51 protein-coding genes (2 of these 51 only partly in view) are annotated in these 55,960 nt (G+C 72.2%); 23 read left to right on the top strand and 28 right to left on the bottom strand.

Annotated elements, in window-relative coordinates; genetic code table 11:
* On the top strand, nt 1-978 hold the 3' portion of the coding sequence (locus ACZ6CV_RS18235; protein WP_469252016.1) for an MFS transporter. The gene continues 417 nt to the left of window position 1, outside the view; 978 of the gene's 1,395 nt are visible here — the last part of the coding sequence; its start codon lies off the left edge, out of view; it ends in the stop codon at nt 976-978.
* 22 nt (nt 979-1,000) lie between these two features.
* Here the strand turns inward: ACZ6CV_RS18235 and ACZ6CV_RS18230 are convergent, their stop codons facing one another.
* Nucleotides 1,001-1,672: a flavin reductase family protein gene (locus ACZ6CV_RS18230; RefSeq protein ID WP_469252015.1), complete on the bottom strand. Its 672-nt coding sequence runs from the start codon at nt 1,670-1,672 to the stop codon at nt 1,001-1,003.
* Nucleotides 1,673-1,755: 83 nt separating this feature from the next.
* Here ACZ6CV_RS18230 and ACZ6CV_RS18225 point away from each other — a divergent pair, with 83 nt between their 5' ends.
* A complete protein-coding gene (locus ACZ6CV_RS18225) occupies nt 1,756-2,646 on the top strand; it encodes a hypothetical protein (RefSeq protein ID WP_469251783.1) in 891 nt (296 codons plus the stop codon).
* Nucleotides 2,647-2,819: 173 nt separating this feature from the next.
* Here the strand turns inward: ACZ6CV_RS18225 and ACZ6CV_RS18220 are convergent, their stop codons facing one another.
* The 3 genes from ACZ6CV_RS18220 to ACZ6CV_RS18210 all read right to left on the bottom strand — a co-directional run bounded on the left by ACZ6CV_RS18220 (nt 2,820) and on the right by ACZ6CV_RS18210 (nt 6,932).
* Complete coding sequence (locus ACZ6CV_RS18220) at nt 2,820-3,668, bottom strand: enoyl-CoA hydratase/isomerase family protein (protein ID WP_469251782.1); 849 nt, start codon at nt 3,666-3,668, stop codon at nt 2,820-2,822.
* Nucleotides 3,669-3,807: 139 nt separating this feature from the next.
* Nucleotides 3,808-6,063 (bottom strand): acetate--CoA ligase family protein, encoded by a 2,256-nt coding sequence (locus ACZ6CV_RS18215; protein ID WP_469251781.1) that lies wholly within the window; start codon nt 6,061-6,063, stop codon nt 3,808-3,810.
* 443 nt (nt 6,064-6,506) lie between these two features.
* Nucleotides 6,507-6,932, bottom strand: coding sequence for a Zn-ribbon domain-containing OB-fold protein (locus ACZ6CV_RS18210; RefSeq protein WP_469251780.1), 426 nt, complete (start codon nt 6,930-6,932; stop codon nt 6,507-6,509).
* A 149-nt stretch (nt 6,933-7,081) separates the two neighbouring features.
* Here ACZ6CV_RS18210 and ACZ6CV_RS18205 point away from each other — a divergent pair, with 149 nt between their 5' ends.
* Nucleotides 7,082-8,239 (top strand): flavin-containing monooxygenase, encoded by a 1,158-nt coding sequence (locus tag ACZ6CV_RS18205; protein ID WP_469251779.1) that lies wholly within the window; start codon nt 7,082-7,084, stop codon nt 8,237-8,239.
* Between the two features lie 348 nt (nt 8,240-8,587).
* Nucleotides 8,588-9,256: a GNAT family N-acetyltransferase gene (locus ACZ6CV_RS18200; protein WP_469251778.1), complete on the top strand. Its 669-nt coding sequence runs from the start codon at nt 8,588-8,590 to the stop codon at nt 9,254-9,256.
* On the opposite strand, the gene ACZ6CV_RS18195 is transcribed toward ACZ6CV_RS18200, so the two are convergent.
* From ACZ6CV_RS18195 to ACZ6CV_RS18185, 3 genes are read right to left on the bottom strand one after another with little or no spacing between them, the layout of a single operon-like run.
* Entirely contained in the window at nt 9,234-9,935 is a 702-nt protein-coding gene (locus ACZ6CV_RS18195) for a pyridoxine/pyridoxamine 5'-phosphate oxidase (protein ID WP_469251777.1), read from the bottom strand. The genes ACZ6CV_RS18200 and ACZ6CV_RS18195 overlap by 23 nt on opposite strands.
* 59 nt (nt 9,936-9,994) lie before the next feature.
* Nucleotides 9,995-10,366: a winged helix-turn-helix transcriptional regulator gene (locus ACZ6CV_RS18190; RefSeq protein WP_469251776.1), complete on the bottom strand. Its 372-nt coding sequence runs from the start codon at nt 10,364-10,366 to the stop codon at nt 9,995-9,997.
* Nucleotides 10,367-10,405: 39 nt separating this feature from the next.
* Nucleotides 10,406-11,587, bottom strand: coding sequence for a thiolase C-terminal domain-containing protein (locus tag ACZ6CV_RS18185; protein WP_469251775.1), 1,182 nt, complete (start codon nt 11,585-11,587; stop codon nt 10,406-10,408).
* A gap of 171 nt (nt 11,588-11,758) precedes the next feature.
* On the opposite strand from ACZ6CV_RS18185, the gene ACZ6CV_RS18180 reads away from it, so the two are divergent.
* Nucleotides 11,759-13,120: an acyl-CoA dehydrogenase family protein gene (locus ACZ6CV_RS18180; protein ID WP_469251774.1), complete on the top strand. Its 1,362-nt coding sequence runs from the start codon at nt 11,759-11,761 to the stop codon at nt 13,118-13,120.
* Nucleotides 13,120-13,638, top strand: coding sequence for a nitroreductase family deazaflavin-dependent oxidoreductase (locus tag ACZ6CV_RS18175; RefSeq protein ID WP_469251773.1), 519 nt, complete (start codon nt 13,120-13,122; stop codon nt 13,636-13,638). The genes ACZ6CV_RS18180 and ACZ6CV_RS18175 overlap by 1 nt, the downstream gene beginning before the upstream one ends.
* Before the next feature lie 78 nt (nt 13,639-13,716).
* On the opposite strand, the gene ACZ6CV_RS18170 is transcribed toward ACZ6CV_RS18175, so the two are convergent.
* Nucleotides 13,717-14,364, bottom strand: coding sequence for a TetR/AcrR family transcriptional regulator (locus ACZ6CV_RS18170; RefSeq protein ID WP_362372545.1), 648 nt, complete (start codon nt 14,362-14,364; stop codon nt 13,717-13,719).
* 156 nt (nt 14,365-14,520) lie between these two features.
* Between ACZ6CV_RS18170 and kbpA the strand changes: the two genes are divergently transcribed.
* Both kbpA and afsK read left to right on the top strand, forming a co-directional pair.
* Complete coding sequence (kbpA, locus tag ACZ6CV_RS18165) at nt 14,521-15,321, top strand: AfsK-binding protein KbpA (protein WP_469251772.1); 801 nt, start codon at nt 14,521-14,523, stop codon at nt 15,319-15,321.
* Between the two features lie 161 nt (nt 15,322-15,482).
* A complete protein-coding gene (afsK, locus tag ACZ6CV_RS18160) occupies nt 15,483-17,870 on the top strand; it encodes a protein serine/threonine kinase AfsK (RefSeq protein ID WP_469251771.1) in 2,388 nt (795 codons plus the stop codon).
* Nucleotides 17,871-18,795: 925 nt separating this feature from the next.
* Here afsK and ACZ6CV_RS18155 read toward each other — a convergent pair.
* The 4 genes from ACZ6CV_RS18155 to ACZ6CV_RS18140 form a co-directional block, all read right to left on the bottom strand.
* The gene (locus tag ACZ6CV_RS18155; protein ID WP_469251770.1) at nt 18,796-19,803 is read right to left on the bottom strand and encodes a hypothetical protein; all 1,008 of its coding nucleotides are present in this window, start codon (nt 19,801-19,803) and stop codon (nt 18,796-18,798) included.
* 169 nt (nt 19,804-19,972) lie between these two features.
* The gene (locus ACZ6CV_RS18150) at nt 19,973-20,773 is read right to left on the bottom strand and encodes an enoyl-CoA hydratase/isomerase family protein (RefSeq protein ID WP_469251769.1); all 801 of its coding nucleotides are present in this window, start codon (nt 20,771-20,773) and stop codon (nt 19,973-19,975) included.
* Nucleotides 20,770-21,234 (bottom strand): Zn-ribbon domain-containing OB-fold protein, encoded by a 465-nt coding sequence (locus tag ACZ6CV_RS18145; RefSeq protein ID WP_469251768.1) that lies wholly within the window; start codon nt 21,232-21,234, stop codon nt 20,770-20,772. Before ACZ6CV_RS18145 ends, ACZ6CV_RS18150 begins: the two co-directional genes overlap by 4 nt.
* A 108-nt stretch (nt 21,235-21,342) precedes the next feature.
* Entirely contained in the window at nt 21,343-22,494 is a 1,152-nt protein-coding gene (locus ACZ6CV_RS18140; RefSeq protein WP_469251767.1) for a lipid-transfer protein, read from the bottom strand.
* 117 nt (nt 22,495-22,611) lie between these two features.
* On the opposite strand from ACZ6CV_RS18140, the gene ACZ6CV_RS18135 reads away from it, so the two are divergent.
* Entirely contained in the window at nt 22,612-24,219 is a 1,608-nt protein-coding gene (locus tag ACZ6CV_RS18135; protein WP_469251766.1) for a FadD3 family acyl-CoA ligase, read from the top strand.
* Here ACZ6CV_RS18135 and ACZ6CV_RS18130 read toward each other — a convergent pair.
* From ACZ6CV_RS18130 to afsR, 5 genes are all read right to left on the bottom strand, one after another.
* Entirely contained in the window at nt 24,209-24,601 is a 393-nt protein-coding gene (locus ACZ6CV_RS18130; protein WP_469251765.1) for a VOC family protein, read from the bottom strand. The two genes, ACZ6CV_RS18135 and ACZ6CV_RS18130, sit on opposite strands and share 11 nt — an antisense overlap.
* A 76-nt stretch (nt 24,602-24,677) precedes the next feature.
* Complete coding sequence (locus ACZ6CV_RS18125; RefSeq protein ID WP_469251764.1) at nt 24,678-25,301, bottom strand: hypothetical protein; 624 nt, start codon at nt 25,299-25,301, stop codon at nt 24,678-24,680.
* Between the two features lie 105 nt (nt 25,302-25,406).
* Nucleotides 25,407-25,604: a hypothetical protein gene (locus ACZ6CV_RS18120; RefSeq protein ID WP_469251763.1), complete on the bottom strand. Its 198-nt coding sequence runs from the start codon at nt 25,602-25,604 to the stop codon at nt 25,407-25,409.
* A gap of 224 nt (nt 25,605-25,828) precedes the next feature.
* Nucleotides 25,829-26,002, bottom strand: a complete 174-nt coding sequence (locus tag ACZ6CV_RS18115) for a hypothetical protein (RefSeq protein WP_469251762.1) — start codon at nt 26,000-26,002, stop codon at nt 25,829-25,831.
* A 204-nt stretch (nt 26,003-26,206) separates the two neighbouring features.
* Nucleotides 26,207-29,188: an SARP-family global regulator AfsR gene (afsR, locus tag ACZ6CV_RS18110; RefSeq protein WP_469251761.1), complete on the bottom strand. Its 2,982-nt coding sequence runs from the start codon at nt 29,186-29,188 to the stop codon at nt 26,207-26,209.
* 287 nt (nt 29,189-29,475) lie between these two features.
* Here afsR and ACZ6CV_RS18105 point away from each other — a divergent pair, with 287 nt between their 5' ends.
* A complete protein-coding gene (locus ACZ6CV_RS18105; protein ID WP_469251760.1) occupies nt 29,476-30,747 on the top strand; it encodes an amidohydrolase family protein in 1,272 nt (423 codons plus the stop codon).
* Nucleotides 30,748-31,007: 260 nt separating this feature from the next.
* Here ACZ6CV_RS18105 and ACZ6CV_RS18100 read toward each other — a convergent pair whose 3' ends face one another.
* From ACZ6CV_RS18100 to ACZ6CV_RS18075, 6 genes are all read right to left on the bottom strand, one after another.
* A complete protein-coding gene (locus tag ACZ6CV_RS18100; protein ID WP_469251759.1) occupies nt 31,008-32,159 on the bottom strand; it encodes a protein-L-isoaspartate O-methyltransferase family protein in 1,152 nt (383 codons plus the stop codon).
* Nucleotides 32,160-32,392: 233 nt separating this feature from the next.
* Entirely contained in the window at nt 32,393-32,533 is a 141-nt protein-coding gene (locus ACZ6CV_RS18095) for a hypothetical protein (RefSeq protein WP_469251758.1), read from the bottom strand.
* Entirely contained in the window at nt 32,527-32,901 is a 375-nt protein-coding gene (locus ACZ6CV_RS18090; protein ID WP_469251757.1) for a hypothetical protein, read from the bottom strand. Before ACZ6CV_RS18090 ends, ACZ6CV_RS18095 begins: the two co-directional genes overlap by 7 nt.
* 132 nt (nt 32,902-33,033) lie before the next feature.
* Nucleotides 33,034-33,882, bottom strand: a complete 849-nt coding sequence (locus ACZ6CV_RS18085; RefSeq protein ID WP_469251756.1) for a helix-turn-helix domain-containing protein — start codon at nt 33,880-33,882, stop codon at nt 33,034-33,036.
* Between the two features lie 22 nt (nt 33,883-33,904).
* A complete protein-coding gene (locus tag ACZ6CV_RS18080; RefSeq protein ID WP_362372923.1) occupies nt 33,905-34,357 on the bottom strand; it encodes a DUF6879 family protein in 453 nt (150 codons plus the stop codon).
* A 43-nt stretch (nt 34,358-34,400) separates the two neighbouring features.
* Nucleotides 34,401-34,655 carry a hypothetical protein gene (locus ACZ6CV_RS18075; RefSeq protein ID WP_469251755.1) on the bottom strand — a complete coding sequence of 85 codons (255 nt, stop codon included), beginning with the start codon at nt 34,653-34,655 and terminating at the stop codon, nt 34,401-34,403.
* Nucleotides 34,656-35,243: 588 nt separating this feature from the next.
* Between ACZ6CV_RS18075 and ACZ6CV_RS18070 the strand changes: the two genes are divergently transcribed.
* From ACZ6CV_RS18070 to ACZ6CV_RS18025, 10 genes are all read left to right on the top strand, one after another.
* On the top strand, nt 35,244-36,185 hold the full coding sequence (locus tag ACZ6CV_RS18070; protein ID WP_469251754.1) for a TIGR03619 family F420-dependent LLM class oxidoreductase: 942 nt from the start codon (nt 35,244-35,246) through the stop codon (nt 36,183-36,185).
* A 97-nt stretch (nt 36,186-36,282) separates the two neighbouring features.
* Nucleotides 36,283-37,068, top strand: coding sequence for an SDR family NAD(P)-dependent oxidoreductase (locus tag ACZ6CV_RS18065; protein WP_469251753.1), 786 nt, complete (start codon nt 36,283-36,285; stop codon nt 37,066-37,068).
* 174 nt (nt 37,069-37,242) lie between these two features.
* Nucleotides 37,243-38,364: an LLM class flavin-dependent oxidoreductase gene (locus ACZ6CV_RS18060; protein WP_469251752.1), complete on the top strand. Its 1,122-nt coding sequence runs from the start codon at nt 37,243-37,245 to the stop codon at nt 38,362-38,364.
* 537 nt (nt 38,365-38,901) lie between these two features.
* Nucleotides 38,902-40,641, top strand: a complete 1,740-nt coding sequence (locus tag ACZ6CV_RS18055; protein ID WP_469251751.1) for an N-acyl-D-amino-acid deacylase family protein — start codon at nt 38,902-38,904, stop codon at nt 40,639-40,641.
* Nucleotides 40,638-42,149 (top strand): aldehyde dehydrogenase family protein, encoded by a 1,512-nt coding sequence (locus ACZ6CV_RS18050; protein ID WP_469251750.1) that lies wholly within the window; start codon nt 40,638-40,640, stop codon nt 42,147-42,149. The genes ACZ6CV_RS18055 and ACZ6CV_RS18050 overlap by 4 nt, the downstream gene beginning before the upstream one ends.
* Before the next feature lie 164 nt (nt 42,150-42,313).
* The gene (locus ACZ6CV_RS18045; protein ID WP_469251748.1) at nt 42,314-42,613 is read left to right on the top strand and encodes a WXG100 family type VII secretion target; all 300 of its coding nucleotides are present in this window, start codon (nt 42,314-42,316) and stop codon (nt 42,611-42,613) included.
* Between the two features lie 4 nt (nt 42,614-42,617).
* Nucleotides 42,618-43,973 (top strand): hypothetical protein, encoded by a 1,356-nt coding sequence (locus ACZ6CV_RS18040; protein WP_469251747.1) that lies wholly within the window; start codon nt 42,618-42,620, stop codon nt 43,971-43,973.
* Between the two features lie 8 nt (nt 43,974-43,981).
* On the top strand, nt 43,982-44,395 hold the full coding sequence (locus ACZ6CV_RS18035; protein ID WP_469251746.1) for a hypothetical protein: 414 nt from the start codon (nt 43,982-43,984) through the stop codon (nt 44,393-44,395).
* Nucleotides 44,382-45,014 (top strand): hypothetical protein, encoded by a 633-nt coding sequence (locus ACZ6CV_RS18030; protein ID WP_469251745.1) that lies wholly within the window; start codon nt 44,382-44,384, stop codon nt 45,012-45,014. Before ACZ6CV_RS18035 ends, ACZ6CV_RS18030 begins: the two co-directional genes overlap by 14 nt.
* 48 nt (nt 45,015-45,062) lie before the next feature.
* Entirely contained in the window at nt 45,063-45,695 is a 633-nt protein-coding gene (locus ACZ6CV_RS18025) for a hypothetical protein (protein ID WP_469251744.1), read from the top strand.
* A 12-nt stretch (nt 45,696-45,707) separates the two neighbouring features.
* On the opposite strand, the gene ACZ6CV_RS18020 is transcribed toward ACZ6CV_RS18025, so the two are convergent.
* The 3 genes from ACZ6CV_RS18020 to ACZ6CV_RS18010 form a co-directional block, all read right to left on the bottom strand.
* Nucleotides 45,708-47,252 (bottom strand): CehA/McbA family metallohydrolase, encoded by a 1,545-nt coding sequence (locus tag ACZ6CV_RS18020; RefSeq protein ID WP_469251743.1) that lies wholly within the window; start codon nt 47,250-47,252, stop codon nt 45,708-45,710.
* Nucleotides 47,253-47,401: 149 nt separating this feature from the next.
* The gene (locus ACZ6CV_RS18015; protein ID WP_469251742.1) at nt 47,402-47,860 is read right to left on the bottom strand and encodes a hypothetical protein; all 459 of its coding nucleotides are present in this window, start codon (nt 47,858-47,860) and stop codon (nt 47,402-47,404) included.
* Between the two features lie 144 nt (nt 47,861-48,004).
* Nucleotides 48,005-48,427, bottom strand: coding sequence for an ankyrin repeat domain-containing protein (locus tag ACZ6CV_RS18010; RefSeq protein ID WP_469251741.1), 423 nt, complete (start codon nt 48,425-48,427; stop codon nt 48,005-48,007).
* Between the two features lie 185 nt (nt 48,428-48,612).
* On the opposite strand from ACZ6CV_RS18010, the gene ACZ6CV_RS18005 reads away from it, so the two are divergent.
* Nucleotides 48,613-49,476: a TIGR03619 family F420-dependent LLM class oxidoreductase gene (locus ACZ6CV_RS18005; RefSeq protein ID WP_469251740.1), complete on the top strand. Its 864-nt coding sequence runs from the start codon at nt 48,613-48,615 to the stop codon at nt 49,474-49,476.
* Nucleotides 49,477-49,644: 168 nt separating this feature from the next.
* A complete protein-coding gene (locus ACZ6CV_RS18000; RefSeq protein ID WP_469251739.1) occupies nt 49,645-52,266 on the top strand; it encodes a bifunctional FO biosynthesis protein CofGH in 2,622 nt (873 codons plus the stop codon).
* A 142-nt stretch (nt 52,267-52,408) separates the two neighbouring features.
* Here the strand turns inward: ACZ6CV_RS18000 and ACZ6CV_RS17995 are convergent, their stop codons facing one another.
* Nucleotides 52,409-53,818 carry an FG-GAP-like repeat-containing protein gene (locus ACZ6CV_RS17995; RefSeq protein ID WP_469251738.1) on the bottom strand — a complete coding sequence of 470 codons (1,410 nt, stop codon included), beginning with the start codon at nt 53,816-53,818 and terminating at the stop codon, nt 52,409-52,411.
* Nucleotides 53,819-53,940: 122 nt separating this feature from the next.
* On the bottom strand, nt 53,941-55,371 hold the full coding sequence (locus ACZ6CV_RS17990) for an FG-GAP and VCBS repeat-containing protein (protein ID WP_469251737.1): 1,431 nt from the start codon (nt 55,369-55,371) through the stop codon (nt 53,941-53,943).
* A gap of 418 nt (nt 55,372-55,789) precedes the next feature.
* On the opposite strand from ACZ6CV_RS17990, the gene ACZ6CV_RS17985 reads away from it, so the two are divergent.
* Nucleotides 55,790-55,960, top strand: partial view of an ADP-ribosylglycohydrolase family protein gene (locus ACZ6CV_RS17985; protein WP_469251736.1) — the 5' portion only. The gene runs 951 nt beyond the window's last position; 171 of the gene's 1,122 nt are visible here — the first part of the coding sequence; its start codon is at nt 55,790-55,792; its stop codon lies beyond the right edge, outside the window.

The following is a 55,960-nucleotide window of genomic DNA, read 5'->3' as shown; positions in this document are numbered from 1 at the left end:
CTGCTGCTGTGCTGGGGGCTCCTCGTCGGGCTCGGCTCGGGGTCGATGGCGCTCGCCTTCGCCGCGACCGTCACCAACCGCTGGTTCACCACGCGGCGCGGGCTCGTCAGCGGGATCCTCACCGCGGCCTCCGCGTCCGGACAGTTGATCTTCCTGCCGCTGCTCGCCTGGATCGTCGAGACGTACAAGTGGCGGCCCGCCGCCGTGACGGTCGCGCTCGCCGCCCTCGTAGTCGTCCCCTTCGTCTGGCTGCTGCTGCGCGACCACCCGGCCGACGTCGGCCTGAAGCCGTACGGCGCCGAGGAGTTCGTGCCCAAGCCGGCGCCCGTCACGGGCGCGGGGCGGCGCGCGATCAGGGTGCTCGCCAAGGCCGCCCGCACCGGCCCCTTCTGGCTCCTCGCGGGCAGCTTCGCGATCTGCGGCGCCTCGACGAACGGACTCATCCAGACCCACTTCGTGCCCGCCGCGCACGACCACGGCATGGGCGTCCGGGCGGCCGCCTCCCTGCTCGCCGTCATCGGGATCTTCGACATCGTCGGGACGGTCGCGTCGGGCTGGTTCACCGACCGTTTCGACGCGCGGCGGCTGCTCGCCGTCTACTACGCGCTGCGCGGCGTCTCCCTGCTCTTCCTGCCGATGCTGCTCGCCCCGAACGTCCACCCGCCGATGATCTTCTTCATCGTCTTCTACGGCCTGGACTGGGTGGCCACCGTCCCGCCGACCCTGGCCCTGTGCCGCGAGCAGTACGGCGACGACAGCGCGATCGTCTTCGGCTGGGTCCTCGCCTCGCACCAGGTGGGCGCGGCCCTGGTGGCGTTCCTGGGCGGCGTGGCACGGGATGCCTTCGGCTCGTACGACGTCGTCTGGTACGCCTCGGGGGCGCTGTGCGCGGCGGCGGCGCTGATGGTGCTGGTGATACGGCGGCGGGGGCCGGGGCGTGTGGCGGTGGCCGCGGGGGTGGGGGCGGGTGCGGCGTGAGGACGAGGGGTGCGGCGCGGCGTCAGGGGGTGAAGCGGCCGAACTTGCCCCGGTGGAAGAGGAGCGGGTCGCCTTCGGTCTCCGCCGTGCCGAGGGCGTCCACCCGGCCCACCACGATGAGGTGGTCGCCGCCGGTGTGGACGGCCTGGATCGTGCAGTCGACCCAGGCCGGGGCGCCGGTCAGCCGCGGGGCGCCGGAGACCGGCGCCGCGTCGTAGCTCACCCCGGCGAACTTGTCGCCGCCGCTCACCGCGAACGCGCGGCACAGGGTGCCCTGGTCGGCGCCGAGGATGTTCACGCAGAAGACGCCCGCGCGCGCGATGCGCGGCCACGTCATCGACGTACGCGCCACCATGAAGGAGACCAGGGGCGGGTCCAGGGACAGCGAGGAGAAGGACTGACAGGCGAAGCCGGCGGGGCCGGTGGGACCAGTGGGGTCTGTGGGGTCCGTGGGTCCAGCGGTGCCTGCCGATGCGCTCTCGGGGGTCTCGGCCGGGGCCGTGATCACGGTGACGCCCGTCGCGAAGTTCCCGAGCACCCGGCGGAATTCGTCCCGGTCCAGCGGTGCCCGCTCGTCGTCGCCGACCGCGCGCAGCTGGGGCCGCGGCAGTACGTCGAGGGGGGCGGTGGTGGTGCGGGCCCCGACCGACCTGAGGTATCGGACGGCGGTGGCCGCCATCCCTGCGTGTCCCATCACGTCGACCATTGAAGCTGACGGTGCATCAGATGTGAAGGGCGTGGCCGAAACGCTGCAGACCCACGCGTATCTTCAGCCCCATGAAGCGGGGGAAAGCGCGTCGGAACTGGGGCGACGTGGAGATGCGGGCCGCGGGGGCGGCGAGCGCGGCACAGTTCCCGGTGGCCGGGCTCGTGTCGTTCATCGTGACGCTCGGCCAGGACGATCACGGGGTCGGGGGCGGCCCGGATTTCGGTCTGGCCTGCGCGGTCCTCTTCGCGCCGCTGCTGCTGCCGGTCCTCGGCATGGTGCACTCCGGGGTGCTCACGCTGCCGGCGGTCTGGCTGGGGCGGCGGGCGGCCGCGGTGTGCGGGCGGGGGCCGGAGTGGGCGTGGTCGCTGGGCTGCCTGGTGCCGGTCGGCTTCGCGTGGGCGGGGTTCTTCGCCGCGCCGGGTGCGCCTTTCGCGGGGCCCGCGGGGTGGTTTACGGCGAGTGGAGTCGTGCCCGCGCTGAACGTCGCGTACTGCAGACGCCGCGAGGAACGCCTCGGCCGGCCGCTGCGCAAGGTCTGGATCCTGTCGGGCCTGATCTCGCTCGCCCTGTGCGCGACCGTCGTCGGCGCGGCCGTCGTCGCCACGGAGACGGGCCTGCTCAAGGAGTACGAGCCGCCACACCTGGCACCGGGGCAGGTGGCGGGCGCGTGGCGGGACGACGACGGCGAGCTCCGCTTCCGCCTGCGCGAGGACGGCCGCGCGGAACTTCCTTCGTGCGGCGACGCCACCGGTACGTGGACGTTGACCGGCGACGACGAGTTCCTGGACCGCCGCCCGGCCCTGGAGGTGGACGCGGACGCGGAGGCTGACGCTGACGCCGAGGGGTGCGAGGGCTCGCAGACCTGGACCGTGGGCGGCACGGAGGATGATCCCGAACTGTTCGTGAACCTGGGCACCATGGACGACCCGGACATAGAGACGCTGCACCGGGGAGGGTGAGGGGGTGGCGCCCGTGGGTCGGCAGGGTTGTGTCGGAGCGGGGCCCTTCGCGTCGTACGCCCGGAGAACGGGGGCCGGGGGTCGCCTGCGTTGCGTCGTACGCCCAGCCGCTGTCCGCGCGGGTGGGGTGTCTTGGGGCCCACGCCCGTGGCGCACCACGTGACGTCCAGGTCTCAGCGGCCGTGATACCTCGGGGTGCGGCGTTCCACGAAAGCCGTGACGCCCTCGTTCGCGTCCGTCGTCGTCATGTTGATCTCCTGCGCCGCCGCCTCCGCGGCGAACGCGCTCGCCCTGTCCGTGTCCAGCGACGCGTTGACCAGCTGCTTGGTCAGGGCCAGGGCGCGGGTCGGGCCGGTGGCGAGGCGGTCCGCCCATGTCCGCGCCGTCTTCTCCAGCTCGTCGGCCGGTACGACGCGGTTGACCAGGCCCAGCCGTTCCGCGTCCGCCGCCGACACCGCGTCGCCGAAGAACATCAGCTCCTTGGCGCGCTGCGGCCCGATCAGGCGGGGCAGCAGATAGGCGCCGCCGCCGTCCGGTACGAGGCCGCGGCGGACGAACACCTCGATGAACCGGGCGGATTCGGCCGCGAGGACCAGGTCGCAGGCGAACGCCAGATGGGAGCCGATGCCGGCCGCCGTGCCGTTCACCGCGGCGATCACCGGCTTCTCGCAGTCGAGGACCGCGGAGATCAGCCGCTGCGCGCCCTGCCGGATGGTGCGGGCCACGTCACCCGGCACCCGCTCCCCGCCCGACGCCGCCCCCGTCGCCGGCACCCCCGTCGCCGGCGCCCCGCGCAGATCCGCGCCCGCGCAGAATCCCTTGCCGGTCGCGGTGATCACCACGGCCCGTACCGCGGGGTCGCCGGACGCCGCGGCGAGCAGCGCGATGACGCGTTCGCGCTGGTCCCACGTGAGGGCGTTCATGGCCTCGGGGCGGTTGAGCGTGATCCACGAGACGCCGTTGTCAGTGGTGTGCCGTATCAATGAGTCGAGGGCGTCGTGAGGCTCGGGGGAGGCTGTCATGGGGGAGTGGCTCCGTTTCGCGTGGAGGCGGATGGCGGTGCGGGTGCGCGCACGAGTGGGGGTACGGGTCCGCGCGCGGGTGCCGGTGCGGGTCCGCGCACGGGTGCGGGTGCGTGAGGGGACGTGGCGCCAAGGGGGCCTAGTGGCAGACGGCGAACGCGTCGAGCGCCACCGCCCCCTGCCCGCGCGGCAGCACCATCAGCGGGTTGATGTCCAGCTCCGCGAGGTCGTCGTCGAGTTCGAGCGCCATCCGCTGCACCCGGAGCACCACCTCGACCAGCGCGTCGACGTCAGCGGGAGCCGCGCCCCGCACCCCGTCGAGCAGGGCCCGCCCCCGCAGTTCGCGGAGCATCGCCTTCGCCTGGTCCTCCCCGAAGGGCGGCACCCGCACGGCCGCGTCCCGCAGGACCTCGACGAGCACACCGCCGAGCCCGACCGTCACCGTCGGCCCGAAGAGCGAGTCGTGCGTGACGCCGACGACCATCTCGACGCCCCGCTCGACCATCTGGCAGACCAGGATCCCGTCCAGCGCGACCCCCTCGTAGCGGGCGATGTCCGTGAGCTCCCGATAGGCGTCGCGCACCTGGCTCGCCGAGGTCAACCCGACCTTCACCAGGCCCAGTTCGGTCTTGTGCGCGAGCTGCGGGCCCGACGCCTTCATGACGACCGGGTAGCCGACCAGGCCGGCCGCCCGCACGGCCGCCGCCGCGCTCGTCACCAGCTGCTCCCGCGGCACCCTGATGCCGTACGCGCGCAGCAGCTGCTTCGCCGCGTGCTCGCTGAGCTGCTGGCCGGGCCGCATGAGCGCCTGCGCCTTGCGGAAGGAGGGGGACGGGGTGCGCGGCGCCTCGTCGAAGGGCGAGCGGTAGTTCGTGGTGAAGCGGTGGTGGTCCAGATAGGCGCGCACCGCCGTGATGCAGTTGGCGAAGGTGCGGAAGGTCGCGACCCGCGAGGAGCCGAGCAGCGTCTTGCGGTACGCGTCCTCGGTCCCCACCGGCGACCCCCACACCACGCACACCAGCTTGTCCGTGCGCTCCGCCGCGTCCACCAGGTCCTGCGCCAGCTTGTCGCTCATCGGCGGGAAGGGGCCGGTGATCGGACAGATCAACACGCCCACCTCAGGGTCGTCCAGGATCGCGTCGATGATCTTGCGGCCGCGCCAGTCGCCGACGGGGTGGCCGCCGTTGTCGATGGGGTTCGCGACGTTCAGGTAGCCGGGTATCCACTCGTGCAGCTCCGCCTGCTTGGCCTCGGAGAGCGTGGGCAGGCGCAGGCCCGCCTCGGTCGCCAGGTCCGAGAAGTGCGCGCCCGTGCCGCCCGAGATCGAATAGACGGCGACGCCGTCGGCCTGGGGGGTGCGCGCCCTCGCCAACAGGGCGGACGTGTCCTGGAGTTCGTCCAGGCCGTCGACGCGGATCACGCCGAACTGCCGCATCGCCGCGTCGACCACGGTGTCCGCGCCGGTCAGCTTGCCGGTGTGTGACGCCGCCATGCGGGCGCCGGCCTCGGTGCGGCCGACCTTCACGGCGACCACCGGGACGCCGCGGCGGGCCGCCCGGTCGGCGGCGAGCAGGAAGGCGCGGCCGTCCTTGAGGCCCTCGACGTAACAGGCGATGGCGCCGACCTCGGGGCGCTCGGCGAAGTAGGAGATGAAGTCGGACGTCTCCAGGTCGGCCTCGTTGCCGGTGGGCGCCCAGTGGGAGAGGCGTACGCCGAGCTCCTGCATCGTGAAGACGGGGCGGCCCTGGTGGCCGGACTGGGTGATCAGCGCGATCGCCGGGCCCTCGAGGTCCTCGCGGAACGCCTCGAAGGCGTTGAGGTTGGTGTTCGGGCCGAGGAGCCGGAGGCCGGAGCCTTGTACGGCGGCGGCGAGGCGGGCCTGGGCGGCCGCGCCCTCCTCGCCGGTCTCGGCGAAGCCGGAGGCGAAGGCGACGGCGAACTTGACCTTCTGCTCGGCGAGTTGCTCGATGACGGGGAGGGGGTCGGCGAGGAGGAGTACGGCGAGGTCGACCTGTTCCGGGAGGTCCGCGACGGAGGGGAAGCAGGGGAGGTCGAAGACGGTGGGGCGGGTGGGGTGTACGGGGTGGAGGCGGGCGCCGACGCGGGTGGCCCAGGTGAGGAGTTGGCGGGTGACGCCGGTGTTGGGGCGGCCCTCTGTGTCCGAGGCGCCGATGACGGCGACGGAGGTGGGGCGGAAGAAGCGGTCGAGGTCGGGTACGTCGGTGTACAGCGGTCGGCCGCTGACGTCCAGGTCGGGGTCGGGGGCGGGGTCGCCCGGGGCTCGGCCGTGGCTGTGGCTGTGGCCGTGGACGGTGTTGGGGGGGAGTTCGCCGCAGGCCACGACGTGGGCGCGGCGGGGGTCTGTGGTGAAGGTGCCGTGAGTCGATCCAAGCATCGGTCCGCCCGCTCCTGTGTGACAGCACGTTGCGCTAGCGCTTGCGCTAACGGTTACCTGACGCACTGTCAGCTTACTGAACTGACGCCCCGTCAGGAATGGGGCTGCGTGTAAAGCCTGGCGGGGGGCGGGGTGGTCCTACGGAACCGTAGGGGGTGGGGGGTTGCCAAGGTCGCGAATTGGCCTTCGGCCGGGCGCGGTGAAGGGAGGGGGGTCTGTTGGTGTTGTCGGGCGGCTTTCTCTTTCCGTGGGCCGGGGTGTGGGGGTGGCGGGGCCGCGGGGGTATGTGCGTACTCGCCATCCCTGCGCCACGCCGCACGGACAATGGCGTCAGTGTGCGCTCTGTGCTCCGTTCGCACATACCCCCACGTCCCCTCCCCGCCGTTTTCGGCCGTCGGGCGTGGGGGCGTCCGACGTCCGGCTCCTTTGGTCCCCTTGGTCCCTCAGGCCGGGCGGAAGACCGCGATGGCCGGGGTCGTCTCCGTCGCGGCTCGGAACGTTGCTTCGAGTCGCATCCCGATGTGCAGGTCGCTCTCGGGGCAGTCGATGAGTTCCGTCATCATGCGGGGGCCCTCGGCCAGGTCGGCTATGGCCGCTGTGTAGGGGGTGCGGGTGTTGAAGGGGGGGAGGTCGTTTCTGTGGATGGTCGACCAGGTGTAGAGGGTGGCTCGGCCGGTGGACTGTTCCCAGGTGACGTTCTCGCTCCAGCAGTGCGGGCAGAATTCGCGCGGGTAGTGGTGGGCCGTTCCGCATGCTCCGCAGCGGCGGATCAGTAGGCGGCCCTCGGCTGCGGCCTCCCAGTAGGGGCGGGTGAACGTGTCGGTCTCGGGCACGTCGAAGCGTGGTGTCTGGGGGTGGTTCGGGCTCATGGTGTGTCCGATCGCGGAGGGAGCTGACGGGGCGTCAGTTCAGCGCACTCGCTGGGGGCGCGCAAGGGGGAGGGGCCCGTGATGGGATCGCAATCGGTTTGGGAACTTGACCGTCACCCATCAAGTAGTCGCGCGGTTACTCTCCAGTCATGGCCGACTCGACCGCTCCGCTTTCGCCTCCGCAGGACCGTCCCGCGTATGTCATCGGCGGTGGTCCCGGCGGTCTCGCTGTCGCGGCGGCCCTGCGTGTGCGGGGTGAGCGGGCCGTCGTCCTGGAGAAGGCCGAGCGGCTCGGGGCCTCCTGGCGGGGGCATTACGACCGGCTCCATCTGCACACCACGCGCCGGCTCTCCGGGCTGCCGGGGCTCGCCATTCCGCGGGCGTTCGGGCGGTGGGTCTCGCGCGACGATGTCGTGCGGTATCTGGAGAAGTACGCCGAGTACCACCAGCTCGACATCGTCACCGGGGTCGAGGTGACCGGGCTCGAACCCGACGGGAGCGGCTGGCTGTTGCGGGCCACCGGGGGGCGGGAGCTGAGGGGGAGCGCGGTGGTGGTCGCCACCGGGTACAACCACACCCCGTATCTGCCGGACTGGCCCGGCGCCGGCACCTACACCGGTGAGCTTCTGCACGCGGGCGGGTACCGGAATCCTCGTCCCTACGTGGGTAGGGACGTGCTGGTCGTGGGGGTCGGGAACACCGGTGCCGAGATCGCCGTCGATCTCGCCGAAGGGGGTGCCGGGCGGGTGCGGCTCGCTGTGCGGACCGCTCCTCATGTCGTGCGTCGTTCCACCGCCGGGTGGCCCGCGCAGATGTCCGGGATTCTCTGCCGGCGGCTTCCTGTCGCGGTCGCCGATCGGCTCGCTCGGCCGGTGACCCGGGTGGGGGTTCCTGATCTGTCGTCGAAGGGGCTGCCGCGTCCCGACACCGGCTTGTTCTCGCGGGCCAGGCAGGGCGCCATCCCGGTGCAGGACGTCGGTCTCATCGACGCCGTGCGGAAGGGGCGGGTCGAGCCCGTGGCCGCCGTGGAGTCGTTCGAGGAGGGCAAGGTGATCCTTGCCGACGGCAGCCGGATCGGGCCCGAGGTCGTCATCGCGGCCACCGGGTACCGGCGCGCCCTCGAAGGTCTCGTCGGCGACCTCGGGGTGCTGGACTCCCGCGGCCGGCCGGTCGCGCACAGCCGCCGTACGGCCCCGGGGGCTCCCGGGCTCTACTTCACCGGCTTCACCAATCCCGTCAGCGGCATGCTTCGTGAGCTCTCGCGCGACGCCGAGAAGATCGCCAAGGTGATTGCCAGGAGGGGGTAGGGGGTCGTGGGGGTGTGCTTGTAATTCGGAGGCGGGGGTGGCTCCTCGGGGGAACAATGGGGCATGTCCTCAGAGAATTCCGCGTCCGCGGGCGCGCATGCCTATGCCCATGTTCGTCAACCGTCCGTGTTCGGGTGGGAGTTGACCACTGATCTTGAGGGGTTTCTTGCTCGGGCCCGGGGGTTTCTGCACTCCGAGGCCGCCCTGCACACCGCGCTGCTGAGTGTCACCGAGGTCCTTCGCGTGCGGGGGCCTCATGTGTACGGGGACGGCGTGCCCCTCTTCGGTACGTATGCCGGTGACGATGGGGTGGTGCGGGGAGCGTTCGTGTGGACGCCGCCTCGTCGGGTGGTCCTCAGTCCTCTCGGCCCCGAGGCCGCCGACGCGCTGGCCGCTCGGCTCGTCGACGTCGGTCCGGAGTTGCCCGGGGTCGCCGCCCACCACGTCGCCGCCGAGGCGTTCGCCCGAGCCTGGGAGCGGCGTACCGGGGGTCTCGTCTCGACCGACGTCCGTCAGCGTCTGTACCGGCTCGGCACCCTCACGCCGCCCGGCCCCGCGCCCGCGGGCCGCGCCCGGGTCGCCACGGCCGCCGACCGGTCGCTGCTGGCGCGCTGGCACGACGAGTTCGGGGAGGCCGTCGGTGAGCGCTCCGCCATGGGTGGCGGTGCCTGGGCGGACACCCGGATCGCCTACGGGGGCGTCACCCTCTGGGAGACCCCGGACGGCGTCCCCGTCGCCATGGCCGGTGTCACTCCGCGGGTCGCGGGGCAGGTCCGGGTGGCGCCCGTGTACACCCCGGCGGAGCAGCGGGGGCGTGGGTACGGCGGTGCGGTGACCGCCGCGGTGACCCGTGCCGCGCTCGACGCGGGGGTGGCCGAGGTCCTGCTCTTCACGGATCTGGCCAACCCCACGAGCAACGGCCTCTACCAGCGCATCGGGTACCGGGCCGTGGAGGACTTCACGCAGTACGACTTCCACCGCGGGGACGCGGCCGTCACGGCCACAGCAGCTCCGTGATCCAGGGGGTGGTGGCGTCCGCGGGTTCCCCGCTCCTGCGGTACCGCAGGCGTACGTGGCGGCGGCGGGCGTCGCCCTGGAAGAACTCCGCCTCCACCGGGTCCAGGACGTACAGCGTCCAGGTGGGGGCGTCGGCGTCCGGGTCGGCGTGGGCGCGGTCCCAGGCGGCGGTGGACGCCTTGTCCAACTCGGCCTGTGTGGGCAGGACTTCGCTCTGGCGGCCCACCAGCGCTGCCGCCAGGGCGCCGGTCGACCTCGCGTGCAGGTCGGCGAGGCTCTCGGGGTGCGGGGCCGTGGTGACCCGGCCCCTGATCCGGATCTGCCGGCCCTGCGCGGGCCAGTAGAAGTGCAGGGCGGCCTCCGGGCGGGCCGCGAGCTGGCGGCCCTTCGCGCTGGTCGCGTGCGAGGCGAAGTGCCAGCCGCGGTCGTCCGCGTCGTGCAGCATGACGGTGCGCACGTCGGGGCCGCCGTCCTCCGTCACCGTCGCCAGGCCCATGGTGTGCGGCTCGGGCTGCCCGGCGGCCACCGCCTCCGCGAACCAGGCGTGGAAGAGGGGGAGCGGTGCCGCGGGCGCCGCCGCCGGGTCGAAGGCGGGCAGCTCCACGTCCCAGACCCGCTGTGACCTCAGCAGCTTCTGGAACTCGGACGGCTCGGGGAGCGGTGCGGGTGTCGTCGTCATACGGCGATTGTGGCCGGTCGGGGCGGGGGCGGCCTGTGGGCTGCCGGTCGGCCTGTTCGCTATTGCGCCTCGCGCGGTGGCATCAGTTGGGTGATCCGGTCGAACAGTTCCTGCAGGGGTTCGCCCACGGCCCGGCCGAACTCCGTCAGGCCGTATGTGACCTGCGGCGGTGTCGTCGGTTCGACCTCGCGCCGGACCAGGCCGTCCTGGACCAGCGCGCGCAACGTCTGCGCGAGCATCTTCTCGCTGATGCCCTGGATGCTCTCGCGCAGCTCGTAGAAGCGGAGGTCATCGCTCTGCAGGGCGATCAGCACCCACACGCCCCACTTGCTGGTCACGTGGTCGACCACGTCGCGCGCGGGGCAGTCGATGCGGAACACGTCGTACCGCTTGGTCGCGTCGGTCCGGCTGAGCTGCGCGCCTTCCGTCATGTGCGGAGCCTACCTCCGGGTATGCCCGAAGGCAGGTGCTCATCCCCGTCCCAGCACCACCGTCCCCGACGAGCAGAACCAGCCGCCCGTCCCGGAGGCCACGGCCAGTTCGGGCAGCGAGCCGTCGGGGCGGCGGACCTGGCCGTCGCCCGCCTGGCCGCGGAGTTGGCGTACCGCCTCCACGAGGAGGAACAGGCCGCGCATGCCCGGGTGTTGGGCGGAGAGGCCGCCGCCGTCCGTGTTCGTCGGCAGGTCGCCGGTCCGCAGCAGACGGCCCTTCTCCACGAAGGCGCCGCCCTCGCCCTTCGCGCAGAAGCCCAGGTCCTCCAGGGTCACCAGCGTCATGTACGTGAAGGCGTCGTAGATCTCGGCGATGTCGATGTCCGCGGGGCGCACCCCTGCCCGCTCGAAGGCGAGGCGGCCGCTGACCGCCGCCGGGGAGACCGTGAAGTCCTCCCACTCCGACATCGTCGTGTGCGAGACGTGCTCGCCCGCGCCGAGTATCCATACCGGATCGGACGCGCAGTCCCGTACGTACTCCTCGGCCGCGAGCAGGACCGCGCAGCCGCCGTCGGACCGTATGCAGCAGTGCAGTTTGGTGAACGGGTCCGCGATCATCGGGCCGGCCAGGACCTCGTCGACCGTGATGGGGGTGCGGAACATCGCGTCCGGGTTCGTGGCGGCGTTCGCGCGGGCCTGCACGGCCACCGAGGCGAGCTGCTCCAGCGTCGTGCCGTACTCGTGCATGTGGCGACGGGCCGCCATCGCGTACTTGGCGATCAGGGAGTGCCCGTAGGGGACCTCGAACTGGAGGGGGCCCCGCGCGCCGAAGGAGAGGTTCGACGTGCGGCGCCCCGCCTTGATGTCCGCGCGGGCGGTCGAGCCGTAGACGAGCAGCACGGCGTTGGCCCGCCCGGCCGCTATCGCGTCCGCCGCGTGCGCCGCCATGACCTCCCAGGTGGCGCCGCCGACCGAGGTGGAGTCCACCCAGCGGGGGCTGAGGCCGAGGTACTCGGCGACCTCGACCGGCGCCAGGGTGCCGAGGCCCGCCGAAGCGATGCCGTCGATGACGTCGCGCCCGAGCCCGGAGTCGGCCAGCGCGCGCCGGGCCGCCTGGGCGTGCAGCGTGTAGGGCGTGGCCTCGTCGACCCGGCCGCAGTCCGAGAGGGCGACACCGACGACGGCGACCTTGCGGGGTGTGGAACGGGTATCTACAGGCATGGATCTGACGGTACATCAGGTAAGTGAGAGGGGTGGGGTGTTGTCGCGCTCGGGGTGGGCGTCGGTTGTGCGGGTGGTGTCCTCGGTCTGTGCTTATGGGGTGCGCGGTTCTAATATGACGGCCCGTCAGATCTGGGTCCGGGCCGTCGCGCCCGGGGGAGGAGCCTGCCGATGGACGCCGCCTTCAGTGCGGAACAGGGCGAGATCCGCCGCACCCTGCGCGAAGTGATCACCAAACGGTGCGGCCCCGACGAGGTCAAGGCGGCCGCCCGCACCCCCGCCGGCCACGACGCCGGGCTGTGGACCGCCCTCGCCGACCAGCTCGGCCTGCCCGGCCTCGCGATCCCCGAGGCGTACGGGGGTGTCGGCTGCACGACAGCGGAACTGTCCCTGGGTTGCGAGGAATTGGGGAGGGCGCTCGCTCCCACACCGCTCTTCGCCACCGCCGTCCTCGCCGCCCCGCTCATCCTCGCCCTCGGCACCGAAGGGCAGCGCGCCGAGCTGCTGCCCCGCATCGCCGCCGGCCAGCTGACCGCCGCCCTCGCCGTCCCCGGCACCGGGCTCGCCACGGCACTCGGCCTCGTCGGGGACAACCGCGGCGACTGGGCGGGCGGCGGCCGCGCGGGCGGTGTGCAGGCGCACCGGTCCGCCGACGGGGTGTGGCGGCTGTACGGGCAGGCCGAGCAGGTCATCGACGGGCACAGCGCGGGGCTGCTCGTGGTCGCCGCGCACGCGGGCGGCTTCGCCCGGTCCCGTACGCTCCTCTTCCTCGTGCGGGAGGACGCGCACGGCATGTCACGGGCCCGGCAAACCGCGCTGGACGAGACCCGCACCCAGGCGAGGGTCGAACTGCGCGACGTCGAGGCGGAGTTGCTGGGCGACGACGACGCCGACGTGCCGGCCGCGCTCGCCGCCGTGGGGGACGTCGCGGCCACGGTCGTCGCCGCCGAGGCCGTCGGCGCCGCCGACCGGGCGCTGGAGAGCACCGTCGCGTATGTACGCCAGCGCGAGCAGTTCGGGCGCGCGATCGGCTCCTTCCAGGCGGTGAAGCACCGGCTCGCCGACGTGTACGTACAGGTGCAGGCGGCGCGGTCCGCCGCCTACTACGCGGCGTGGGCGGCGGGCGCGGAGGCCGCCGGGTTCGGCGGGCAGGGCGCCGAACGGGCCGGGGGGCTCGCGCTCGCGCAGGCCCTCGACGCGTTGCGGACGGCCGCGTCGGAGGGGGTGCAGCTGCACGGCGGGATCGGCTTCACCTGGGAGCACGAGGCCCACCTGTACTTCAAGCGTGCGTCGAGTGACGAGCTGCTCTTCGGCCCGGTGCACCGGCTGCGGGCGCGGGCTGCGGAACGGGCCGATCTGTTCGCGGAGGGCGGGGGCGCCAACACCGTCCCGGTCTCCCCTGGCTCCGTCCCCGCTCCCCCTGGTTCCGTCCCCGTTCCCCCTGGTTCCGTCCCCTCCGGCCCCGTCCCCTCCGAGCTCGACCTCGACCCCGATCCGGGTCCCGGGCCCGCCTCCCTCGGAAAGGCCGTCTGATGCCGCCCGGACTGCGGCTCGTGCAGAAGGTCTCCGCCACCCGCGCCTTCGGCAGGATCGCCCCGCACTTCATCCCCGCGATGGACCGCACCGTGCACCGGCTCACCCGCGGCCGGGTGCTGCTCAGCGCGCGGATGCTGCCCGGCGTCATCCTCACCGCGCGGGGCGCGAAGAGCGGGCTGCCGCGGCGTACGCCGTTGGCGTGCATGCCCGAGGAGGAGGCGGGGACCTGGGTGCTGATCGGGTCCAACTTCGGGCGGCCCGGCCACCCCGCGTGGACCGCCAATCTGCTCGCCCACCCGGACGCGGAGATCAGCTGGCGCGGCGCCGACGTACCGGTGCGGGCGCGGCTGCTCACCGGGGCGGAACGGGAGGCGGTCTGGGCGGCGGCGCTGGCGTTCTGGCCGCCGTATGCCGCGTACCAGGCCCGCGTCGACCGGGAGATACGGCTGTTCCGGCTGGAGCGGCGCGTACAGGAAGGGTGCGCCACAGACCAGAGCGGCGGATCACCGGAGTGATCCGCCGTCGGGCTGACAGGACTTGGGGAGAGGGAGAAAGGGGAGGGGAGAAAGAGGTGCGGGGTGTGCCCGTCAGGGCTACTTCGTCGGCTTCTTGCCGGTTACGCCCAAATGCACCAACTGCGCCAGATTCGGCTTCAGTTCGGCCTGCTTGACGCCCCACGTCTGGAAGCCGCGCTGATGCGAGGCGACCGCCGCGAGCATCGCGACCAGGGAGCCTGCCATGGCCGCGGGGCTGACGTCCTTGTCGACCTTGCCCTTGTCCTGGAGCTCCTTGACGGAGTCCGTAAGGGAGTTGTTGACCGAGTTGAGGATCTTCATCCGGATCTTGTAGAAGCGCTTGTCGCCCTCGGCCGCACCGAGGTCGACGACCCGGAGGATCGCGTCGTTCTTGCGCCAGAAGTCGAGGAATCCCTCGACGAGATCCTGCGAGGTCTGCCAGCCCGCCTTGCCGACCCATGAGCGCCCGTCGAGCAACTGGGTCAATTCGGCGCCCTCCGCGGCCATTTGCTCCGCGATCTCCAGGACGGCGCCCTCGACGTCCGGGAAGTACTGGTAGAAGGTCGCGGGTGAAGTCCCCGCCTTCCGGGCGACGTCGATGACTTTGACGTCCCGGTAGGGCGAGGAGCTGAGCATCTCGCTGAGGCAGTCGAGCAGCTTCTGACGCGTCGCCTGACCGCGCCGACCGGCCACGCGGCCGTCGACGGTACGTACCTGTCCTGTCATGCCGTCAGCTTACCGAGGGGTGATCGGAGCGCGATTCGGCCGAGTGCAAATGGGGTTGGGGCGCGTGGGCGCGGCGGAAGGGGCGTCCCGTCGGAATCGGGCAGATGTTCGAATATACGCGCTGCGAAGCCGTCGGCCGGCCGTTAGCTTGACGGCATGGACTACGCAGAGCAGGACACAGCGGACGGATACGCGGAGGGCGTGCCCTGCTGGGTCGACGCGATGCTCCCCGACGTCGCGGGCGGCAAGCGGTTCTACGGTGAGCTCTTCGGGTGGACCTTCGACGAGGGCGCTGGACCGGAGTACGGGCACTACGCCCAGGCGTACGCCGACGGGAACCCCGTCGCCGCGCTCGCCCCCAAGGCCGACGGCCGCATGCCCACCGTGTGGACGGTGTACCTGGCCACGCCCGACGCCGCCGCCCTCGGCGAGCGGATCAGGGCCGCCGGCGGCTCGATGATCAGGGAGCCGCTGCCGGTCGGCCCCTACGGCACGATGGCCCTGGCCGCCGACCCCGAAGGCGCCGTCTTCGGCCTCTGGCAGGGCGGCACGCACCCCGGCTTCGGACGGCGGCAGCGGCCCGGCTCGTACTGCTGGACCGAGGTGTACTCACGGGACAAACAGCTGGTCGACCCGTTCTACGAGGGTGTGCTCGGCTACCGCGGCTTCGACCTGGACCCCGACGGCGAGGAGTTCCGCGCCTGGTCGCCCGCGGGCACCGAGCCCGGCCCCGACACGGCCGTCGGCGGCCGCGCCCTGCTCACCGACACCGCCTCCGAGGTGCGGATGCCCCCGCACTTCCTCGTCTACTTCGCCGTCACCGACACGGACGCCGTGGCCGCCGCGGTGCCCCGGCTCGGCGGCCGGATCCGCAGGGCGCCCGCCGACACCCCGTACGGCAGGATCGCGGTGCTCACCGACAATCAGGGGGCGACGTTCGCGGTCCTCCAGGACTGAGGGTGGGGTTTTGTCCCCAGACACCCCGATCCCGCCCCGGGTTCGCAACGGCCGCCTCGGACAGGAAGAATCAGGGTGCGTGCCGCCGTAGCGGCTCGGTGGTGAGACGCTGCACGGGGCCGTCCTCTTCGACGGCCGCGTACGGGGAGGTGGCAAGGCAAGTGGTGGATCAGCTGACGCAGCACGATCCGAGGCGGATCGGGCCGTTCGAGGTCCTCGGCCGACTTGGTGCCGGTGGCATGGGTCTGGTCTATCTCGCGCGCTCCGCGTCGGGGCGGCGCGTGGCGATCAAGACGGTGCGGACCGAGCTCGCCGAGGACCAGCTGTTCCGTGTCCGCTTCACGCGCGAGGTCGAGGCCGCCCGCGCCGTGTCCGGCTTCTACACGGCCGCGGTGGTGGACGCCGACCCGCGGGCCGCCGTGCCCTGGCTCGCCACGGCGTACGTGCCGGCGCCCTCCCTCGAGGAAATAGTGAATGAACACGGGCCGCTGCCCACCCAGGCGGTGCGCTGGCTCGCGGCGGGCGTGGCCGAGGCCCTGGAGTCCATCCACGGCGCGGGCCTGGTCCACCGCGACCTCAAGCCCTCCAACGTCCTCGTCGTCGAGGACGGGCCGCGCGTCATCGACTTCGGCATCGCGTCCGGCGTCTCCAACACCCGGCTGACCATGACCAACGTCGCCGTCGGCACGCCCGCGTACATGTCACCCGAGCAGGCGAAGGACTCGCGCAGCGTCACCGGCGCCAGCGACGTCTTCTCGCTCGGCTCCACCCTCGTCTTCGCCGCCACCGGGCACGCGCCGTTCCACGGCGCCAACCCCGTCGAGACCGTCTTCATGCTGCTCCGCGAGGGCCCCGACCTGGCGGGCCTGCCCGACGAGCTGCGGCCCCTCATCGAGTCCTGCATGCAGATGGAGGCCGCGCTGCGGCCCACCCCCGCCGACCTCCAGGCGCAGCTCGCCCCGCACCTCTTCGCCTCCGAGAGCGCCGACAACGACGACAGCGGGACGGCGTCCGCGTGGCTCCCCGAGCGGGCCGTCGCCCTCATCGAGGCCCGCCGCGGGGGCCGGCCGCCCGCCCGGGTCGCCGCCTCCGCCGCGCGCAGCGCCGGCCGGGGCGCCGCCGCGCCCGCGCCCGCCGCGCCCGTCACCGCGCCGCCGCTCCCGCAGCAGCCGCCGCCCGCGCCGTCCCAGCCGCCGTTCGCGGTGACGCCGGACGCCGGGCCGGTGCGGCTCGCCGGGGCGAAGGTGCCGATCGGGCCCGGGCCGCGCGTCTCCGCCGGAGCGGCCCGCGCGAGCGTTCCGCCCGGTGCCGCCGGGCTCGCCGCGTCCTGGTCCCGCTCCACCCCGCACCGGGCCGGCGCCAACGGCACCGACCCGGCCGCCGGTGTGCCCGCGCCGGCCCCGGCGCCCGACGCCGCGCCCACCTCGTGGCGGCCCTGGCGCTTCCGGATGTCCAACGACGTCTGGGGCACCCCCGCCGTCGCGGGGAACCTCGTCTACGTGACGTCCTTCGAGGTACACGCCCTGGACGTCGCCACCGGCCGGCGCAGCTTCAAGACGCGGGACGTCGCCTGGTCCATGGCGGTGGCCGACGGCCGCATCCACGCCTCCGACGGCCCCACGCTCTACGCCCTCGACGGCGCCGAGGGATCCGACCTCTGGCGGCTGCCGACCGACGCCTGGGTGTACTCCCTGCAGGCCGACCGCGGCACCGTCGTCACCGGCACGCGCGGCGGCGGCGTCCAGGCCTGGGAGGCGGCCAACGGCGAGAAGCTCTGGGAGATCACCGGCGCCCAGACCGACTTCGAGACGCCCGAGGCCGGACCGGTCGTCCACGACGGCACGGTGTACGTGTGGAAGGGCGCCCGGCTGCGCGCCCTGGAGGCCCGTACGGGTGAGGAACGCTGGTCCTACCCGGTCGGCGACGCGGCGTCCTGCGGGGGCGTGCCGGTGCGGCTCGCGCAGGCGCAGGACGGTTACGTGTACGTGGCCGCGGGGTCGCGGGTCCTCGCCATCGACGTGGCGGGCGGGCACGTGCGCTGGCACTTCGAGGCGCCGGCCGCGTTCCTCTGCCCGCCCGCGTTCGCGCCCGGGCCCGCGGTGACGGGCGGCGGTGTCTACCTCGCCGACTACCTCGGCACGGTGTACGCGCTCGACGCGACGGACGGCCGCGACCGGTGGCGCATCGCCACGGAGTCCCGCTCCTCGATCGAACCGGTCCTCGTCGCGGACGGGCACGTGCACGTGGGCAGCGGCAAGGGGCTCTACACCCTCGACGCGGTCACGGGCACGCCGAAGTGGCGCTTCCAGGCGGGCGGCGAGGTCGTCGGCACGCCGGTCGTCGCCGACCGCCGCATCCACTTCGGCTCCACGGACCACCTCCTCTACACCCTGAAGGCGGACGACGGCCGCCTGCGCTGGAAGCTGGCGACGGGCGGCGAGATCACGGGGGCGCCCGTGGTGCGGGATGGCGTGGTGTACGCGTGCAGCAAGGATCGGTGTGTTTATGCGTTGGACGCGGAGAGGGGGACGGGGACTGCGCGGGGGTAGGCCGGGGGGCTGTGGTTTGTGGTCCCACCCACCCACCCGCCCGCCCGTTTACCCGTGTCGTGGGGTGGGCGGTGGCTGGGTGCGGGTGTGTTTTGGGCTGGGGTCCGCGCCTGGGGTCGTTTGTGGGTGCGGGGCCGCGGGGGTATGTGCGTACTCGCCATCCACTGTTCGCCACGCCTCGCGGACAACATTGCTATTGCTGGCTCGGTGCTCCGTGCGCACATACCCCCACGTCCCCTTCCGAGCGTTTGCGGGTGCGGCCCGGTGGGGGAGCTCCCTGCCCCTGGGCCGACGGCCCGTCGCGGGACGCACCGCCCCCGCCCCTGCGCCCACAGCACGTTGTGAGTGGCGCACCCACTCACCGTCACCTGCGACCACGGCACGACGGGACACACCCACCCACCCGCCCCTGCGCCTACGGCGCGGGGTACACGCACCCACCTGTCCCTGAGCCCACGGCGCGTGGCGGGGAACACCACCCACCCGCGCCACGGCGCGTGGCGGGATACCCCCACCCACTCGCCCCTGCGCCTGCGGCGCGGGGTGCACCCACCCGCCGCTGCCCGCCTTGCATCGCGGGATACACCCACCCACTCGCCCCTGCGCCTGCGGCGCGGGGTGCACCCACCCGCCGCTGCCCGCCTTGCATCGCGGGATACACCCACCCACCCGCCCCTGAGCCCACGGCGCGTGGCGGGGAACACCACCCACCCGCCCCCCCCTGAGCCCACGGCGCGGGTTACACCCACCCGCCGCTGCCCGCCCTGCGTCGCGGGATACCCCCACCCGCCCGCCCCTGCGCCTACGGCACGGGGTACACCCACCCGCCCCTACTCCCGCCCTGTGTCGCGGGGTAAACGGGTGGGTGGGTGGGATATATCCGCCGCGGAGCGGCGGGCCTGGAGCCCGGAGGCGGGCGGTGGCCTTACCGGCCCGGCGGCGGCTGCCAGGGCGGAGGCGTGGGGGCGGGCGGCTCCTCCGGGTGCCTGGGCCCTGCCGTCCGGGGGTGATCCGGGTCTGGCCCGGGTTGCGGTTCCTGCCGCGACCGTTCCGGCGGCTCCGCGTAGGGGTCCGTGTACGGGTCCTCGTACGGCTCCGGATACGGGTACTGGGTCGGCCGCGCCTCGTCGCCGGGCGGCGTCCGCGCCCCGTCGTCCGGATACGGCGCCTGCGCGGGATCGTCCCCGTACGGCGCTCCCGCGGAATCGTCCACGTACATCGTGCGGGTGGAATCGTCGTCGTAAGGGGCCCGGCCCGGCTCCCCGGGGTGCGGCGCCTGCGTGGGGTCGTCCGCGTAGGGGGCCCGGCCCGGTGTCCCGGTGTGCGGCGCCTGCGTGGGGTCGTCCGCGTAGGGGGCCCGGCCCGGTGCCCCGGCGTGCGGCGCCTGCGTGGGGTCGTCCGTGTAGGGGGCCCGGCCCGGTGTCCCGGTGTGCGGCGCCTGCGTGGGGTCGTCCGCGTATGGGCCCGGAGCCGTGTCCTCCCCGGAGGGGGCCCGCGACGCCCTCCGCCCGCGCCGCCCCCGCCCGGACATCACCGCCGCGCCCAGCAGAAGCAGTACCCCGCCCCCGAACGCCCCCAGCACTCCCTGACCCAGCCCCGAGCCGTCGCCCGCGACGGACAGGCTGCCCTCCGCCTGGCCCTGGCGGACCATCCACAGCACCGTGAAGCCGAGCACCAGCACTCCCGCCACCGCCACCAGCAGCCGCGACCTCAGCAGCAGTCCCGCCAGCGTCAGCAGCGCCGCGACGGCGAACGGGAGGAAGAGCGAACCGAAGAGTTCCGCCCCCGCGTCGGTGACCCCACCGCCGGAGAACAGGTCCCCGATGCGGAAGTCACGCCCGTGACGGCCGTCGTACCAGGCTCGGAAGGGGCTCCATACGGCGGCCGTCGCTCCTACGAGAGCGAGGACCGACCCGAGGACGTTGCGGACCATGACGGGCCTCCTCGTGTGCGCACCGGCCGAAGGGGCCGTACGCGTCTCGCGCAACCGACGCTACGCCGGGTGCGTGGCCCACGCCACGTGGCCGGACCGCCCCCCGGGGGGACCAGCGGGGCCAGCGGGGCCACGGACGGGCGACCACCGCGCGACGAGGGGAGCCCCCCTACCGCGTACGGAACCCCCCACCACCCCGCCGCCCCGCGAACAGTTCCGCCTGCCGCTCCGGCGGCAGGTTGCCCAGCGTGATCAGGTGCGGCGCGTGCGCCAGCGCCTGGCCGCGCGCCGCCTCCCGCGCCGACCAGAGGGCCCGCACCGTGCCCTGCACCGCCTCCGTCGGATACGAGGCGATCGTGGCGGCCGCCCGCAGCGCCGCGTCCAGCGCGGCGCCGGGCGGCGTCAGCTCGGAGACCAGGCCCGTCTCGTACGCCCGCCGCGCCGAGACCCGCTCCGCCGTGCCCATCAGCGCCATCCTCGCCACCTCGCCGTACGGCATGCGCTGCGCCATGTGGATCGCCTCGTACGCGCTGACCATGCCGTACGTGGTGTGCGGGTCGAAGAACGTGGCGCGTTCGTCCGCCACCACGAACTCGGCCTCGCCGATGAGGTAGAAGGCGCCGCCGCACGCCATGCCGTTGACGGCAGCGATCACCGGTTTCCAGCAGTCATTCGCCTTGGGGCCGATCGCGATGAGCGGATCGTCGATCGTGTACGGGGAGTTCGGCTGCGGCACGTCCGTGTCGCGGTCGATGCCCGTGCAGAACGCCGCCTCGCCCGCGCCCGTGACGACCACCGCCCGTACGGCGTCGTCGAAGCGGAACTCCCGCCATGCGGCGGCCAGTTGGGCGGCCGTCTCCAGGTCGATCGCGTTGTGGCGTTCGGGGCGGTCCAGGGTGAGGACCGCGACGCCCGTGTCCTTGTCGACCGCCGTGCGCAGGCCGGGCCCGGGCGGCCGCGCCGCCGTCACGGCCGCTCCAGGACCCAGCGCGGCACCACGGTCCCGCCGACGTCCGCGAAGACGACCTGCACCTTCGCGCCGATGCGCAGGCGTTCCGGGGGCACGGAGTTCAGGGCGGCGTCGGGCGCCGCGACGAGGTTGCCGACGAGGCGGATGCGGGGCGCGTCGGCCAGTTCGACGACGATCGCGTTGTACGGGGCCTGCTCGGCGTAGGCGGGCAGCAGGGGCGGGTGCGGGAAGACGTAGGACCAGATGCGGCCCCGGCCGCTCATCCTGCGCCACTCGCTGTCGAAGGACCCGCAGTGCGGGCAGCAGGGGCGGGGCGGGAAGCGGAGTTCGCCGCAGGGCGCTTCCGCGCAGGCCTGCACGCGGAGTTCGCCTCGGGCGGCGTACGTCCAGAAGGGGGCGCCGTCGTCGTCGACGGTGGGGGTCAGGAGGGTCTCAGTCTCTGCCGGTGTCGCGTCTGCCATGTGGGTGTCCCTTGCCGGGTGCGGGGGTGTGGAGGAGTGGGGATGCGGGGGTACGGGAGTGAGCGGGCGCGGGTCTCTCGGTGGCCGGTCGCGTGTTCCCCGCGCCCCTCAGGGGGACCGGAGCAGGATCGCCGACGTCGGGACCCCCTCGCCCGCCGTCACCAGGCAGGTCGACGCGTTCGGCACCTGCGCCGTGGACGTGCCCCGCAGCTGCTTCACGCCCTCGTTGATGAGGTTGAAGCCGTGCACGTACGCCTCGCTGAGCCCGCCGCCCCCGGTGTTGATCGGCAACCGCCCGCCGCTCTCCAGCGCACCGCCCTCCGTGAAGGCGCCGCCCTCGCCGCGCCCGCAGAAGCCGTAACCCTCCAGGGAGAGCGGTATGAGCGGCGTGAACGCGTCGTAGATCTGCGCGACGTCCACGTCCTGCGGCCCGAAGTCCGCCTGTTTCCACAGGTGTCGGGCGGCGGTCCAGGCGGGCCCGGAGAGCGGGTCCTCGTTCCAGTAATTGACCATGCCGTGGTGCTGCGAGGGCAGCCCCTGCGCCACGGAGTGCACGTACACGGGCCGCTGCCGGCAGTCCCGCGCGCGCTCGGCGGAGACGAGCACGCACGCCAACGCCCCATCTGTCTCCAGGCAGTTGTCGAAGAGGCAGAGCGGCTCGCTGATCCAGCGGGAGGTCATATACATGTCGCGGGTGAGCGGGCGTTCGTACATCATCGCGGCCGGGTTCTGGTTGGCGCGGTTGCGGCAGGCGAGGGCGACGTTGAAGAGGTGGTCGCGGGTCGCGCCGTACTCGTGCATGTAGCGGCGGGTCAGCATGCCGATCTCGTCGGCGGGCCGCAGGAGGCCGAAGGGCCGCGTCCACTGGCCGGGGGTGGGCAGCTGGACGGTGGTGTTCTTCCAGGGCCGCGGGCCGCTGCCGCGCTTGCGCGAGCGCCAGGCGATGCCGACGTGCGCCTGGCCGGTGGCGATGGCGGAGGCGAGGTGCGCGACGGTCGCGCAGGAACCGCCGCCGCCGTAGCCGACCTTGCTGAAGAAGGTGACGTCGCCCGCGCCGATGGCCTTGGCGACCTCGACCTCGTCGGTCTCCTCCATCGTGTACGAGGCGAAGGCGTCGACCTCCGACGGGGCGATGCCGGCGTCGTCGAGAGCCGCGAGGATGGCGCGGCAGGCCAGTTCCTTCTCGCTCTGCGGCAGTCGTTTCGCGAACGGGGTCTGGCCGATCCCGACGATCGCTGTAGCGTCCTTGAGTGAAGCCATGGGCAGCGGCACCTCCGGGAGAGCGGGCCATATCACCGCCGTGCGCGGTCTGCTGACAGGCCGTCAGGCTACCGTTAATCTGACGGGTAGTCAGCTACACGTCGGGAGGGGCTTGCGATGCGCGGCGACCTGGAGTGGGGCAGCATCCCGGGACTTGTGCGGGCGGCCACCGAGCGGTACGGCCCGCGCGAGGCGGTCGTCGAGGGCCGCACCCGCGTCTCGTACGAGGAACTGGGCGCGCGCGTGGAGCGGGCCGCGGCCGCGTGCATGGCGTCCGGCGTCGAACCCGGCGACCGCGTGGCCGTCTGGGCGCCCAACACCCTCGACTGGATCGTCTCCGCACTCGGCGCGGTCACCGCCGGCGCGGTCCTCGTCCCCCTCAACACCCGCTTCAAGGGCTCCGAGGCGGCGTACGTCCTGGCCCGCAGCCGCGCCAAGGTCCTCTTCGTCACCGGCACGTTCCTCGGCACGTCGTACGTCGCCTCGCTGCGCCGCGCGGCGGCCGAGGGCCCCGGCGAAGGACCGCTGCCGGGCCTGCCGCACCTGGAGCAGGCGGTGGTCTTCTCCGACGACGCCCCGCGCTCCTTCCGCACCTGGAAGGAGTTCCTCGCGGGCGGCGACGGCGTGGCCGCGTCGGCGGTCCGCACCAGGGCGGACGCGGTCGACGGAGCGGCGCCCTCGGACATCGTCTTCACCTCCGGCACGACCGGCCGCCCCAAGGGCGCCGTCATCACCCACGCGCAGACGCTGCGCTGCTACGACGTGTGGAGTGACCTGGCGGGCCTGCGCGAGGGCGACCGCTATCTGATCGTGAACCCGTTCTTCCACACCTTCGGCTACAAGGCCGGGATCATCGCCTGCCTGATGCGCGGCGCGACGATGATCCCGCAGCCGGTCTTCAACGTGGACACCGTCCTCGCGAACGTGGCCGCCGAACGCGTCTCCGTCCTGCCGGGCCCGCCCACCCTGCACCAGTCGATCCTCGACCACCCGGCCCGCGACCAGCACGACCTGTCCGCGCTGCGGCTCGTGGTGACCGGTGCGGCGGTGGTGCCGCTGCAACTGGTGGAGCGGCTGCGCGCGGAGCTGCGCATCGCCACCGTCCTGACGGCGTACGGCCTCTCCGAGGCGAGCGGCATCGTCACGATGTGCCGCCGCGGCGACCCGGTCGAGGTCGTCGCGGCGACGTCGGGCCGCGCCATCGCCGACACGGAGGTACGGGTGGTGACGGCCGAGGGCGAGCCCCTGGCGCCGGGCCACCCGGGCGAGGTCGTGGTGCGCGGACACAACGTCATGCGGGGCTACTTCGAGGACCCGGCCGCCACGAAGGCGTGCCTGTCGCCGGACGGCTGGCTGCGCACGGGCGACGTGGGCGTCCTCGACGCGGAGGGCAACCTGCGCATCACGGACCGGATCAAGGACATGTTCATCGTCGGCGGCTTCAACGCCTATCCGGCGGAGATAGAGCAACTCCTGGGCGTCCACCCGGACGTAGCGGACGTCGCGGTGATCGGGGTGCCGGATCCGCGGCTCGGCGAGGTGGGCAAGGCGTACGTGGTGCGGCGCCCGGGGGCGGTGGCGACGGCGGACGACCTGATCGCGTGGTCGCGCCGCGAGATGGCGAACTACAAGGTGCCGAGGTCGGTGGAGTTCGTGGGGGAGCTGCCGAGGAACGCGAGCGGGAAGGTGGTCAAGGGGGAGCTGCGGGGCGGCCTCACCCGGTAGGACCCTCGGTGGCGGCGCGCTCGTCGGCGCTGCGCTCGACGCAGAACTCGTTGCCCTCCAGGTCGGTGAGGCTGACCCAGCCGAGGCCGTCGGGCCTGCGGTGGTCCTCGTGCAGCTTCGCGCCCAGGGCGAGGAGCCGTTCGACCTCCTCGTCGCGGGTGCGGTCCTGCGGCTGGAGGTCGATGTGCAGCCGGTTCTTGAGCGTCTTCGTCTCCGGCACGGTCACGAAGAGGAGGGTCACGCCGTCGGCCTCGACGGTGGCCTCCGGGTCACCGGGAAAGTCGTCGTCGCCGAACTTGCCGCCGAGGACCTCGGCCCAGAAGGTCCCCTGGCGGTAGGCGTCGTGGGAGTCGATCGTGAGGTGGCGCACGCGGGAGGTCATGGGGGGACTATGGGGTGGGGAGGGGTGAGGTGTCCACGGATATACGGGGACGGGGGGCGTTGGCGTACGGTCCGTCTCAGTGTCCGACGGGCGGTGAGAGGCAACCGGTCTCCGGGAAGCGGCCGTTGGCCGACGCCTCGTAGTTGGTCTTCTGGACGAACGCGGTGACGCAGCCGTGGTCTCCCACGTAGAGGCCGATCCGGGCGCCTTCGGGGGTGACGGACTCGCCGTTCTCGTACCGCTCGTACATCGCCTGGACCTCGAGCTCCCCGCCGAGCAGCTTGCCCCCGCCGGTCGTCCGGCGCTCCTCGTACCCCAACTCCTCGGTGAGCGCGTTGCGCACGCTGTCGGGGTCCCACTTCTTCCGCTTCCACAGCCGCTTCAGCACGGCCTCGATACGCGCCGCCTCGGTCTGCGCGGCCTTCAGGTCGGCGGGGGACATCTCACCGGGGCGCCGGTAGGCGTTGTTCTCGCCCTCGTGCGGAGCGCCGTCGACGACGCCGGGTTCCACGTAGGGGGAGGGGCCGGGGGCGGCGGATGCGGGGCTGGTGGGGCTGGTGGGGGTGGTCGCGGGTGGTGGGGCCGCCGCGTCCGAGGGGCCGGCCTTCTCGCTGCCGCATGCGGTGAGGGCGAGGGCGGCGCAGAGGAGGAGGGCGGTGGTGGTGAGGTGTCTTCGGTGCGTCGGTATGGAAGGGGTCATGGGTCCGACTCTCGCATGGCCGTGACGGGGCCGAGCGGTGGCCCGGCCCCGTCACGGGGTGACCTCATGGTTGCCGCGACCTCGTGCCGTGCGCGGCGTGCGGCGTCAGCTGTGCAGGGGCGCCGCTATGTGGCCCTCGCCCTGGGGCGGGGTCGGCAGGTGGCCGTCCTGGGCGACGAACGGGGTGTGGCTGTCGGCGGGCGGGGCCGGGGCGTGGCTGTCGGCGAGTGCGGGGGCCGTGGTTCCGGCGGCGGCGGCCACCGCGATGGCGGCGGTGACGAGGTACTTCTTGGCGCGGGACATGTGCAACTCCTCTGGCGGGACGCGGACTTGTGACGTCGAGCGAACTTACCGACGAGGCGGCCGGATGTTCGAGCCCTTGAAGGGGCGGGCGTGTCTCTCGTCCCTCTTCACTTACCCGGATCGCGCGCACGTCCGGCTTCCCGGGGCCTCCGGACGCGGACATGCGTCGGCCGCGGCGGCTTCCCCTCCGCGCCGCCGCGGCCGACCCCCGTCGGATGAAAGTCTCAGACCCCGTCGGTCGGCGGGGTGGGCATGTGGCCGTCGGCCTGGGTGATGGCGCCGTCCTGCGGCGGGCTGGGCATGTGGCCGTCGCCCATCGGCGTGGCCGTTCCGTCCTTCGGCGGGGCGGGCATGTGGCCGTCGCGCTTGACGCTGATGTCCTTCTGGGCTTCGCTCATGGTGGCAACTCCTGCGGAATCGACAGGTCTGGGGCGAAACGCCCGTTCGGCAACTCCCCCGAGGATCGCCGAACGAGCGTTTCAGGGCCGCTCACCTTATTCCGTGAGGCCCCGCGCGACCCGTCTGCCCCCCGACGCGACGGATCGATGAGTAGAGAGTGGCAGCCGCCCATAAACGTTCGATGAACGTCGGCGCGCCGGGTGTCAGGCCGCTGCCACGGGGTGGAGAAGCGCACGGACCTCGTCGGCCTCCACGGCCCCGGCGCGTTCGTGAAGGGCCAGCGCTTCCCGCCAGCAGGCCTGGGCGCGGTCGAGCTGCGCCAGGCTGTCCAGGGAGCGTCCGAGCAGCGTCAGGACGTTGGCCCGCATCCAGTCACCGCCGATGCACCCCGTGGCGAGGGCCTGCTCCGCGTGGATCGCCGCCTGTGCGGGGCGCCGGGCCTGGAGGTGCACCTGGGCGATCCGGTAGTGCGAGGTTCCCTCCCACAGCCGTTGGCGGTTCTCCACGAACATCCGCAGCGCGTCCGTGAGCTGGTCCAGGGCCTCCGGGTGGCGGCCGGAGTGGCTCAGGCCGATGCCCAGGGCGTACTTCGCGTTGGCCAGCCGGAGGGTGAGCCCGAGCTCGTCGTAGATGTGCACTCCCTGCTCGGCGATCTCGATGGCCTTGCCCGTACGCTCCACGGAGACGAGCACCCGGGAGAGGTTGCACAGCGCGCTCGCCTCGCCCGGGCGGTTGCCGTCGGCGCGGAAGGACTCGATCGCCTTGAGGAAATAGCTCTCGCTCGCCTCGTACTGCTTCATGCAAGCGGCCGCGATGCCCTGTTCGTTCGGCGCGTTCCCGCTGGTCCAGGGGTCCTGGGAGCGGGCGGCCAGCTCGGCGGCGCGTTCCAGCTCGCCGGCGGCCACGTCGAAGTGACCTCCGATCCGCATGACGACCTGCGCGAGGCTGACCCGCGCCCGCCCCTCCGCACGCGTATCCCCCAGCGCCGCCGCCGCATCCCGCGCCGCGCACGTCGCCGCCTCGTAGCGGAGCGAGCTCGCCCCCGACTCCGCCAGGTCCTTGGACGCGAGGAGCAGGTCCACCGCCCGGCGGAGCGTCCCCGCCCCCAGCGACTGCTGCACGCAGGCCAAGATGCACGCCGCCTCGGAGTGCAGCCAGTCCAGGGCCCTCGTGTCGTCCGTGAAGTCCTGGCCCGCGTGGCGGGTGGTCTCCAGGTGGTCCACCGTGCGGTCGCCCGGCCGCTCGATCGCGTACACCCGCGCCGCAGACGCCAGATAGAAGTCCAGCAGGCGCGACATCGCCGCGTCCCGCTCCGTGGGGGGCTGTTCGTCGCGTTCGGCGCAGGCGCGGGCGTAGAGGCGTACGAGATCGTGGTAGCGGTAGCGGCCCGGGGCCGCCGATTCGACCAGGGACGTGTCGACCAGGGACTCCAGGAGGTCCTCGGTCTCCTCCAGGGGGAGGTCGAGGACCGCCGCGGCCGCGGCGAGGGAGAGGTCGGGGCCGTCCGCGAGGCCGAGGAGGCGGAAGGCGCGGGCCTGGGCCGGCTCCAGCTGGCCGTAGCCCAGCTCGAACGTCGCCTTCACCGCCAGGTCGCCCGCCTGCAGCTCGTCCAGTCGGCGCCGCTCGTCCGCGAGCTTCGCCGCGAGCGTGGAGACCGTCCAGGTGCGGCGCGACGCGAGCCGGGACGCCGCGATCCGGATGGCCAGCGGCAGGAACCCGCACGCCGCCACCACGTCGAGCGCCGCCTCCCGCTCGGAGGTGACCCGCTCCTCGCCGACGATGCGGGTGAAGAGGAGGAGGGCCTCCTCGGGGGACATCACGTCCAGGTCCACCAGGTGCGCGCCCGCCAGGTCGACCATGCGGACGCGGCTCGTGACGAGGGCCGCGCAGCCCTCCATGCCCGGCAGCAACGGCCTGACCTGCGCCGCGTCCCGTGCGTTGTCCAGCAGGACCAGGACCCGGCGGCCGTCGAGCACCGAGCGGTACAGGGCCGCCCGCTCCTCCAGGGAGTCCGGGATCGCGGAGTCCGCCGTGCCGAGGGCGCGCAGGAAGGCGCCGAGGACCGTCTCCGGTTCCGCCGCCCGCGCCCCCGCGCCCTGCAGGTCCACGTACAGCTGGCCGTCGGGGAAGTGGGTGCGCGCCGCGTGGGCGACGTGCACGGCGAGGGTGGTCTTGCCGACGCCGCCGATGCCCGCGAGCGCGGAGACCGCCATGACGCGCCCTTCGGCGGCGGACAGGATGTCGCTGAGCTCGTCGACGAACGAGGCCCGTCCGGTGAAGTCCGGGACCGTGGCCGGGAGTTGGGCCGGACGTACCGCCGCCGACGTCGGTTCCTGGGCGGGCGCCGAGGGCTCCGCGAGGCCGGGGTCGGCCTGCAGGATGCGCTGCTGGAGCTCCTTGAGTCCGGGCCGCGGGTCGACGCCGAGTTCGTCGGCGAGCAGCCGGCGCGTGTCCGCGTACACGGCGAGGGCCTCCGCCTGGCGCCCGCTGCGGTACAGCGCGAGCATGAGCAGTTCGCGCAGCCGCTCGCGGAGCGGGTGGGCCGCCGTCAGGGCGGTCAGCTCCGAGACCGCCTCGGCGTGGCAGCCCTGTTCCAGGTCCATGTCGAGCCGGGTCTCGACGAGTTGGAGGCGCCATTCGTCGAGGCGGGTGCGCTGCGTGTCGGCGTAGGGGCCCGGGACGTTGGCCAGCGGCTCGCCGTCCCACAGGTCGAGGGCCTCGTTCACCAGGGAGCGCGCCCGGCACAGGTCGCCGACGCCGCGGGCCTTCTCGGCGGCGGTCCAGAGGTCCTCCGCCTCGGCGAGGTCCAGGGCGCCGTCGCCGGCCTGGATCGCATAGCCGCCGGACTCGCTGACGAGGACTCCCGGGGGCAGCACCTTGCGGAGCCGGGAGGCGTACGTCCGTACCGCCGCCAGGGCCTGCGACGGCGGCTCGTCGCCCCACAGGGCGTCGATCAGCTCCGATGCCGTGGCCGTGCGGCCGTCCCGCAGCAGGAGGGCGGCGAGCAGCGCCCGCTGCTGCGGGGAGCCGGTGTTGAGCTGATCCGGGCCGTGCCAGGCGCGCACCGGTCCGAGCACGCTGAAGCGCGGCGTCCGGACCTCGGGGGGATGCCCCTCGGTCCGCTCCTCGGGGAGGTTCCCCGAGGCCGGACGCCGCTGCTCCGGTACTCGCGGTACATCGACCATCGCTCCCCCTGCCGCCCTGCTGTTCCCAATCCTGCCGGTCGCGGGTCTGCCCGCCCGCGGTGGTGCTCCGTAAACCGTGCTCGGTTCTTGCTAGCCGCCAGTTTGCCTTGTTCATGGCGGATGCGTCAGCCGTGCGAGACGGCTCTCACAGGGTCCTCGCACGACGTTCCGGATCGCTTTCCCGCCATGGGGGCGCCCGGGTGGCCGAGGGGTGGCGGCGATGTGGCGGGCGCCGATTCCCGTACGAGTAGCTGACGACCCGTCAGATCGACGCTACCGTGAGCCGTATGGAGACCACGCAGACGACGCCGACCACCCAGAGCCCGGCGGCCCCGGCGGGCCCGGAGAGCTTCCCGAAGATCATCTCGGTGGACGACCACACGGTCGAACCCCCTCATGTCTGGCAGGACCGCCTCCCGTCCAGGTACCGGGACCGCGGCCCCCGGATCGTCCGCGCCCCGCTGCGCGAAATGTCCTTCCTGGGCGGCAAGTTCGCGCCCGTCATGGGCGAGCAGGGCGAGGACGGACCCATCGGGGACTGGTGGGTCTACGAGGACCTGCACCGCCCGCTCACCCGCCTCGACACGGCGGTCGGCTACGACAGGGACGAGATCAAACTCGAGGTCATCACGTACGAGCAGATGCGGCCCGGCTCGTTCGACGTGCCGGAGCGGCTCGCCGACATGGACGTCAACCACGTCCAGTCCGCCCTCTGCTTCCCGACCTTCCCGCGCTTCTGCGGCCAGACGTTCACCGAGGCCAAGGACCGCGAGCTCGCGCTGCTCTGCGTGCAGGCGTACAACGACTGGATGGTGGAGGAGTGGTGCGGGCCCGAGGCGCACGGCCGCCTCATACCGCTCACCCTCATCCCGCTCTGGGACGCCGAGCTCGCCGCGGCGGAGGTACGGCGCAACGCCGCGCGCGGGGTACGGGCGGTCGCCTTCTCCGAGATTCCGCCGCACCTCGGACTGCCCTCCATCCACACCGACGCGTGGGACCCCTTCCTGCGCGCCTGCGACGAGACCGGCACGGTCGTCGCCATGCACATCGGCTCGTCCAGCAAGATGCCGTCCACGTCGGCGGACGCACCGCCGGCCGTCGGCTCCACCATCACCTTCGCCAACTGCTGCTTCTCGATGGTGGACTGGCTGATGAGCGGCAAGTTCGAACGCTTCCCCAATCTGCGGATCATGTACGCGGAGGGCCAGATCGGCTGGATCCCGTACATCCTGGAGCGCGCGGACGTCGTCTGGGAGGAGAACCGCGGCTGGGGCGGCGTCGCGGACAAGGTCACCCGGCCACCGTCCGAACTCTTCACCGAGCACGTCTTCGGCTGCTTCTTCGACGACGCGTTCGGCCTGAAGAACCTCGACTCCATCGGGGTGGGGAACGTCCTGTACGAGACGGACTACCCGCACTCCGACTCCACCTGGCCGAAGTCCCGACAGGTGGGCGAGGACCAGATGGGCCACCTGGCGCCGGACGTGGTGGAACGGATCGTGCGCGGCAACGCGGTGGGGCTTCTGGGGCTTACGGGGGAGGGGTTGTGGGTGCCGTGAGCTGGCCGGGGGCCTTGGGCGGTGAGGGGTGAGGCCCTGCGTTTCCCTGCGGGGGGCGGTGGGTGAGTTCCCCGCGGCGTGCGGCTCGGGTAGCCGGATGCGCTTGCCCTGCGATGTGGGGTTCGGGTGGGGGCGGGGCCCTCCGCTGCCCCTGCGGGTGCAAACAGGCCCGCCGCTCCGCGGCGGATGCTCCCCACCCACCCACCCGTTTGCCCCGCGACGTAGGGCGGGGGTAGGGGCGGGGGCCGGCGCGGGTGTCGTCAGGAGGTGCCGGGGCCTACGCCGTGGGCGGGCTCGTCGAGCCACAGTCGGGTGCCGGTGTCATCGACGGTGAGGCCGTAGCGCGTGTAGTGCGGCCCCCCGGCGTGCCTCCACCGGGAATAGGCGCCGACTACTTCCTCCCACAGGTTGCGCGGCCCGTAGACGGTCACCGCGTCCGGTTTCCACCATCGGTGGTAGTTGACGATGGTGACGTCGGTACCGGTGGCGTCCCAGAACTGGACCTGCCGCCTCTTACCGTCTCCCCGTTTGGTCAGGCTGATGTCCGGGAGGGTCAGGCCGAGGATGAAGTCCTGCCCCCAGGTGCCGCCCAGCAGCTCCGCGGGGTCGATGCGGGAACTGGTCCTGGTGCATGCGGCGGGCGGGTCGAGGTGGCGGGTGGGGCGGTGGGAGCGGGCGAGCATGTAGAAGGCGGAGCCCACGAAACGCCCCGTGGCGACGCCCCCGGCGTCGACGGTGAGCTTCAACAGCGCGCCGCCGCTGCCGTACGCGGTGGTGTACGGCGTGACGATGAGGGCGCCTTCGGCGGCTTGCTGGCGCCAGGCGTCGGGAATGCGGCGCACGGAGGCCGTCGCGATGATCCTGTCGTAGGGGGCGGTCGGCTCCCACCCCTCCAGGCCGTCCCCGCACACCGCCGTGGGCGCGTACCCGGCCGCGTGAAGGTTCTGCCGCCCCCACGCGGAGAGCGCGCCGTCGTATTCGAGCGTGGTCAGACGGCCGGGGCCGACACGCTCGCACAGCAGCGCCGCGTCGTAACCCGACGCGGTGCCCAGGTGCAGCACCCGGTGATCGGGCGCGAGGTCGAGTCGATGGAGTTTCTCGAAGGCGATGTCCAGGGCGGAGATCGATGAGGAGAAGTCCCCGCGCGCGGGCCCGTCCTCGACGCGAGTGGCCCCGTCGTTCATCTGGGTGACCAGCGAGGCGTGAGTACCCCACACGGTGCGCCGCCAGACGTCCTCGTCCAGGTCGCGGTCGATGACCGGGTACAGGCCCTCGCTGCCGGCGACAGGGCTCCAGAAACGGGCGGGCGCGAACGCCTCCCGGTCCACGGCGTGAAAGGCGCGCCGCAGCCACGGGGACCTGAAGGCACCCATGACCTCGAGCTCTTGCGCGGCGATGTGACGGTGGTCCACGGGCCCGCCCCCTACTTCTTCGGGCCGCTGCCGTCCGGGGACGGGGGCGTCGGCGGTGGTGTCCACGGCTTGTCGGACGGCTGTCCCTGGTGCTTACCCATGGCGTGTGGCCTTTCGTGTCGGGGTGGGGGTGCGTGCGCGCTGTGGTGAGGGGCTGGGCTTCCCGGCGGATCCGGCCCGGGCACGGGGCCGGTGGGCGTACTCACAGGTGCATCTCCGGATCGGTGAAGGGCTCACGAGCGGGACAGCACCGCGTACAGGGCGGTACTGAACGACACGATCACCAGCGCGATGAGTCCCGTGGCGATGAGGGCCTCGACCGGACGCGAGCGGTTCGGGCGGCGGACGCGGCAGCGCTCCCGGCCGTTCACCACCGGGGCACGACCGCGTTCTTCAGCAGCCGGCACGCGCCTGCCAGCAGGTACAGGCGGGCGACGGGATGGGTGAAGGCGGCCGCCTGCTGGTCCTCGTAGACGGCCCGGCCGTGGCGGATGGAGCCCGCCAGGACGTCGCGGGCGCGCAGCGCGGCCGGAGTGCTGCCGCCCATGGCGACGAGACGGCTCTCGGCCCGGGTGAGCAGCGGTGGCAGGTAGGAGGTCAGCTCGGCGGCGACCTCCTCGGCGAGCGGACCGGCGGGGTCGGCGACGGCGAGGCCTTCGGCGCGGTGGACGGCGTTGTCGACGTAAGCCGGGTTCACCGGCTCACCATCGAGGCGCGCGGAACTCGGAGCGGGGGATCTCATGCGGGGCCTCCCGATGTCGGTCAGGGCTGAGTCGTTCGCGCTCCGTCGTCGTGGCGAGCGTGGAGACAGCAATGACGCTAGAGATGGCCGAAGGGGGGGTGCCAGGAAGTTGCGCGAAGTTGCGCGGCAGGGTCAACCAAGGGCGGTGAGTTGTGCGGTCACCAGAGCGCGGGCCGCAGGGCCGAAGACTGCCATCTGCCGCAGCCGGTCGAAGGCGCGCGCGTAGACCTGGATCTCGTCGGGGTCCTTGATGTTGATCTCCGCCGTGAGCGTCTCGACCTGCACACGGCTGGTGTCGAAGATCATGAACGTCTCCAGCGGCCACATGGCCCGCTCCGCGTTCTGCGGGATGATGCCGAACGCGACGGACGGCAGAGACATGATTTCCAGCAGGTAACCGAGCTGCCCGGCCATCACGGACGGCGTCCCGAACCGGTAGGCCAGCACGGCCTGCTCGATGAGGAACACGAAGCGGTGCTGGGGCTCGTAGATGACGCGGGACCGCTCCAGGCGTGCGGTGGCCGCTTCCGGGGCGTCGTTGGGGGTGCCCTGGAAGTTGCTGATCGTCGCCAGGAGAGCTTCGGCGTAACCGTGCACCTGGGACAGGCCGGGGGCGACGTTGGAGCAGTACACGCGAAACAGCCGCGTCTGCTCGTACAGCGGCACAGCGCTCTCCTGCATGTGGCGGATGCCGGTGCGGTGCAGCCGCTTCCACTCCACGTACAGCAGATCCGCGTCCCGTGTCCGGGCGATCAACTCGTCCACGACGCCGGGCGTGCGGCAGGCGGCGCACCAGGCGCGGATGTCCGCGTCCGTGGGCAGCGTCCGCGCGTTCTCCAGCCGCGACACCTTCGACTTGTGCCAGCCGCAGGCGGCCGCGACCTGGGTCGCCTTGAGGCCGGCGCTCTTACGCACGTCGACCAGGCGTGCGGCGACCTGGGCGCGGGCCGCCTGCGCGGCCGAGGAAGGCGTACTCGTCATGGCTGCGCGGAGTGCGGCCGCTTCAGACGGAGAACCGGGAGTGGTCGACCCCTAGTTCCCAGACAGTCTCGAAGGCGTCCGCGCACTGCTTGATCACAGCCTGGTCGGTGCTGACCTGCGGCTCGATTGCCAGGCCGTCACCGGTGAATACGTTGAAGCGGATGATGCGTTCGTCGATCAGCCAGAAATCGTTGCCCGGCAGCAATAGATGCGACGCCTTCGCGCGGGGCAGCCAGCGCACCTGCTCTCCGGCGAACAGATTCGCGCCGGTGATCGCATGCTCGAAACGGATGTACTCCGTAACAGGTTCTGACACCACACGGGCACGGCGTACCTCGACGCCACGGGCGACTGTGCGCTGTACCAGCTCGACCCAGGGGCGCCAGAAGTCCGATTCGAAAGCCGGTACTTGCCCGGTGGCGCGCCAAGCGGCGACGGTGTCCGCCTCCTCGCTCACCCCGTAGCTGTCGCGCATCTCCAAATGCAGGGCCCGGTGTTGGGCGCTGTCGAGGAGTTCGTCAAAGCCGGGAACGTTCGACAACGTCGCATGCCTCCCTGATCTGCGCCACCATTCGCGCGGGAACGCGGATGACGGCCTCGGTGTCGGGTTTCGGGCTGTCGCTCGCACAACGCTCCAGTGTGGCGGCGTCAGCCAGCCATCCCTGGATGACCAACTCGGGTTCTGTACCGGGGCCGTCGGGCTGGTCCACCCACACTGCCGGGCAGTTGCCTCCGCCGGTGTCCGGGTCGAGCCCGATGAGAAGTAGTGCCATGACCGCCTCCTGCGTCCGGAGAGTTGCGCCATGTTGCGCTCCGATCATCCCGGAGCGGGGCACCGCAGGGAAGGGGTCATTCCAGTCGTCGAACTCTTTGAGCCATCCACGGAGGCCAGATGCACCCTGCGTGTGCTCGCTGCTGGTACATCCGCGCGCAGGGGGCGCACATGGAGGCGGACGTCTGTCCGCCGGCACTCCCACCGCGGCGTCACGGGGCGCAGCAGCCCGCAGAGGGGGCGGGAGGCGGTGGCTGGTGGGACGCGACGCACCCACCACCCGGCACCCGCATACGAGACGGGAGGGGACGTGGGGGTATGTCCGCACGGAGCACCGAGCACGCTGTAGCAAAACTGTCCGCGAGGCGTGGCGAACAGTGGATGGCGAGTACGGACATACCCCCGCGGCCCCGAACCCACAGACGAACCCCAGGCGCAGGACCCCGGCCCAAGACGCACCCCCGCGCCCCGACACGGACCTCGCGTAGACGCCCGCCCCCAACCCTTGCCTGACGCACCGTCAGGTACCAGCATGTGACGTGCCGTCAGGTCCACGTTCACACACCCATACACAGGGAGTAGGGCAGCCATGAGCTTTCCGGTGGGGCGGGTCGTCTATGGGATGCAGCTTCCCGTCCAGTCCCAGAGTTCCCTCTACGCCGAGCCCTGGGAGGCCCGCGCCACCCCCGAAGACCTCCTGGAAATCGCCCGCACCGCCGACCGCACCGGCTTCGCCTACATCGCGAGCTGCGACCACGTCGCCATCCCCCGCCGCCTCGCCGACGCGATGAGCACCACCTGGTACGACCCCGTCGCCGCCCTCGCCTTCCTCGCCGCCGCCACCCAGCACGTCCGCCTCCTGAGCCACGTCGCCATCGTCGGCCTGCGCCACCCCCTCCTCTCCGCCAAGCAGTACGCGACCCTCGACCACCTCAGCGGCGGCCGGCTGATCCTCGGGGTCGGCGCCGGACACGTACAGGAGGAGTTCGAGGCCCTCGGCGTCGACTTCGAGCGGCGCGGCCCCCTCCTCGACGAGACCGTCGACGCGCTCAAGGCGGCGCTCGGCCCGGACGAGTACCCCGAACACCACGGCGACCACTACGACTTCAGCGACCTCGGCCAGCTCCCCCGCCCCGCCCAACCGCACGTCCCCCTCTGGGTCGGCGGCTCCTCACCCGCCGCCGTCCGCCGCGCCGCGACCCGCGCCGACGGCTGGCTCCCGCAGGGTGACCCGCGCGACAAGCTCCCCGCCCAGATCGCCCGCCTCCGCCGGCTCAGGGAGGACGCGGGCATCACCGGACGGATCGTCGTCGGGGCCATCACCGAGGCTCTCTACGTCGGCGAGCCCGCCTGGTCCGTGGGCCGCCGCACCCTCACCGGCAAACCCGACGCACTCGCCGAGTCCCTGCGGGAGTACGGGGCGATGGGCGTCGACCAGATCCAGGTGCGGTTCCGCAGCCGCAGCCGTACCGAACTCACCGACCAGATGGCCGCGTTCGCCGCGGACGTAGCCCCGCACCTCAACCACTGAGAACTACGGAAACCGCTGAGAACTACGGAACCACTGAGAACTACGGAAACCACCGACAGCGCCACGACCTCCCCCTCACCAGGGCAAAGGAGCACCCATGGGCAAGCTGGACGGCCGCGTCGTCATCGTGACCGGCGCGGCACGCGGGCAGGGCGAGCAGGAGGCGCGCCTCTTCGTCGAGGAGGGCGCGAAGGTCGTCGTCGCCGATGTGCTGGACGAGCAAGGAGAGGCGCTCGCCCAGGAGTTGGGAGAGAAGAGCGCGCGCTACGTCCACCTGGACGTGGGCGACGAAGAGCAGTGGCGGTCAGCCGTAACCACCACGAAGGACGCCTTCGGCAAGGTGGACGGCCTCGTCAACAACGCGGGCATCCTCCGCTTCAACGAACTGGTCAGCACCCCCCTGGAAGAGTTCCAGCAGATCATCCAGGTCAACCAGATCGGCTGCTTCCTCGGCATCCGCACCGTCGCCCCCGAGATCGCCGCGGCCGGCGGCGGCACGATCGTGAACACCGCCTCCTACACGGCCCTCACGGGCATGGCCTTCGTCGGCGCGTACGCCGCGACGAAGCACGCCATCCTCGGCCTCACCCGGGTCGCCGCGGTGGAGCTCGCCGGGCGGAACGTCCGCGTCAACGCCGTGTGCCCCGGCGCCGTCGACACCCCCATGACCAACCCCGCCCAGCTCGACCCGGACGCCGACCCGCAGGCGGCGAGCGAGGCGGTCGCGGAGCTGTACAAGAAGCTGGTGCCGCTCGGACGGATCGGACGGCCCCAGGAGGTCGCCGCGCTCGCGCTCTTCCTGACCGGGGACGACTCCGCGTACATCACGGGCCAGCCGTTCGTCATCGACGGAGGGTGGCTGGCGGGCGTCAGCATCGTGTGAGGGCGGCGCGGGGGCTCGGCCGAGAACCGCGGCCCGACCGAGAACCGCGGCCCGGTGCGTCAGCTGACGCAGTATCAGGTATTGACGCCCCGACCTCCCGGTGAAACAGTCGACGCATCGCAATCTGACGGGGCGTCAGAAACCGTCAGAACCTCACGAGGACGGTGAACCTCCTTGGAATTCGGTCTCTTTGTACAGGGATACGTGCCCGCCCAGCGGGCCAAGGTCGACCCCGAAGCGGAGCACAAGGCGCTCATCGAGGAGACCGAGTACGTCATCCAGGCGGACAAGTCGGGCTTCAAGTACGCGTGGGCCTCCGAGCACCACTTCCTGGAGGAGTACTCCCACCTCTCCGCCAACGACGTCTACCTCGGATACCTCGCGCACGCGACCGACCGCATCCACCTGGGCTCCGGCATCTTCAACCCGCTCGCCCCGGTCAACCACCCGGTGAAGGTCGCCGAGAAGGTCGCCATGCTCGACCATCTCTCCGAGGGGCGCTTCGAGTTCGGCACGGGGCGCGGTGCCGGTTCGCACGAGATCCTCGGCTTCATGCCGGGCATCACGGACATGAACCACACCAAGGAGATATGGGAAGAGACCATCGCCGAGTTCCCCAAGATGTGGCTGCAGGACGAGTACGTGGGGTTCCAGGGCAAGCACTGGTCGCTGCCGCCCCGCAAGATCCTGCCCAAGCCGTACGGGAAGTCGCACCCCGCGATGTGGTACGCCGCCGGGTCCCCGTCCTCGTACGCCATGGCCGGCAAGAAGGGGCTCGGCGTCCTCGGGTTCAGCGTGCAGAAGGTCTCCGACATGGAGTGGGTCGTCGAGTCCTACAAGTCCGCCGTCAAGGAGGCCGAGGCGATCGGCGACTTCGTCAACGACAACGTCATGGTGACGTCCACGGCGATCTGCGCGGAGACGCACGAGAAGGCCGTCGAGATCGCCGTCGGCGGCGGGCTCAACTACCTGCAGTCGCTGCTCTTCCGCTACCACGACACGTTCCCGCGGCCCGAGGGCATCCCCGAGTGGCCCGAGCTGCTCCCCGAGTACAGCGCGGAGATCATCGAGCTGCTCATCGCCGAGGAGCTGATGATCTGCGGCGACCCGGACGAGGTGCTCACGCAGTGCAAGCGGTGGGAGCAGGCGGGGGCGGATCAGCTCAGCTTCGGGCTGCCGATCGGGATCTCGCCCGAGGACACGAAGAACACGATCAAATTGATCGGGGAGCATGTGATTCCCAAGATCGATACGGATCCTGTGCATCGGACCTCGCGGTTCCGGGCGGGGGCGTAGCCCGCCGGGCTTGGACCTCTTGACTCCCCGGCCTCCTCTCCCGGATGGAGGCCGGGGCCCTTGCCGGGCGGGGGGCGGTCGTACGGGGGCGGTGTCACGGGGGTGCCGTCGCGGGGGCGCTGCCCCCGGGCCCCCTGATCGTCGCCCTCCGGGCTCGTCCTCAAGCGCCGGACGGGCTGAAAGGTTCGCCCCCACGGTGGCTCGTATCTCCGCCCGCCGGTGGGCCGTTCGTCGCCCTCCGGGCTCGTCCTCAAACGCCGGACGGGCTGAAGAATCCACCTCCGGACGGGCTGAAGAATCCCCCCGGGCGGGCTGAAGGGTCCGCCCCCGGACGGGCTGAAGGGTCCCCCGGGCAAGCTGAAGGGTCCGCCCCACCGGTGGCTCGTATCTCCGCCCGCCGGTGGGCCGTTCATCGCCCTCCGGGCTCGTCCTCAAACGCCGGACGGGCTGAAGAATCCACCCCCGGGCGGGCTGAAAAATCCCCCCGGACGGGCTGAAATGTCCACCCCCCAACCCTCGGAAGGGGACCTCCCCGTCATGCTTGATCACCTCATCAAGGGCGTCACCGTCGTCGACGGGACCGGCGCCCCCGCCTATGTCGCCGACGTCGGGATCAGGGACGGGCGGATCGCCGTCATCGGTGAGCCCGGTGCCGTCACCGAGGAGGCGCGGGGGGAGGAGAACGCCCAGGGGCGAGTCCTCGCTCCCGGGTTCGTCGATCCGCATACGCACTACGACGCCCAGCTCTTCTGGGACCCGTACGCCACGCCCTCCCTCAACCACGGCGTGACCACCGTCGCCGGTGGCAACTGTGGGTTCACGCTCGCGCCGCTCCACCCGGAGCGGCCCGGTGACGCCGACTACACGCGGCGGATGATGTCGAAGGTCGAGGGGATGTCGCTGGTCGCCCTGGAGGAGGGCGCGCCCTGGACGTGGAGTTCGTTCGGGGAGTATCTCGACGCCCTCGACGGGCGGATCGCCGTCAACGCCGGATTCATGGTCGGGCACTGCGCGCTGCGCCGGTACGTCATGGGCGCCGACGCCGTCGGAGGGCAGCCGTCCGGTGCGCAGCTCGACGCGATGGTGCGGCTCTTCCACGAGGCCATGGACGCCGGGGCCTGGGGGCTCTCCACCACCCAGTCCTCCACCCACTCCGACGGCGACGGGCAGCCCGTCGCGTCCCGGCACGCCCGCCCCGCCGAGCTGCTCGCGCTCAGCCGGGCCGTCGCCGAGCACGAGGGAACGCAGCTGGAGGCGATCGTCGCCGGGTGTCTCGACCAGTTCGGCGACGACGAGATCGATCTGCTCGTGGAGATGAGCGCGGCCGCGGGGCGGCCCCTCAACTGGAACGTGCTCACCATCGACGCCGCCGTCCCCGAACGCGTGCCGCGCCAGCTCGTGCCGAGTGAGCGCGCCCGCAAGGCGGGCGGTCGGATCGTCGCGCTGACCATGCCGATCCTCACCCCCATGAACATGTCGCTCGGCACGTTCTGCGCGCTCAACCTCATCCCGGGGTGGGGTGAGGTACTGGGACTGCCCGTGCCCGAGCGGATCGCGAAGCTGCGCGACCCCGGCGTGCGCGCCGAGATGCTGGCGCACGCGAGCAGCAAGGAGGCGGGCGTCTTCCGGCGGCTCGCCCGGTTCGACCGGTACGTCATCGGGGACACGTACTCCGAGGCGAACGAGGGCCTCACCGGGCGGGTGGTCGGGGACATCGCGGCCGAGCGGGGGCAGGAGCCCTTCCACTGCCTCGTGGAGATCTGCGCCCATGACGAGCTGCGCACCGTCCTGTGGCCCATGCCGACCGACAACGACCCGGACTCCTGGGCGCTGCGCGCCGAGACCTGGCAGCACGAGGACGTCATGCTGGGCGGCTCGGACGCGGGCGCGCATCTGGACCGCATGTGCGGCGCCCCGTACACGACGCGGTTCATCGGTGACTGTCTGCGCGGGCGGAAGCTGGTCGGGCTCGAACAGGCCGTGAAGATGCTCACCGACGATCCGGCGCGGCTCTTCGGGCTGCGCGAGCGGGGGCGGATCGTCGAGGGGTTCCACGCCGACCTGGTGCTGTTCGACCCGGAGCGGATCGACGCGGGCAAGGCGACCCTCGTGCACGACCTGCCCGGCGACAGCCCGCGCCTGGACTCCAAGGCGATCGGCGTCGAGGCGGTGTGGGTCAACGGCGTGGAGGCGATCCGCGGCGACGTGGTGACCGGCGCCGTGCCGGGCAAGGTGCTGCGCTCCGGGCGCGACACCAGGACGGTGAGCACCAAGTGAGCGGTAACGGGGCGGGGGCGCCGCGCGCCCGGCGGCTGTTCATCGGCGGCGAGTGGACCGAGCCCGACCACGGGCACTACGAGGTCGTGAACCCCGCCACCGAGGAGGTCGTCGGCCTCGCGCCCGAGGCGAGCGGCGCGCAGGTGCACGCGGCGGCCGCGGCGGCCCGCGCGGCCTTCGCGGGCTGGTCGCGCACCAGGCCGGAGGAGCGGGCGGCGATCCTGGAGCGCGCCGCTGCCGTGCTGCGGCGCGACGCGGACACGTACACCGCGCTGGCCCGCGCCGAGAGCGGCGCGACGACCGGCACGGCGCGCGGCATGCAGGTCGCGGTCGCGGTGGCGCGCTTCCAGCGGTACGCGAAGGGGGCCCTGGAGCCGGTCGAGGAGGCCATCCCGCCGCAGATCAACGATGCCGGGCCGATGGGGCGGGCGGGGGTCATGGGGGCGCTCGCCGTGCGCCGGCCCGTCGGCGTGGTCACCTGCGTCACCTCGTACAACAACCCCTGGGCGAACCCCGCCGGCAAGGTGGCGCCCGCCCTCGCGATGGGCAACACGGTCGTCGTGAAGCCTGCCCCGCAGGACCCGCTGTCGGTGTACGGGATGGCGGCGGCGCTGGAGGAGGCGGGGGTGCCGCCCGGCGTGGTGAACGTCGTCTCCGGGGCGGACCCGGCCGTCGGCGAGGCGGCGGTCGCCGCGCCGGACGTCGACATGGTGAGCTTCACCGGTTCGACGGCCGTCGGGCAGCGCATCGGCGAGGTGTGCGGCCGCACGATGAAGCGGCAGCTGATGGAGCTGGGCGGCAAGGGCGCGGCGATCGTCTTCGACGACGTCGGCGAGGACGGGCTCGCCGCGGCGGTGGCGGGCATCGGCACGACGTTCTCCTTCTACAGCGGCCAGATCTGTACGGCGCCGACCCGCGTCATCGCCCAACGGGGCATCTACGACAGGCTCGTCGAGCGCCTCGCGACATACGCCGGTCATCTCAAGGCCAAGGTCGGTGATCCGGCCACCGAGGGCACGGTCGTCGGGCCGGTGATCTCGGCCGCCCACCGCGACCGGATCGAGGGGTACGTCGAGGCCGGCCGCAAGGAGGGCGCCCGGCTCGTCGCGGGCGGCGAACGGCCCGCGCTCACCCGGGGCTTCTACGTCGCCCCGACGCTCCTCGCCGACTGCACCCCCGACATGCGGGTGGTCCGCGAGGAGATCTTTGGCCCGGTGGTCGTCGTGGTCCCCTTCGACGCGGACGGCCCCGAGGACGCCGAGGACACCGCGGTAGCCCTCGCCGACGACAGCGACTACGGGCTCATCGACTACGTCTTCTCCGGCGACGTCGCCCGCGCCTTCCGGGTGGCCGGTCGACTGCGCGCGGGCGGCGTCGGCGTGAACACGATCGGCCGGAACATGGAGGCCCCGTTCGGCGGCTTCAAGAAGAGCGGGGTCGGCCGCGACGTCGGCTCATACGCCCTGCACGCCTACAGCGAACTCCAGTCGATCGTCTGGCCGGGGTGAGGGCGCGGTAGCCGCATCCGTTCCGTATGTCCCGCTTTGCAGCCCTCGTGCGGAAGTTCGCTCTGGCGAAACCGACACCCCCACCGTTAGCGTCAGTCGTCTTGGTCAGAACTTTGCCTGACGGCGTAGGCCACAGGGGGATCGAAGAGGGGGAACGGAACGGCATGGGTGACCCGGACCTGACGGTCGACTATGACTTCCTCGCGGACTGCGAGCGCAAGCTCGGCCAGCTCAAGAAGACTTTCGAGGACATCGAGAACCGCCGGGACGACATGAAAGAGCACTGGGGCTCCGGTTCCGTCGCCGGGGCCATGGAGGACTTCGTCGACAACTGGGACGACTACCGCACCAAGCTCGTCGAGTCCATCGAATCGGTCGGCAAGCTCGTGACCGGCAGCAAGAAGGCGTTCGAGGACCTCGACGAGAAGCTGGCCAAGACGGGCAAGAAGCAGCAGAAGAAGTGACGCCATGACACCGACATCCAAGCGCCGTCCGGTGGACTGGCAGCCGCTGTGCGACTCCGATCCCGTTCCCGGTGATCCGGAGGAGATCCGTGACGAGGTCAAGCACATGATCTCGGTGGCCAAGAAGCTCCGGGACCAGGCGAAGAACCTCAAGGCGATCAGCGACGACGAAACGCTCAAGGGCAAGTATGTGACGTCCCTGCGCGAGGAGTCCTCGACGCTGGAGAAGCACATGCGGGAGGTGGCCGGGCGGTATGAGCGGGTGCACGGTCATCTGACCAAGTGGTCCGACGAACTGGAGGACTTCCAGAGCGACGCGGACAAGATCCTGCGCCAGGCCAAGGAGAAGCAGGACGAGGTCGAGGCCGACAAGGCCAAGAAGTCCGGCTCGCACGACAAGGACGCCCCGGACGCGTCCCCCGGCGGCACCAGTCCCGTCGACGACCCCCTTCAGCCGTACCGCACCCGCCTGCACACCGTCACCAGTGACCGGGACACCCGCGCCAACCACTACACGAGCGAGATCCGCGACGAGATCGACGACGTGATCGAGGACTCGTGGTGGGACGACATCAAGGGCTGGGTCCACGACAACGCGGACCTGATCAAGGCGTTCATCGATGTTCTCGGCTGGATCGCGACCGCGGCAGGCTTTCTCGCGCTCCTCATTCCCGGCCTGAACCTTCTCGTCCTCGGCATCGCGGTGCTCACGATCGGACTGAGACTTCTGCTGGTGGCGTCCGGCGACGCCACCTGGACGGATGTCATCTTCGACGTCGTGGGCGGGCTGCTCGTCGTGGGCGGCCTCGGGGCCGCCGCGAAGCTCGCCAGCGGCGCCAAGGCCACCGTGGGTGCCGCTCAGACCGCCCGGACCGCCGGCCTGAGCCGAGGGCTCAGCGGGGTGAAGGGCATCCTGGACGACACGGGCCGCTTGATGACCAAATTGCCGCAAGGGCCGGGGCGGCAGGCCGTCGGAGTGGCCCGTAACGCGATACGCAAGTCCATCTCCCAGAATGTCGGCCTGGTCGCCAAGAACCCGCTGCGAGTCAGCCCCTGGTCGACGATTGGCCACCTCGGCGACAAGGAGATGGCCGGTATGGGGAAGCTCCTGAAGGCGAACAAGGCCGCTTTCCCGGAAGCCGCCGGGGCCGCCGCGGACAAGGCGTACAGGTCCTATCAAGCGGGCCTCGGCGTCGCCTGGACCGGCATGGGGATGGACGTCGTGGACAAGGCGCTGGGGAAGAGTGACCTGACAAGCTTGACCCAGGAGAAGTTCGGAAGCGGTGAGAAGCCGTACAACGCGGCGTACTCGGACTGGAAGGACAACACCCTGAAGCCCGCCCCCGACACCCACTGGTGAGGAAGACCATGGACCTGTACTCGGCGCGACGCATTGCCGAGGCCGAAGCCGGCCGCACCGGAATCGGCACCGGCCCCAACCGGCGGCTCCGGCTGACGCTGCTCATCGGCATGCCGCTGTTCCTGCCGGTGCTGGGAATCATGATCCTGGTGCCGAAGTCCCTGATGAACGACGTGCTCCATGTCTATGAGGCCGGGATCGTCGGCTGCCTCCTGCATTACGTCTGGGTGTTCGCGAAGTACCCCCGCCATGCGGACCGTCCGCCCTACCTCACCCGGGATCTGGCGATGGGCGGCGGCTTCTTTCTGCCCTCGCTCTTCTTCGGCTTCTGGCCGGGCATGATCGCCGCCCCGGCGTGGGCGCTCTTCGTAGGCGCTGTGTACGCCGTGGAAGTGGCACGGGGGCGCGATGACCACCGTTGAGCAACGCCGGACCCCGAACGGCTTCAACCTGGTGCCGCCGCCCGGCTGGGACGTGATTCCGCTGCGCACCGGCACCCAGGAGGCGATGGACCGCATCGTCCGCAAGGCGGTCGGGCAACTCCCGGCCGGTTTTCCCAAGGACGACATTCCCAAGGCCCGGTTGAAGCTCCTCCAGGAGATGAAGAAGGTCGTACGGCGGGCCGGAGCCAAGGGCGGCATGACCCTCTACCTGCCCACCGAACGCCTCCACGGCGTCGCGCTGCCCGTCTCGATCGTGGCCTCCGAACCGATCGAGATTCCGGGGGTCAGGGCGGGGAGCGGCCCGGAAGCCGTCCTTGCGGCGCTCGCCTCCGTCACCTCCGGTGCCGAGATGCGAGAACTGGACGACACCGCGGCCCTGCGCTCGGAGCGGGATGTACCCGCGGACCCCGCCCAGGACGTCGACATCGCTCACCGCCAGGTCGAGTACTTCGTACCGATCCCGGAGAGCACGCCTGACCAGTACCTCGCCTTCTCCTTCAGCGCGCTGATCGCGCCCGGCTCGGATCCCGCCTTCCACGACATGCTCGTGGAGCTGTTCGACGCCGTCATGGGCACTTTCCGCTGGAGTTACGCCTGAGCGCCGCCCCCCCCTCGCCTGTCCACGACCCGACGAAAGAGACCGCTCATGTCCGACGGCATTCTGTGGAGCGCCGACCTCGGTGCCCCGCTCCACGTCGACACGGATGCCGACCCCGGCCTGTGGGGTTATCTCTACCTCCGGATCGACAAGAAGACCTTCAAGGAGTGGCTCGATCCGCACTTGACCGGTCTGGCCATGATTCAGGGCGTCGAACTCACCCGTAAACTCCGCCGGTTCCACAAGAGCTTCTACGAGCGGATGATCGTCACGCTCCGGGACACGCTCCAGGCCGACGAGGCGTTCATCTACCACCCCGTTCCGCTGACCTATATGCCGCTGGTGGTGCACGCCACCCGTCTTCACTGCGATGCCCCTGACGCGGCCTCCTGCGAGGGACCCGCCGCGCTCACGGTGCCGCACCCGGAGATCCCCGCGTGGCAGCAGCGGAGCGGCAGCGTTCCGTTCGCCTCTCCCCACCTGGGCGCGGACGGGGTCCGGGTCACGCGGTCCTACCCCGCCGACAGCTCCCTCATGATGACCTCGGTGTCGTACCACTGGCACACCCCGGCCGGTCTCCCCGACGTGCAGCTCCGCGGGCACCACGACGATCCGGAGTTGATCGCCGCGGTGATGGAACCGCTGGACGACTTCGCGCGGACGCTCAGGCTTCCGGGGTAGGGGTGGCTCGGATCAGTCGCCCAGGAAGATCGGGTTCGTGAAGGCCGTCAGGGCGCCGGGGAGTGGGGGTGTGGTCGCGGGGTGGCGGACTTCCGCCCGGACGTACGCCGCGTAGGACGCCGTCGTGCGCCATTCGACCGTGCCCGTGCCCGAGTCCGGCAGGGGCGGGCTCGTGTACAGGACGCCCTGGTCGGTGACGAAGCGGGCCGTGCAGCCGGGGGCGCCCTTGACGGCCAGGCGGACCGTCACCGGGGCGTCGCGGTCGACGTCGAGGCGTTCGCCGATGCCCGCGTGGTGGCCGCGGCCGCCCGCCGCCGAGAAGGCGAGCTCGACGGACTTCGACTCGGCGACGTAGGAGTGGCCGCGGCGCAGGCCCTCCTGGATGGCCTCGCGGGTCAGGTCGTCGGCGAGGACCACGGTCTGCGGGCCGCCGACGGGGTCGGGGTCGCGGTGCGCGTCGCTGTTGCCCATCGCCGGGATCCAGCGGCGGCCGCCGCGCACGGAGGCGACGAGCGTGCTGTCCCAGTCGGCGAGGGCGATCTCGTCGTCGGGGGTGTAGGGGCCGTTCCACGCCTCGATGACGTCGGCCTCGCCGAAGCCGAACTTCCAGTTGCAGCCGACGCAGGTGGCGTGCGGGTGGGCGGGGACGACCAGGCCGCCCGCCTCGCGGACCTTACGGGCGTACTTGCCGAAGCGGTTGTCGCGGGCCCGGTAGCGCCAGTCGACGAACGTGCCGGGGTCCGTGCCGAGGGCGACCACGTGGCCGTTGCGGGTCGTCACCTCCTCGCCGAGCATGATCAGGAGGTCGCCGCCCGCGTGCTCGGCCCAGTGGGCGTGCGCCGCATGGGTGTTGTGCTCGGAGCTGTTGATGAAGTCCAGGCCCGCCGCGCGGGCGAGGGCGGCGATCTCGGCGAGGGTGCGTTTGCCGTCGGAGTGGACGGAGTGGAGGTGGCAGTCCCCGCGGTACCAGGCGCGGCCGCGGCCCTTCGCGCGCTCGGGCGGGTAGACCGGCTTCGGGGTCCGGCCGGGCTCCCCGTAGGTGAGGGTGATCGTCACCTCGTAGGGGAGGCCGTCGGGGGCCACCGTGTACGGGCCGAGGGCGATGTGCCAGGTGCCCGCGCGGACCGGGCCGGGAATGTAGCCGGGCGTCGCGTCGTCGGCGCGGACGAAGAACTCGGTGCGGGCGCCGCCGGACCAGCCGCGGAACCCCTCGCCCCCGAGCTCCGTGCCGCGCTCGTCGAAGACGCCGATGTCGAGGGCGTTGCCCTGGGTGCCGGGCGGCACGGCCGGCTTCTGGTAGGTGTACGAGACGTGCAACTCCCGCACTCCGCGCGGTACTTCGACCGGCAGGTACACGTAGTCGGGGGAGCCGGTGGGCAGCGTGCCGCGCACCGTTCTCGTCTCCTTGGTGCCCGGCGCCCCGCCCCGCGCGGGGCCGCGCCCCTCGGCGCCTTCGGCGAAGCTCACGGTTCCCAACGTAAGCGCGGCGGCGGCTCCCGTCACGAACAGTCCGCGCCGGTTCAGTCCCGCGTGTCGCGGGTGGAGGTCCTCGCACATGCTGCGGCTCCCAGGGTGTCGGTGCTGACATGGGTGGTGCGTGCAACCCTGGTATTGAGCCGTGAACGGTGCGCCAAGGGAAGGCGATTGACGGACTTACCCCCGATGGACGGGTGTCTGCGGGGGCACGCGGTGGCGCGGCGGCCGGTTCAGGCGGGCGTCAGGGTGTGGAACTCGCAGAGGTCGGGGTCGCCGGAGTAGGTGTAGACCCGCAAGGAGTCCTTCTCGCCCGCGATGTCGTACCCGTTGAGCAGGCCGTCGGGATACTCGCCCGCGAAGTCGAATTGCAGGTCGAGGTCGCGGTCGTCCTTGTCGTCGCCCATCCCGCGCTCCACGGTCCAGGTGCCCTTGCCCGAGATGCCCCTGGTCGTCGTGCTGATCTTCTCGAAGTCGTCGAGGACCGGCCAGTCCTCAGCGGTGAAGGTGCCGTCGGCCGCGAGGCGCAGGGTGCCCAGGGGGTTGCCGCGCCAACTGCCCACCAGATCGGCGGCGGAGAGGCCGGCCGGGGTGTCGCCCTCCGGGCCGCACCGCACGAGCCGGGCCATGCAGCCGGTCGTCAGCAGGGTGCCCGCCAGCACCAGCGCCATGGTCCCGGCCCACGCCGTCACCGTTCTCCGTGCTCTTCGCGTGCCCTGTGCTCTGCGCGTTTCCCGCACCGTGTCTCCCCGCCCCCGGAGCGACTCGCGTCGCTCGCCCGGCAGGAGTCTCGCAGAGGGGGTACGGGCCGGGTGAGCGGGGGCGTACCGACTGCCCTATCGCACCCCCGCCGCCACCAGCGCCGCCTCCGTCTCCGGATACGGACCCCCGGCACCCTGGCGTGCCCAGCGCAGCGGCGTGCTGCCCGTGCCGTGGTCCTCGCGGAGGTTGGGGTCGGCGCCGTGGGCGAGGAGTTCGCGGACCGCGGCGAGATGGCCCCACGCGGCGGCGCCGCACAGCGGGGTGCCGTCCGTGAGGCCGGTGCTCTCGGTGTCGGGGCGGGCGCCCGCCCGCAGCAGGGCCCGCACCGTGGACGCGGCGCCGTGCACCGACGCGGCGTACAGGGCCGTCGTGCCGTCCGCGTCGGGGAGCTCCGGGTCGACGCCGGTGCGCAGCACGCGGCGCACGGTGTACGTGTCGCCGACTGCCGCCGCCCACACCAGCCGCCGGGTCAGCTTCTTCTGCTTCCGTCTGTTCACCGGTTCTGCTTCCGTCGGTTCACCGGTTCACCGGTTCCGCTTCCGTTCGTCCACCGGCGCCAGGCTAATGAGCGCACGGGCATGGACCAACCGACTTTCCGGGGATAGGAAGAGGCTCCGGGCTCCCCGGCCCGGACCGCGACCGCCCGACGGCCGACCCTCGGACACGCTCGGAGGATTGAATCGTGCGCATCTCCGCGACGCTCTACATGACCGACGAGACGATCACCCCGGTACGCCTCGCCCAGGAACTGGAGCGGCGCGGTTTCGCCGGGCTCCACCTCCCCGAGCACACCCACATCCCCCTCCCGCGCGAGACCCCCTACCCGGGCGGTGACCTGCCGCCCGAATGCGCCCGCATGCTCAGCCCGTTCATCGCCCTCGCCCAGGCCGCCGTGGTCACCGAGCGGCTCGTGCTCGGCACGAACATCGCGCTGGTCGCCCAGCACGACCCCATCGACCTGGCCAAGCAGATCGCCACCCTCGACCACCTGTCCGGCGGCCGGGTCAGCCTCGGCATCGGCTACGGCTGGAACCGCGAGGAGGCCGAGGACCACGGCGTCCCGTGGCCCCGGCGCCGGGCGGTCGTGCGGGACCGGATGGCGGTGATGCGGGCGCTGTGGGCGGACCACCCGATGCCGTACGAGGGCGAGTTCGGGTCGGTGCGGGCGAGCGAGACGTATCCGAAGCCGCGGCGGGCGCCCCGCACGCGGCTCGCCAAGGGGCCGCTGTTCGGGCCGCGCACGCTCGTCGGCGGGGCCGCGGGGCCGGGGCTGTTCGCGCACATCGCGGAGTACGCGGACGGGTGGATGCCGGTCGGCGGCCGGGGGCTGCGCGACGCGCTGCCGGTGCTGCGGTCCGCGTGGGCGCGGGCCGGGCGTGCGGAGGGCGACCTGTATGTGGCGGTGACGGCCGTCGAGCCGGACCCCGGCAAGCTCGCCCACTACCGGGAGCTGGGCGTGGACGAGGTGATCGTGCAGCTGCCGCCGGGCGGGGAGAAGGAGGTGTGCGGGGCCCTCGACGGGCTCGGGCGGTACCTGGACGGGTGACCTCGGCGGTACCTGAACGCGTGACCTCGGGCGGGACGCCGCAGTCACCTGCGGGCACGCCCCCGGCTGACCTGCGGGCACGGCCCGGGTGACCCGTGCGTACGGGCAGGTTCGTGCAGGTGGAAGGTTCCGTAGGAGGCAGGTGTTCTCGCTCGTATGCTCGGAGACATGACCAACAGCGCGCAGCCCCCGGAGGCCGGACGACCCGCCGGACCGCCCGCCGGTCCACCCACCGCCAACGCCATGCGGCGCGCGCTCAGAAGGGCGCGGGACGGCGTCGCGCTCGACGTGGCCGAGGCCGCCGTCCTGCTGCAGGCGCGCGGCGCGGACCTCGACGACCTCACGGCGTCCGCGGCGCGGGTGCGCGACGCGGGGCTCGCCGCGGCGGGCCGGCCGGGCGTCATCACGTACTCGAAGAGCGTGTTCATCCCGCTCACCCGGCTCTGCCGTGACAAATGCCACTACTGCACCTTCGTGACCGTGCCCGGCAAGCTGCGGCGCGAGGGCCACGGCATGTTCATGTCCCCGGACGAGGTCCTCGACGTCGCGCGGCGCGGCGCCGCGATGGGCTGCAAGGAAGCCCTCATCACCCTCGGCGACAAGCCGGAGGACCGCTGGCCCGAGGCCCGCGCATGGCTGGAGGCCGAGGGGTACGACGACACCCTCGCCTACGTCCGCGCCATCTCCATCCGCATCCTGGAGGAGACCGGGCTGCTCCCGCACCTCAACCCGGGCGTCATGAGCTGGACGGACTTCCAGCGGCTCAAGCCCGTCGCGCCCAGCATGGGCATGATGCTGGAGACGACGGCGACGCGGCTGTGGTCGGAGCCGGGGCAGCCGCATCACGGCTCGCCCGACAAGGAACCGGCCGTGCGGCTGCGGGTGTTGGAGGACGCGGGCCGCTCGTCCGTGCCGTTCACCAGCGGGCTGCTCATCGGCATCGGCGAGACGTACGAGGAGCGGGCCGACGCGCTGTTCGCGCTGCGCCGCGTCGCGCGGTCGTACCACGGCATCCAGGAACTGATCATCCAGAACTTCCGCGCCAAGCCGGACACGGCGATGCGCGGCATGCCCGACGCCGAGATCGACGACCTGGTCGCCACCATCGCCGTCGCCCGGCACATCATGGGCCCGGCCGGCAATCTGCAGGCGCCGCCGAACCTGATCGCCGGCGAGTACGAGCGGCTCATCGGCGCCGGCATCGACGACTGGGGTGGCGTCTCGCCGGTCACCATCGACCACGTCAACCCCGAGAAGCCCTGGCCCCGGCTGGACGAGCTCGCCGAGCGGTCCGCCGCCGCGGGCTTCCGGCTCGCCGAACGGCTCTGCGTCTACCCGGAGTTCGTGCGGCGCGGCGAGCCCTGGCTCGACCCGCGCCTGCTGCCGCACGTGCGCGCGCTCGCCGACCCTGAGACCGGCCTCGCCCGGCCCGACGCCACGGTCGAGGGCCACCCCTGGCAGGAGCCCGACGAGGGGTACGTCGCCGCCTCCGGCCGCACCGACCTGCACCGCACCATCGACACCGAGGGCCGCACCGGCGACCGGCGCGACGACTTCGACGAGGTGTACGGGGACTGGGAGGCGCTGCGCGAGCAGGCCGCGCCCGGCATGGTGCCGTCCCGCATCGACGGCGACGTACGGGCCGCGCTCAGGCAGGCCGCCGACGACCCGACGAAGCTCACCGACGACGAGGCCCTCGCCCTGCTGCACGCCGACGGGCCCGCGCTCGACGCGCTGTGCTCCGTCGCCGACGACATCCGCAAGACGGTCAACGGCGACGACGTCACGTACATCGTCACCCGCAACATCAACTTCACCAACGTCTGTTACACCGGCTGCCGCTTCTGCGCCTTCGCCCAGCGCAGGACCGACGCGGACGCCTACACGCTCTCCCTGGACCAGGTCGCCGACCGGGCCGCGCAGGCCTGGGACGTCGGCGCGGTCGAGGTCTGCATGCAGGGCGGCATCCACCCTGATCTGCCGGGCACCGCGTACTTCGACATCGCCCGCGCGGTGAAGGAGCGGGTGCCGGGCATGCACGTGCACGCCTTCTCGCCGATGGAGGTCGTCAACGGCGCGACCAGGACCGGCCTCTCCATCCGGGAGTGGCTGAGCGCGGCCAAGGAGGCGGGCCTCGGCTCGATCCCGGGCACGGCCGCCGAGATCCTCGACGACGAGGTCCGCTGGATCCTCACCAAGGGCAAGCTGCCGACGGCCACCTGGATCGAGGTGGTCAAGACCGCGCACGAGCTGGGCATCCGCTCCAGCTCGACGATGATGTACGGGCACGTGGACCAGCCCCGGCACTGGCTCGGCCACTTCCGCACCCTGGCCGCCATCCAGCAGGAGACCGGCGGCTTCACGGAGTTCGTGACGCTCCCCTTCATCCACACCAACGCGCCCGTCTACCTCGCGGGCATCGCCCGGCCGGGCCCGACCACCCGCGACAACCGCGCGGTGACGGCGATGGCGCGCGTCCTGCTGCACCCGCACATCCCCAACATCCAGACCAGCTGGGTGAAGCTGGGCCAGGAGGGCGCCGCGGAGATGCTGCGGTCCGGCGCGAACGACCTCGGCGGCACGCTGATGGAGGAGACCATCTCCCGGATGGCCGGCTCCAGTTACGGCTCGTACCGCTCGATCGAGGACCTCGTCGCCATCGCGGAGGCGGCGGGCCGCCCGGCCAGGCCGCGGACCACGCTGTACGGGGAGGTGCCGCAGGAGCGGCAGCGGGCCGCCGCCGCGTCGGACGGCCATCTGCCGGAGCTGCTGCCGGTGCTCGAGCCCTGAGCCGAGCACCGCGCACACGACGGCGCCCGCGAGCAGGTTCGCTCGCGGGCGCCGACTGGTTCTGAGGGCCCTACGGGTTCTGCGGGTTCTACCGGTTGCTCAGGCCCTACGGGTTACTCGGGTTGTCCGGGTGACGCGCAGGTCAGCCGGTCAGGCCGGCACCGAAGCGGACGCCGGCCGTCGCCGGGGCGCCGATCGCCGCCGGGCCGAACGAGTCGATGCCGGTGGTGGTGAGGCCGGCCGCGGAGCCGCGCAGGTGCCAGACCGCACCGGTGTTCGCGACGTCGCCGTCCTCGTCGGCCGCGGCCACCGTCAGGTCGGCCTTGCCGTCCTTGTTCGGGTCGGACAGCAGGACCGCGCCGCCGAACTTGTCGCCCTTCTCGGAGGCGCCGGGGACACCGGGCTTGGACTGGTCGAAGGCCTGCGAGCCGGTGCCGGTCAGGCCGGTGCGGGAGCCCTTGAGCAGGACGACGCTGCCGGCGTCGGCGGTGGTCTCGATGTCCTCGCCGGGGACGCCGACGGCCACGTCGGCGAAGCCGTCGCCGTTCACGTCTCCCGCGCTGATGGCGGAGCCGAACTCGTCGCCCGCCTCACCGGCGCCGGGCACGCCCGCGCTGTCCTGGTTGATCTTCGTGGTGCGGTCCGAGAGGCCGGAGGCCGCGCCGTAGCGGACGATGATCGCGCCCTTCTGGGAGGGCATGTCCTCGAAGTTGTCGCCGATGTCGCGGGTGACGAAGTCGCCGTAGCCGTCGCCGTCGATGTCCGCGACCGCGCCGCCGACGGAGGGCACGAGCTTCTGCGAGGTGGTGGCCACGCCGTCCTTGCCGCCCTTCCAGAGCTGGCTCTTGTACGCCATCTCCTCGAAGCCGTGGCTGGAGACGATGTCGTCGATGCCGTCACCGCTCACGTCGCCCGCGACGAAGTCGCCGGGGCCGAACGTCTGGCTGGTGACGACCTGCTGGCTGCTCGCGGCCTTGCCGTCCCGCTTGAACGGGCCGTACGCGATGGTCATGCCCGCGTCGTCGTTGTCCATCGGGTCCTCGGGCTCCGGGTACTCGGCCGTGACCAGGTCCCGCTTGCCGTCGCCGTTGAAGTCGCCGGCGGTGACGTGCGCGCCGTTCGAGTCCAGCTCGACGCTGCCCGTGCCGGAGAGGCCCTGGGCGGAGCCCCACAGGACGACGGCCTTCTTGCCGCCGTTGACCACGAGGTCGGTGTAGCCGTCGCCGTCGAGGTCGGCGGCGGCCGTCTGGTTGCCGAAGTGGCCGCCGTCGGCCGCGGAGCCGGGTACGCCGGCGGTGGCGCGGCTGATGGTGACGGCGTGCGCCTTGTCCGGGCCGTTGGCCGAGCCGTAGACGACCGAGACGCTGCCCGGGACATCGTTGTCGTAGTTGCCCGGGGCCGCTATGGCGAGGTCGGCGTAGCCGTCGTGGTTGAAGTCGGTGATCGGGGCCTTCGGCGGCGTGGGCGCGGCGGAGGCGGTCCCCGCGGTGGCGAGGGCGAGCGGCGCCGTGAGCGAGGCGACGGCCACGGCGGTGATGAGAGAGCGGCGCACTGATCCTCCAGAGAGATCGTGTCGTGTGGTCACGTGGTCACGTGGCCGGTGGGCCACGTGACCGACGCGGGTCAGGTGGTCAGGTGGTCGAGTGGTGGTGCGGTTGCGGGGTGGTGCGGTGGTCAGCCGGCGAGCCGGTGACCGAACTTGGCGCCCTTCTCGGGGTCGCCGAGCTTCGCCGGGGCGAGCGTGCCCGCGCCGGTGGTGGTCAGGCCGCCCGTGGAGCCGTAGAGGTTCCACAGGGCGCCCGAGTCGGTGAAGGTGCCGTCCTCGCCGGGGGCCGCGGCGGTCAGGTCCGCGCGGCCGTCCTTGTTCAGGTCGGTGAGGAGCACCTGGCGGCCGAAGTCGTCGCCGGCCTCGGCGACGCCCGGCACTCCGGGGGTGGTCTGGTTGTAGGCGACGGCGCCCTTGCCCGTCATGCCGCCCGCGGCCTTGGACGCGCCCTTGAGCAGGACGACCGCACCGGTGCCGGTGCTCGCGTCGAGGCTCTCGCCGGGCACGCCGACGGCGACCTCGGCCCTGCCGTCGCCGTCCACGTCGGCCGCGGCGAGGGAGGCGCCGAACGCGTCGTCGTCCTCACTGGCCCCGGGGACGCCCGCGGTGGCCTGGGTGATGACCTTCTTGCGCGCGTCGGTCGGCCCGGCCGGGCTGCCGTACTGGATCGTGATGCTGCCCGGGGCGGAGTCGATGACCTCGGTGACGCTGCCGATGTCGCGGGTGATCAGGTCGCCGTACCCGTCGCCGTCGACGTCGCCGACGGTGCCGCTGTAGGCCGTGCCGAGCGTGCTGGAGCTGTGGCTGACACCGCCGCGGCCGCCCTTGAAGAAGCGGGCGTCGTGCGTCATCTCCTCGAAGCCGTGCGTGGTGACGATGTCGTCGACGCCGTCGCCGGTCAGGTCGCCGGTGATGAAGGAGCGCAGTCCGGTGGGCCCGTCGCTCGTGACGACGCTGTCCTTGGACGCGGGCTTTCCGGCGCGGGTGAGCGGGCCGTACTGGATGGTCATCCCGGAGACGTCGGGGTCGTCGCTCGGTACGTCGTTGACGACCAGGTCGCGCTTGCCGTCGCCGTTGAAGTCGCCGGTGGCGAACTCGGAGTTCTCGTGCGGCAGGAGGGTGTCCGCGCCGGTCAGGCCGGAGGCCGAGCCCCACAGGACGGTCGCCTTGTTGCCGCTGTCGTCGCCGCCGGTCACGAGCAGGTCGGTGTAGCCGTCGGCGTCGAGGTCGGCGGGGACCGTCTGGTACCCGAAGGCGAACGTGCCCCGGAGCTCGCCGGGGACGCCCTCGGTGGCGCGGCTGATGCGCTGGTGGCGCTCGGTGCCGGGTCCGGAGGCGGTGCCGTACACGATGGAGAGGTAGCCCGCGCCCTCGACGCCGTCGACGGTGCCGTGCGGCGCGGCGACGGCGAGGTCGGCGTATCCGTCGTGGTCGAAGTCGGTGACCGGGGTGCGGGGCGGCCGCGGGGCCGCGGCCGCGGTTCCGGCGGTGACGGAGACGGCGAGAGGTGCGGTCAGCGCGACGACGGCGACGGCGCTGATGAGTGTGCGGCGGGGCACGGGTCCTCCTGTCGGGAACGTCTGTGACGTAGGGGGAGACAGGCGCTCATGGACGATGGTTGTCTGCACCATGAACTCCGTTACGTGATCCGGACGTTTGACGGGTGACGCCCGCTGTTCACCTCGGGGGTGGCGGGGTTCGCCGGTGGGTGGTGCGAACTCGGCGGTGTTCGCGGGTACTTCGCGTTCCCGGTGGTCGGCGGCCTTCCCCGGTCCGCGGAATGGCGGATTCCGTAGCAACTGCGAAGCTCCGGTGAACGTCGTTCAAAAGCCGCCTCGCGGGCGACTCTTCGCATTCCACTTGGCGACTGAATCGATCGTTCGCGGTCGATTACAGTGCTGCAAAGTCGCAACCGGTCGAGGCGCGTCGAGGACGTCACCGCACGTCGAGGACGTCACTGCACGGAGGGAGGCCCGCGTGGGGACCGCAGCAGCCACCGGCGTCTGGGGCCGCGCCGAGCAGCAGGACTTCCGCAGCCGGGTGCGCGGCACCCTCCTCGGCGCCGCCGTCGGCGACGCCCTGGGCGCGCCCGTCGACGGCCTCACCCTCGACGCGATACGTGAGGCCCACGGCGCCGAGGGCCTCGCC

The sequence above is a fragment of the Streptomyces sp. NPDC041713 genome (assembly GCF_055591085.1).
This window is presented reverse-complemented; position numbering and strand designations above follow the sequence as displayed.

Excerpts from the sequence above, each read along its gene's own strand:
- ACZ6CV_RS18210 (WP_469251780.1), bottom strand. The coding sequence starts at position 6,932 with ATGAGCCCGAACCACCCCCAGACACCACGCTTCGACGTGCCCGAGACC.
- ACZ6CV_RS18090 (WP_469251757.1), bottom strand. The coding sequence starts at position 32,901 with ATGAGATCCCCCGCTCCGAGTTCCGCGCGCCTCGATGGTGAGCCGGTG.
- kbpA (WP_469251772.1), top strand. The coding sequence starts at position 14,521 with ATGGACTACGCAGAGCAGGACACAGCGGACGGATACGCGGAGGGCGTG.
- ACZ6CV_RS18075 (WP_469251755.1), bottom strand. The coding sequence starts at position 34,655 with ATGGCACTACTTCTCATCGGGCTCGACCCGGACACCGGCGGAGGCAAC.
- ACZ6CV_RS18190 (WP_469251776.1), bottom strand. The coding sequence starts at position 10,366 with ATGACGGAAGGCGCGCAGCTCAGCCGGACCGACGCGACCAAGCGGTAC.
- ACZ6CV_RS18170 (WP_362372545.1), bottom strand. The coding sequence starts at position 14,364 with ATGACAGGACAGGTACGTACCGTCGACGGCCGCGTGGCCGGTCGGCGC.
- ACZ6CV_RS18020 (WP_469251743.1), bottom strand. The coding sequence starts at position 47,252 with ATGTGCGAGGACCTCCACCCGCGACACGCGGGACTGAACCGGCGCGGA.
- ACZ6CV_RS18065 (WP_469251753.1), top strand. The coding sequence starts at position 36,283 with ATGGGCAAGCTGGACGGCCGCGTCGTCATCGTGACCGGCGCGGCACGC.
- ACZ6CV_RS18035 (WP_469251746.1), top strand. The coding sequence starts at position 43,982 with ATGGACCTGTACTCGGCGCGACGCATTGCCGAGGCCGAAGCCGGCCGC.
- ACZ6CV_RS18045 (WP_469251748.1), top strand. The coding sequence starts at position 42,314 with ATGGGTGACCCGGACCTGACGGTCGACTATGACTTCCTCGCGGACTGC.
- ACZ6CV_RS18040 (WP_469251747.1), top strand. The coding sequence starts at position 42,618 with ATGACACCGACATCCAAGCGCCGTCCGGTGGACTGGCAGCCGCTGTGC.
- ACZ6CV_RS18135 (WP_469251766.1), top strand. The coding sequence starts at position 22,612 with ATGCGCGGCGACCTGGAGTGGGGCAGCATCCCGGGACTTGTGCGGGCG.
- ACZ6CV_RS18000 (WP_469251739.1), top strand. The coding sequence starts at position 49,645 with ATGACCAACAGCGCGCAGCCCCCGGAGGCCGGACGACCCGCCGGACCG.
- ACZ6CV_RS18140 (WP_469251767.1), bottom strand. The coding sequence starts at position 22,494 with ATGGCTTCACTCAAGGACGCTACAGCGATCGTCGGGATCGGCCAGACC.
- ACZ6CV_RS18195 (WP_469251777.1), bottom strand. The coding sequence starts at position 9,935 with ATGACGACGACACCCGCACCGCTCCCCGAGCCGTCCGAGTTCCAGAAG.
- ACZ6CV_RS18030 (WP_469251745.1), top strand. The coding sequence starts at position 44,382 with ATGACCACCGTTGAGCAACGCCGGACCCCGAACGGCTTCAACCTGGTG.
- ACZ6CV_RS18230 (WP_469252015.1), bottom strand. The coding sequence starts at position 1,672 with ATGGGACACGCAGGGATGGCGGCCACCGCCGTCCGATACCTCAGGTCG.
- ACZ6CV_RS18205 (WP_469251779.1), top strand. The coding sequence starts at position 7,082 with ATGGCCGACTCGACCGCTCCGCTTTCGCCTCCGCAGGACCGTCCCGCG.
- ACZ6CV_RS18130 (WP_469251765.1), bottom strand. The coding sequence starts at position 24,601 with ATGACCTCCCGCGTGCGCCACCTCACGATCGACTCCCACGACGCCTAC.
- ACZ6CV_RS18185 (WP_469251775.1), bottom strand. The coding sequence starts at position 11,587 with ATGCCTGTAGATACCCGTTCCACACCCCGCAAGGTCGCCGTCGTCGGT.
- ACZ6CV_RS18155 (WP_469251770.1), bottom strand. The coding sequence starts at position 19,803 with ATGGTCCGCAACGTCCTCGGGTCGGTCCTCGCTCTCGTAGGAGCGACG.
- ACZ6CV_RS18115 (WP_469251762.1), bottom strand. The coding sequence starts at position 26,002 with ATGAGCGAAGCCCAGAAGGACATCAGCGTCAAGCGCGACGGCCACATG.
- afsR (WP_469251761.1), bottom strand. The coding sequence starts at position 29,188 with ATGGTCGATGTACCGCGAGTACCGGAGCAGCGGCGTCCGGCCTCGGGG.
- ACZ6CV_RS18120 (WP_469251763.1), bottom strand. The coding sequence starts at position 25,604 with ATGTCCCGCGCCAAGAAGTACCTCGTCACCGCCGCCATCGCGGTGGCC.
- ACZ6CV_RS18025 (WP_469251744.1), top strand. The coding sequence starts at position 45,063 with ATGTCCGACGGCATTCTGTGGAGCGCCGACCTCGGTGCCCCGCTCCAC.
- ACZ6CV_RS18105 (WP_469251760.1), top strand. The coding sequence starts at position 29,476 with ATGGAGACCACGCAGACGACGCCGACCACCCAGAGCCCGGCGGCCCCG.
- ACZ6CV_RS18125 (WP_469251764.1), bottom strand. The coding sequence starts at position 25,301 with ATGACCCCTTCCATACCGACGCACCGAAGACACCTCACCACCACCGCC.
- ACZ6CV_RS18145 (WP_469251768.1), bottom strand. The coding sequence starts at position 21,234 with ATGGCAGACGCGACACCGGCAGAGACTGAGACCCTCCTGACCCCCACC.
- ACZ6CV_RS18175 (WP_469251773.1), top strand. The coding sequence starts at position 13,120 with ATGCCGCCCGGACTGCGGCTCGTGCAGAAGGTCTCCGCCACCCGCGCC.
- ACZ6CV_RS18180 (WP_469251774.1), top strand. The coding sequence starts at position 11,759 with ATGGACGCCGCCTTCAGTGCGGAACAGGGCGAGATCCGCCGCACCCTG.
- ACZ6CV_RS18070 (WP_469251754.1), top strand. The coding sequence starts at position 35,244 with ATGAGCTTTCCGGTGGGGCGGGTCGTCTATGGGATGCAGCTTCCCGTC.
- ACZ6CV_RS18080 (WP_362372923.1), bottom strand. The coding sequence starts at position 34,357 with ATGCGCGACAGCTACGGGGTGAGCGAGGAGGCGGACACCGTCGCCGCT.
- ACZ6CV_RS18215 (WP_469251781.1), bottom strand. The coding sequence starts at position 6,063 with ATGCTTGGATCGACTCACGGCACCTTCACCACAGACCCCCGCCGCGCC.
- ACZ6CV_RS18220 (WP_469251782.1), bottom strand. The coding sequence starts at position 3,668 with ATGACAGCCTCCCCCGAGCCTCACGACGCCCTCGACTCATTGATACGG.
- ACZ6CV_RS18085 (WP_469251756.1), bottom strand. The coding sequence starts at position 33,882 with ATGACGAGTACGCCTTCCTCGGCCGCGCAGGCGGCCCGCGCCCAGGTC.
- ACZ6CV_RS18055 (WP_469251751.1), top strand. The coding sequence starts at position 38,902 with ATGCTTGATCACCTCATCAAGGGCGTCACCGTCGTCGACGGGACCGGC.
- ACZ6CV_RS18225 (WP_469251783.1), top strand. The coding sequence starts at position 1,756 with ATGAAGCGGGGGAAAGCGCGTCGGAACTGGGGCGACGTGGAGATGCGG.